The sequence below is a fragment of the uncultured Litoreibacter sp. genome, assembly GCF_947487515.1.
GTDB lineage: Bacteria > Pseudomonadota > Alphaproteobacteria > Rhodobacterales > Rhodobacteraceae > Litoreibacter.
On record NZ_CANKWO010000003.1, the window covers coordinates 732658 to 788334 of the forward strand.

Sequence of the window (55677 nt, forward strand, 5' to 3'; positions counted from 1 at the left end):
GCGGTGCAGGCCTGCAAGGGCTATGCGTTCTAGGGCTTTCATGTCAGCTCCTTTGGGAAATCATGGGTCGTGCCGTTCCACGCAAGAGGGGCTGCACTGGTGACTTCTGACAGCTCCCAATCACGGTACAGATGCGGGAACTCAGCGCCGCCTCGTGACACTTCCCACTTCAACGCGGAATCCGTTGGGGCCTTGCCCCAGACCAGCCACAGGTCCGTTTGGCCTGTGAAATGCTTGGCGGCGGTCTCTTTTGCCTGCGTTGCGGTGGAGAAATGAATGTAGCCATCCGTCAGGTCGATTTGCGCGCCGGTGAAGCGTGAAGTCGCCTGAAACTTGGACCACGCATCAGCGGTCATGATCTTGTAAATATTCATAGGTCTCACATGCCCTGTGCTCAAAGAGTGGTCAAGTCACCGCGCTGTCACATGGTGACGTTACGCCACTGCACGGAGGGGGCTTTGACTCCGTGCATCATTCGCGCCACTCTGACGCTAGAATTTTAGAATGGGGGACCATCCATATGCTTAAGACCTTTCTCTCCAGTGCCGCAGCTCTCACCCTGACCACGGGGATTGCCGCCGCCGATTACTCCTTAACGATTTTGCACACCAACGACTTTCACGCCCGTTTTGAGCCGATCAGCAAATACGACAGTGGCTGTTCCGGCGAAGATAATGCCGAAGGAAAATGCTTCGGGGGTTGGGCGCGTCTGGTGAATGCCGTCAAAGAGGCGCGCGGGCGCAGCAACAACGCCATCCTCGTGGATGGGGGCGACCAGTTCCAAGGCTCACTGTTCTACACCTACTATAAGGGCAAGGTCGCAGCCGAGATGATGAACGGCTTGAAATATGACGGCATGACAGTCGGGAATCACGAATTTGATGACGGCCCAGAAGTTCTTGCGGGTTTCATGGACTCCGTTGGATTTCCCGTCTTGATGTCCAACGCTGATGTGTCTGGCGAGCCTGCTTTGGCAGACAAGTTGATGAAGTCCACCGTAATCGAGCGCGGCGGCGAGAAGATTGGCCTGATCGGCCTGACGCCGCTTGATACCCCTGATCTGGCGTCTCCGGGCAAGAACATCACCTTCACAGACCCGTCTGAGGCGGTTCAGGGAGAGGTTGATAAACTGACCTCCGAGGGGGTGAACAAAATCATCGTGCTCAGCCACTCCGGCTTTATCGTCGATAAAATGGTGGCGTCTAAAACCACCGGTGTTGACGTTATTGTTGGCGGTCACTCCAACACGTTGTTGTCAAACACCCAAGAGCGCGCCGAGGATATCTACCCTGTCATGATCAATGACACCGCGATTGTTCAAGCCTATGCCTACGGGAAATACCTTGGTGAGTTGAACGTCTCCTTCGACGATGACGGCAAAATCACCGAGGCCAAAGGCGAACCGATCCTCATCGATGGTCAGGTGGCCGAGGATGAAGCTGTCTTGGCCCGTGTGAGCGAATTGGCGGCTCCGTTGGAAGAAATCCGCAACAAGGTGGTCGCCCAATCAGGCGAACTCATCAACGGTGACCGCGCGGTTTGCCGCGTTGAAGAATGTGCAATGGGCAACCTTATTGCGGAAGCCATGTTGGATCGCGTGAAGGACCAAGGGGTGACCATATCCATTGCGAATTCGGGCGGCATCCGGTCCTCGATCGACGCAGGTGACGTGACCATGGGCGAGGTGCTGACGGTGCTGCCGTTCCAGAACACCCTGTCCACGTTTGAAGTCACCGGCCAAACGGTGATCGATGCGTTGGAGAACGGAGTGAGCCAAGTGGAAGAGGTCAAAGGCCGCTTTCCGCAGGTGGCTGGCCTTCAGTTCAGCTGGGATGCTTCGGTCGCACCAAATGAGGGGCGCATCCAAGCGGTTGCTGTGAAGGACGGCGATGCTTGGGTCGAGATTGATCCTGCCGCGACCTACAAACTGGTGTCCAACAATTACGTGCGCGGTGGCGGGGACGGCTACAAAATGTTCACCTCAGCAGCAAACGCCTATGACTTCGGTCCAGATTTGGCTGATGTTTTGGCAGAATACATGGCTGCTCAAGGTCCGGTTAAGGCCTTCACAGACGGGCGTATCGTTAAAAAATAGGCCCGTTTAAAAATAGGCCCGTTTCTGGCTGTCTGAGGTGTCGGGCAGCCAGTATCGCTGCCGCGAATACCAACTCACAAAAAAAAGGCCCCGCTGACAACAGCGGGGCCTTTAAATTGTTCAAGCCTAGGGCTTATTCGGCAACTTCATCGCCGTTACCGTCGCCGGAAAGCTCGTAGCATTCCGGTGCTTCACCCGTTTCAGGGGAGCCAAAGCCGCCTTTGTAGTTTTCGTTGAACGTCGATTTGAAGCACAATGTCATCTCGGCCAACAAGGTCACTTCCTTCTCTTCACCCGGGGCGATCGGGCCGGAGGACCAGCTGTCGTCAATTGCGGTGACGTCGTGGATTTCGTCTTCTTGGTTCTTAACCGTGATTGTTTGCCCAACGCTTGCCAAAATCAGGGGTGGGAAAAACACACCGCCACGAATGTCGACGTGACGCTCGTTGATCGGATCGTCGTAGCCGGTGACTTCGTCTTCGTTGCTCACATCTTCTGCGGCAGCAACACCAGCGGTGAGTGCAACGGCGCAGGCTGCACAGCTCATTACAAATTTACGCATTTCAAATTCCTCACGGGTTACGCATTGGCGATTCTTTGCCAGTTATCTGAACGCTGTGATGCCAAAAGATTGGGGCAAGAGTGGGGCGTTAACCATGCGAATTGGAAACAACGTGTTGCTGAATCGGGAACAACCTATGCCGAGGTAGAAACCCAAAAGGGGCCGACATCTCTGCCAGCCCCCCCGTGAATGCATTGTGACGCACTAACCTTGTTTCAAAGGTGAGCACATTCTGGAATTGGGGTGATCAGAGTTCCATCCGCTTTCCATTGCAGTAAATTGTCAACGGTCAGCGCCCCCATCGCCGCGCGGGTCTCGCGGGTGGCGGATCCAACATGTGGCAGAAGGATTGTGCGCGCGGAGGTTTTCAACGCGTTAGGGATATGCGGCTCGCCTTCGAACACATCAAGGCCTGCACAGCCCAGCTTGCCGCTGTCCAACGCCGCAATTAAGGCGGCCTCGTCCACGACGCTGCCACGCGAGACGTTAATCAACATGCCCTCCGGCCCCAAGGCCTCCAACACTTCCCTATTCACGATCTTATCGGTCGAGGCCCCTCCAGGGGTGATGCACACCAGCACATCGCAATCAGCGGCCATTTCAACAAGGTTACTATAGTAGTCAAAGGGGACGTCCTTTTTGCTTCGGGTGTGGTAGACGATCTTTGCGTCGAAGATCGACAGGCGTTTCGCGATCTCCTGACCAATGCGTCCCAATCCCAAGATGCCAATTGTCTTGCCATCAGGCGAGCGCGTCAAAGGGGCATTGCCCTGCATTTCCCAATCGCCAGAACGCGCCCAAGCCTCATCGCGCCGAAACTCGCGCATGCCGGCAAGCAACAGAAGCAAAGCTGTATTTGCGACTTCACCATTCAGCACATTCGGGGTGTGTGACACCTTGATGCCACGGGCCACACAGGCGTCGGTGTCGACCGCGTCATAACCCACGCCATATCCCGCAGCAGCTTTCAAATTGGGCAGGGCGGCCATGACGGAAGGTGGGATGCCGTGATGCCCGTTGGTCATGACGACTTCGGTCACGGCGCCATGCTCTTTGGCCCATAGGTCCAGATCAGCGATCTCGTCGAGCCGGTGAATGGTGAATTCTGTCGTTAGCCGTGACAGCATCTCATCGGTTGCATCACCGATCATCAGCAAATTGGGGGTACTCATGTGTCTTGCCCCACTGTTTGGCGTTGCATCCCGAGGCCCTCAATCGTGAGCTCCATCACATCGCCGGATTTCAGGAACACTGGGTCCGGTTTGATTCCAAGCCCGACACCTGGGGGAGTCCCCGTGGTGATCACATCACCTGGATGCAGGGTCATCAAAGAGGACAGGTGTTCAATGATCTGTGCCACGGTGAAGATCATTGTGTTGGTGTTTCCGGTTTGCATGCGCTTGCCGTTCACATCCAACGACATGGCAAGGTTTTGCACGTCGCCGACCTCATCCTTGGTGACAAGCCACGGGCCGGTTGGCCCAAAAGTGTCACAGGATTTTCCTTTCGTCCATTGGCCGGTCAACTGTGTTTGGTAATGGCGCTCTGACACATCATTCACCACGCAGTATCCCGCGACATAGTCCAAAGCATCTGTTTCGCTGACGTATTTGCACTGCGTCCCAATGACGACGCCCAGCTCAACCTCCCAGTCCGTATGGGTGGAGCCACGCGGCATAATCACATCATCATAGGCCCCCACAATCGCTGAGTTCGCTTTAAAGAATAAAATTGGATGCTCGGGGATGTCGGCCCCTGTTTCTGCTGCGTGGTCAGAGTAGTTCAGCCCGATGCACAAAAACTTGCCAATACTGCCCACGCATGCGCCCAAACGAGGGGTGCCATCCACTTTGGGGAGGCTGCTGGCGTCGAGGCCGCGCAGCGTCGACAAGGTTGCCTCTCCCAGATGCGCGCCATCAATGTCACTGACATGGGCACTAAGATCCCGCAGCTCTCCGTTGGCATCGATCAGGCCCGGCTTCTCTGCGCCCACCGCGCCGTAACGTACAAGTTTCATGTCAAATGCTCCCTAGTGGTTGTCGCGCGGCATGTATTTGCGAGCGATGTCTTGATAATTTGTGGCCCCGTCTAGGGTCATGCCTTCTGAGAAAGGGCGCACCATGTTTCGGAAAATTTCCTGCCAAGGCGTCTGGCTGTCCGGCACGTCAATTGAACCATTCACCAGCGCTTCGGCTCGTTTCTTTAGCTCGTCGTCAGCCACCAGCATGTCGGCGGTGCATTTCCCCAGATCAATCCGAATGCGGTCACCGGTTTGGACCAGTGCCAAACCACCCCCATCAGCCGCCTCAGGGGAGGCATTTAATATAGACGGGCTACCTGATGTTCCCGACTGGCGGCCATCCCCCACACAAGGCAGGGCGTGAACGCCTTTTTTCAGCAGATGAGACGGGGGCCGCATGTTCACGACCTCTGCTCCGCCCGGATAGCCCTTCGGACCCGCACCACGCATGATCAAAATGCAGTGCTCGTCAATTGCAAGGCTCTCGTCATCAATCTTCCGGTGAAAGTCCTCGGGGCCGTCAAAAACGACCGCGCGGCCTTCAAAGGCATTGGGGTCGTTCGCGTTTGAGAGATACCGGTCGCGAAACTCGTCCGAAATGACGCTGGTTTTCATAATGGCTGAATCGAATAGATTTCCTTTGAGATTGATAAATCCGGCGTCCGTCAACATCGGTTCCGTTGCAGAGTAAATCACATCGTCATTGCCGGTTCGAAGCTCGCCACAGTTCTCAGCCACTGTCTTGCCATTTGCGGTCACAACATTCGGATGCGGTAACAATCCGGCCCGAAGCAATTCGCCAATGACGGCCGGAACACCGCCTGCACGGTGATAGTCCTCGCCCAGATATTTGCCCGCCGGTTGCAAGTTCACCAGCAACGGAATCTGATGGCCAATGCTTTGCCAATCATCGTTGGTTAGCTCAATGCCTAAGTGTTTTGCGACGCCGTTCAAATGAATGGGCGCATTGGTCGATCCACCAATGGCGGAGTTGACAACGATAGCGTTTTCAAAGGCTTCCTTGGTCATGATGTCGGAGGGACGTAGGTCTTCATTGACCATTTCAACGATACGCTGCCCTGTGTGATAGCTGATTTGCCCGCGTTCGCGATAGGGCGCTGGGATTGCGGCGGAGCCGGGCAATTGCATGCCCAAGGCTTCCGCCAAGGAATTCATCGTCGTGGCAGTGCCCATGGTGTTGCAATACCCCACGGAGGGCGTCGATGAGGCGACCAAATCCATGAAGCCATCGTCGTCAATCTCGCCTGCAGCCTGCATCTCGCGGGCCTTCCAAACAATGGTGCCAGAGCCTGTGCGCTCACCGTTGAACCAGCCATTCAGCATGGGGCCCACGCTCAGTGCAATCGCGGGGATGTTCACCGTAGCGGCGGCCATAAGTAGGGCAGGGGTGGTCTTGTCACACCCAATGTTCAGAACCACCCCGTCAATCGGGTACCCAAATAGCGTCTCGACCAAGGAAAGATACGCAAGGTTGCGGTCCAGCATCGCAGTCGGGCGCTTACCTGTTTCCTGAATAGGATGAACCGGTATTTCGATGACCGTCCCGCCTGCAGCAATCACCCCGTCACGAACGCGTTTGGTCAGCTCAATATGATGGCGGTTGCATGGGCTCAGGTCAGAACCTGTCTGGGCAATTCCAATGATGGGTTTGCCCGATTGCAGCTCTTCCCTTGTTAGCCCGTAATTCAAATACCGCTCTAAATACAGCGCGGTCATCTCTTGATTGTCAGGGTTGTTGAACCACTGCTGCGATCTTAGTTTCGATTTCTCGGCCATCTATACATCCCGTTAAGGTTCACGCGCGCCTGACACAGCAACGCCCCTATTTCCATTTGGTAACAAATACTCAAAAAGTGGCTTTACCCCGACCACCCACCGTCGATGACATGTGGCTGACCGGTCGTAAACGCACTCTCATCGCTCGCCAAATAGACCACAAGTGCGGCGATCTCTTCGGCGGTGGCCACGCGTCCCATTGGCTGTCGCGAAACGAACTGTGCTTTGGCCTCTTCATAGCTGCCCAGCTGCGCGCCCAACGCCGTCACGCGGTCGTGCCAGCTGGGCGTCTCAACCGTGCCTGGGCAGATGCAATTGCAGCGAATGCCTTTGGTGATGTAATCGACCGCAATGGACTTCGTCATCCCGATTACCGCGGCTTTTGAGGTCCCGTATATGAAGCGGTTTGGCGCGCCGATGATTGATGACAGCGCGCTCGACATGTTGATGATCGACCCTCCGCCGCGTTCCAACATTCCGGGCAAAGCAGCTTGCGCCATGCGCCACATGGCCTTCACATTCAGGTCAAACGCGAAGTCCCATTCGTCTTCCGTGGCCTCCAAGACCGTGCCCGTGTGAACGAAGCCTGCGCAGTTGAACAAGACGTCCGGTTGCGCTCTTGAAATGCCCGCTTTTACCGACGCCAAATCGCACACATCCAAGACGAAAGTTTCAATGTTATCGTGTTGTAGATCTTTCAAGGCATCGGCACTAACATCCGTTGCGAAGACCTTCGCACCTTCATCTGCCATGGCTAGAGCTGATGCGCGACCGATCCCCTGGGCCGCGGCGGTGACTATTGCCGTTTTTCCATCAAGCCTTTGTTTCATAGAAGTAATTTCTCTCTATACCGGCGGAGGTTTGGGTGGCTTAGAAGCCGGTTTTGCTCATGCTTCACGTCAAGGCCTAGCTCCAATTTTCTGAAGCTTCAACTCTTTTCACTCCCATTCGCTTCGCCTAATGTTACCGATAACAGAAACCATAAGCTCTGATAGGGACCAGAATGCCAGACCAAAGAATTGCACTTTTAGGCACCGGACTGATGGGCGCTCCCATGGCTCGGAATATCGCGAAATCAGGCGTTCAGCTCAGCGTTTGGAACCGCACGCGCAGCAAGGCAGATCCGCTGGCAGAGGTTGGCGCAACCGTGCATGACACAGTCGCCGAGACCGTCGCCGAGGCGGATGTTGTGATCTCGATGCTGGCGGATGGGGTCGCTGTTGGTCGCATGGTGATGGACGCCGAGATTACCGGCGCCATGTCACCCGGGGCCATTTGGATTGATATGTCGTCGGCCAAGCCGGAAGAGGCGCGCGCGCAGGCCGCGCATCTGGCGTCCCTTGGGCTCGGTCATTTGGATGCGCCGGTGTCAGGGGGCACCCTTGGTGCTGAAGACGCAACATTGGCCATTATGGCCGGCGGGACTGCGGATGTTTTCGACAAAGTCGCGCCGCTTCTCAAAACTATGGGGCGGCCTGTTCATGTCGGCCCGACGGGGTCGGGGCAGCTGTCCAAACTGGCCAACCAAGCGATTGTTGCGGTGACCATCGCGGCGGTCGCAGAGGCTATGTTATTGGTGCAAAAAGGGGGCGCTGATCCGGCGGCGGTGCGGGCAGCCCTCAAGGGTGGCTTCGCCGATAGCACGATCTTGCAACAACACGGAGAACGGATGACCACTGGAAACTTTGCCCCAGGTGGCTTGTCGAAATTCCAGCTCAAAGACCTCGACAATCTGATCAATGAATCCTCTCAACTGGGTTTGAGCCTGCCAGTGGCCGAAATGACCCGTGACCGCTTCGCCGATTTTTGTGAGACAATGAACGGTGCAGATCAGGATCACTCCGGCCTGTATCTAGAGCTGCTTAAGCGCAACGGATTTGACACATGAGGGCCCTGATCCTTGGCGGTGGTGGCATGGTTGGTCAGAGACTGGCTCAGCACATTTCGCTAAACGGGTTAGGGGGGCAACCCGTCGATATCACGCTACATGACATTGCCTTCCCGCCGGTCAAGATCGCCAAATGTACGCAAGTCATTGGGTCGATCGCTGACAAAGGCGTGGCGCAGGCCCTCGCAAAAACAAAACCGGATGTGATTTTCCACCTCGCTTCCATCGTGTCGGGCGAGGCAGAAGCCGATTTCACCAAAGGCTGGGCGGTGAACATGCATCCCACGTGGGAGCTTCTCGAAGGGCTGCGCGCGGAACAGGAAAGCGACGCAAGCTACCGCCCGCGCGTTGTGTTTACCTCTTCGATTGCTGTGTTTGGGGGGCCGTATCCCGACAAAATAGGCGATGATTTCCTAACGGCGCCTCAAACCAGCTACGGGGCCCAGAAATTGATTTGCGAGGCCATGATTTCGGACTTTTCGCGCAAGGGCTTCATCGATGGCATATCCATTCGCCTGCCAACGATTTGTGTGCGTCCGGGTAAGCCAAATGCCGCAGCGTCGTCGTTCTTTTCAGGGATTATCCGTGAACCTTTGAACGGGCAGGAGGCGATACTTCCGGTTTCCGATGCCACGCGCCATTGGCACGCAAGCCCGCGATCTGCGGTCAAGTTCCTCACCCATGCGGCGACGATTGACACAGAGTTGCTGCAAGGACGTCGCGCCCTCAACCTGCCCGGCGTAAGCTGTACTGTGGCCGAACAGATCGAAGCGTTGCGCGATCTCGCTGGGAACGACGTGGTGAGCCTTATCAAACCACAGCCCGATTCCGTGATTGGGAAAATCGTCGAGGGGTGGCCTCGTGATTTCGAACCGGACCGTGCGCGGGCATTGGGCTTTTCGGCCGAGGTCAATTTCAAAGAGATCATTCAGGTCTATTTGAACGACGACCTTCCGAAGCCCGCCTAGTTGAGCATATTGCGCGCAAGGTGGTCGCGGATGTGCTTGCGGCACGATGGTTCGTCGCGTGCAAGGGCCGCTTCCAGAATGGCGCGGTGCTCTTCTATGTTTTCGATGTAGTAGCCATAATTGGTGTCACGGGACACCAGTTGTTGGCGAAACTGGTCGTAAATTGTCTTGTAGGTCTCGCGTAGCAAGGGGGACTGGCAGGCCGAAATCAGCGTGTCGTGAAATTCCCATTCAGCATTCGACCAAAGGGCCAAAACATGCACAACCGTGCCCGCACGGCGGACTTCGCTTTCAATATGACTGATCTTGTGGTGGGCCGCAGACAGGCGGGCTTCCCATTCGATATCGCCGTGTTTCATCGACAGGCTGGCCCCTTCTTGTTCCAGCAAGATTCGGAACTGAGTGAGGTCATGTTGACGTTCTTTGGACGTGCGGCGGGCCCGAAATCCGCGCTGCTCCTCAAAGGCGACAAGCCCAGCGGTGGACAGTCGAAACAACACCTCGCGGATGGTATTTGCAGAGCAGCCGTAGGTTTGGCGGAGTTCCTCAGACTTGAGTTTTTCGCCGTGACCGAATTGCGCTGTGACTAATTTTCTGTGAAGATCATCATATATTGCTGGGGTTTCCATCTTCGAGCGGGTCGGTGTGTCGGTCATAAAGGCCTCTTTGAATTCTATCAGCGCCCTCGCGAATTTCCCGCAAGTTCACATCGCGACTGTTGTGGCGATGGAGTGTTCTCTACCTGATTTAATTTTGAAATTATAGCAAAATTTCAAGATTCACGAAAAAATAGAATTTTTGTTGGCAGCTACGGATTCGGTTGCTAGGGTCATCGAACGCAGGGTCTGAATACGGGTAACCGTAGACGACCCGATTTGCGGGAACGATAAAATTCGTCTGGGAGGACACCATGAAATTTATGAAAACCGCCGCGAGCTCTGTCGCTGCACTGGCCCTACTGGCCTCAGGCGCAATCGCTGACGGCCACGCCAGCACAAAATTGCGCATCCAAACGCACTATGCGCCTGAAACCGTATCCGGCAAACTGGCCGCTCAATACATCGACGACATTCAGCAGATGTCCGGCGGTGCTATCGAAGTCGAAATGTTCTATTCGTCTTCCGTTGTCAAATCGGTTGAGACATTCGACGCGGCCGCTTCTGGCATTGTTGACTGCGACATGACCGGTGGTGGCTACCAAACCGGTAAAAACTCCGCGTTCCAATTCGTGGGCGACATCATGGGCGGCTATGACACGCCTTACCAACAGCTGAGCTGGTTGTACTACGGCGGCGGTCGTGAAGCGGCTGCACCTTTGTACAACAAATACGGCATGGAGCTGATCGGCTGGTGGATCTACGGCCAAGAATCCTTCGCTTCTGGCAAGCCAATCGAAAAAGTGGCTGACTTCAAAGACTGGAAATTCCGTTCCCCCCCCGGCATGGAAACAAAGATCTTTGAAAAGCTGGGCGCCAAGCCAATCGTGATGGATTTCACCGAGATCTTTACCGCGCTTGAAACAGGTATCATCGATGGTGCTGATGCATCCGGTCTGGCCAACAACGTGGGTCTGGGTCTGTATGACATCGTAAAATATGCCAACTTCCCTGGCTTCCACTCGATGCCGTCTGATCACCTTGCATGTAACAAGGCCGTCTTCGATGCGATGCCGCCTGCGCACCAGCGCATCATGAAAGTCGGCATGGAAGCTTTGGCGCTTCGCACAGCGCTGACATTCGAGAAGAAGAACGCAGAAGCCGCAGCAGAGCTGCGTGCCCAAGGCGTTACACTGTCTCAGTGGGCTCCTGAAGACCTGCAAGAGTTCCGCAATGCTGCTCAAGCGACATGGCCGGAATTTGCCGACACTCCTGAGGCCAAAGCTTTGGTAGAGTCGCATCTTTCCTATCTGACGCAGCTGGGCCTCGTCAGCAAATAAGATCAAACAGGAAGGGCGGCCCATCTTAGCCGCCCTTCTCATTGGGTCTTAATGCACTAGGCTACATCCGAATAAATCGAGATTGAAAATGGGTGGCCTGCACAGATGTGTGCGGCCATTAGGGGGAGAAATTACGTGGATCAGAAATCTGGCACGCTTGTTGAGTGGCTTGTGCCCTTGGCATTCATTGTCTGCTCGGCTTGGATGATCTGGCATATGCCAGCGTTCATTCTTGACTGGGGCGGACACGGTGATCAACTCGCCGCTCACTTTGAACGCACCGACCTTGCGCCCGGCGTACCGGTGATCATAGGGCAATACATTGATCTGATCGATGTGTTGGCGTTGATCGGCATACCGGCCACGGCCGTTTGGGGCGTAATGACCGTGCGCCGCGCAGGGATGGAATTCGAGGCATGGGGTCCATTGGACCGCCTGTCGGTCTTCATTGGCCGCGTCACCATGCTGCTCATCGTTTTGCTGACTTGCGTTATGCTCTACGAGGTTTTTGTGCGCTACGTTCTGGACGCAGGCACGCTTTGGGCGAATGAGCTGTCGTTGTGGTTGGCATGTTTTGTGTTTCTATGCGCGGGGCTCTACGCCATGCAGCAGCGCAGCCATATTCGTATTTTCTTGCTCTATGACATCTTGCCGCGTCCCTTGCAGCGGGTTTGCGACGTCATCTCCACGACGCTGATCGTGATGTTCGCCTTCTTCTTGATTTATGGCGGCTACGGAGAGGCCTTCCAAAAGTTTGGTCGCTGGGAGCTGTTTGGCTCGGCATTCAATCCGCCCATTCCTGCAACGGTGAAGCCGACAGTGCTGATTGTTGTGGCTTTGGTGGCGGTTCAGGCAGTGGTCAATCTAATCTCTGACTGGAACGCCGAACCTGTGACCCATTCAGCCGCAGACGACATTGATGAAGAAGAAATCGAACGGCTGAAAAAAGCCGTGGGGGCAAAATAATGGATATCGGTACAATTTCTATGGTTCTAATGTTGGGCCTGCTGGTGCTGCTTGCGATTGGCATGCCATTGGGAATGGCCTCAGCCATTCTGGCGGTGCTGGTCCTTGTAATGAAGTTTGAGCCAGCGCTTCTCTCCGCACCTTGGACGTTCGGGGACGGGATACTCACCGGAAGGGCAGGCTCGGGGCCGTTAAACATTCTGGCCCAGAAGATATACGGGCTTTTAACGGACTATGTGCTCATATCCATTCCGTTGTTCATCTTTATGGCGTCGCTGTTGGAGCGCTCCGGCATTGCTAAGGACATGTATTCGTCTTTGAACATCTGGCTGAACCACACCCGTGGCGGTATTGCGATTGTGACATCCATCATGGCGGTGATCATGGCAGCCATGTCCGGTATCATCGGCGGCGAAGTGGTTCTGCTTGGGCTTATTGCACTGCCACAGATGCTGCGGCTTGGGTACAATCAGAACCTAGCCATCGGGACGATTTGTGCGTCGGGCAGCCTTGGGACGATGATCCCGCCGTCCATCGTGCTGATCATCTACGGGCTGATCACCGAGACGTCGATCAAGGCGCTGTTCACCGCGTCGTTCTTGCCGGGCTTTATGCTGGCGTCTTTCATCATCATCTACATCATCGTGCGCACGCAACTGCGCCCGCAAGATGCACCCTTGCCGGAGCCCGTCGAAGGCGAGCCGCGCGGCTGGGCCAAACTGGCTTTGTTCGGGGCGTTTATGTCGGTGTTGGTTGCTGGCTTCTCGGCAGTACTGTTCTTGCGTGCATTGTTCTTCACCGCCACTGGGCAGAATATCGACAAGGGGGATGGAGTTGATCCGATCTTCTGGGGAACCGCGGATTACGTGCCGTGGTTTGCGGGGCTGGTCGCGATTTCCTTGCTGTTGATTTTCTTCGCCTTCGGTCGCGAACGGACCAAAACCGGTTGGGACATGGGCAAAGGTCTTGTGCCGCCGATCGTGGTGATCGGGGTTGTGCTTGGCTCTATCTACGGGGGGATCACAGGGATCACCGAAGCCGCGGGGATGGGTGCATTTGCGGTGTTTGTGATTGCGGTGTTACGCGGTGAGGCGTCAAGTGATCTGGTTTGGGACTCGCTGATGCGGACGCTCAAATCCACGGGCACCATCATCTGGGTGACAATTGGCGCGGCGGCCTTGGCGGGGGCCTACACCATCGCAGGCGGTCCGACCTATGTCGCTGACTTTATCGTGGGCTCTGACTTGCCGACGATGGGGATCATTCTGGCGATGATGGTGATTTTGCTGTTCATGGGGGCATTCATGGATTGGGTCGGCATTGTGCTGCTGATCATTCCGGTGTTCTTGCCGATTGTTCAGCGCCTTCCGATTGAAGAGATCGGCCTGTTTGGCGAGCTGAACCCGCGTCACGTGGCAATCTGGTTCGGGGTGGTGTTCTGTATGAACATGCAGGTGAGCTTCTTGTCTCCTCCCTTCGGGCCAGCGGCCTTCTACCTGAAATCGGTAGCGCCTGCGCATATCTCGTTGACGGATATCTTCAAAGGCTTCCTGCCCTTCATCGGTATTCAGCTGATCGCTCTGTCGGTCTTGTTGATTTACCCGCCCATTGTGTCGCTTCTGCTGCCATAGCAAAACGTGACATAAGCAAGACAACAACATCGGCCGCGCCCCTTCCAAAAGAGGCGCGGCCTACCTTGGTTCCTTAGGCCACGAAACCTGCCCCGTAGGCCAATAGCAAAAGCAGACCCTATGAAAGACTTCATTCGCCTAGATGCCGACGACAATGTGGTTACTGCCTCACGTGTCTTGGAGGCAGGGGCATTGGTGGAAAACACCGCCACTACCACATTGATCCCCTCGGGACATAAGATCGCCACGCACGCGATTGCCGAAGGGGCACAGATACGCAAATACGCCCAAATGATCGGCGTGGCGTCTTGCGACATTGCGGCAGGTGATCATGTTCACACCCATAATTGCGACTTTGCCCCGACAGCGCAAAGCTACGAATTTGGCACTGACATGCGTCCCGTCGTTGCGGGAAACGGCGACAGCTTCATGGGATACCGCCGCGACAATGGCGGTGTTGGCACGCGGAACTATATCGCGATCGTCACCTCGGTGAATTGCTCGGCCACCGCGGCGCGCCGCATTGCCGATTATTTTACGCCCGAACGTCTGGCGGATTACCCCAATGTTGATGGGGTCTGCGCCTTCGTGCATGGAACGGGCTGCGGCATGGCGGGTGATGGCGACGGCTTTGAGGCGTTGCAACGCGTTATGTGGGGCTATGCGCGACACCCCAACCATGCCGGCGTGTTGATGGTGGGTTTGGGCTGCGAGATGAACCAAATTGACTGGCTGCTGGACGCCTATGGGTTGAAGCAAAGTGACAGCTTTCAGGTGATGAACATCCAAGGGGTCGCGGGGCTGCAAAAGACCATTGAGTTGGGCATCAAGAAGGTAGAGGCGATGCTTCCCATGGCCAATCGCGCGACGCGGGTGGAATGCCCCGTGTCGGAGTTGAAGGTGGCGCTGCAATGCGGTGGCTCGGATGCTTGGTCCGGCGTCACGGCCAATCCGGCGCTGGGGTATGCGTGTGACTTGCTTGTCGCCCAAGGGGGGACGGGCGTGCTGGCAGAGACGCCAGAAATCTACGGAGCCGAGCATCTTTTGACCCGCCGCGCTGTTTCACCAGCGGTAGGCGAAAGGCTGGTCGGCCTGATCGACTGGTGGAAAGATTACACCGAACGCAATCGTGGCTCGATGGACAATAACCCAAGTCCCGGAAACAAGAAGGGTGGGCTGACCACCATTTTGGAGAAATCCTTGGGGGCCGCGGCCAAGGGCGGAACCTCGCCGCTGACGGGGGTGTATAAATACGCGGAACCGGTCACGGCCAAAGGTTTCACCTTTATGGACAGTCCTGGATATGATCCGGCCGCAGTGACGGGGCAAATAGCAGGCGGGTGCCAGCTGGTGGTGTTTACCACGGGGCGCGGTTCGGCATTTGGCTCGAAGCCCAGCCCGACAATTAAGGTCTCGACCAATACAGAAATGTACCGCCGGATGGCCGACGACATGGACATCAATGCAGGCGACATGCTGACCGAAGGTGTGACACTGGAGCAAAAAGGGCGCGAAATCTACGCGTTGATCTTGGCTGTCGCCTCTGGGGAGGCGTCGAAATCCGAGGCTCAGGGCTTGGGCGACTATGAGTTTGTCCCATGGCAGATTGGCGCGGTCATGTAATGAAGCTGCTGATTGCGGGCATAGGGTTGATCGGGGCGCGCCATTTGCAGCACGCCCTGCAGATTCCGCAGATTGATGTGGTCGGTGTCATCGACCCGCAACTGACGCAAGCCGAGGTGGCGCATTTCGCCTCCATAGACGCCGTGGATGTAGAGGCAGACGCCATCGTGATCGCCACCCCGTCCCATTTACATGCAGAGCACGCCGAAGCCGCTGCCGCGCGCGGCTGGCATATGCTGATCGAGAAACCGGTGGCACATTCGCTAGAGGCCGCAGACAGGATCATCGCCGCCACGCAACGGGCTGGGGTTCACACGTTGGTGGGGCATCACCGCCGTCACCACGCGGCAGTGACGAAGGTGAAAGCGTTGCTGCAGGAAGGACGTATCGGTGCACCGGTGCTTGCGTCGATGATCTGGGCAATGAAGAAACCGGATGACTATTTTGACGTGCCTTGGCGGGCGGGCCCTGATGGATCGCCAGTGATGATAAACTTGGTACATGAGGTCGACTTGCTACGGTTTCTCTTTGGAGATGCCGTCGCCGTTCAGGGCATCGGCACCAATGCTCATCGAGGAGCTGCCCGTGTCGAAAGCGGGGTGGCGCTCTTGCAGTTTGAAAATGGTGTGACCGCGAGCATTGGGTTTTCTGACGCAACCGCCAGCCCATATGGCTTTGAGGCGGGCACCGGAGAGAACCCCAATATCGCCACTACAGGTGAGGACTATTTACGTATTTGTGGCACCAATGGCGCTTTGGGCTTTCCCTCACTTACGCTTTGGGGCGGCGCTGCGGACTGGTCCGAGACCCCAATGGTCACGACACCCGCACCGGTCTCAAATGTACCGCTTGTCGCGCAGCTCAATCATTTTTGTGACGTGTGCAACGGGCGGGCCTTGCCGTTGATTTCGGCATTGGAGGGGCGCAAGACCTTGGAAACGACACTTGCGATTGAAGCCGCTGTTGCCCCCAAGCGGGGGCTGACATGAAGATCGCGGTGATAGGTCGGGGCCTGTGGGGGGCTGCAGCCGCGCGGCATTTGGCCTTGTCGGGCGCGGATGTGACTTTGATCGGCCCAAGTGAGCCTGTAGATAAAACCGCCCATCCCGGTGTGTTCGGCTCGCATTACGATGAAGGGCGAATAACCCGCAAGAATGCTTCGGATCCATACTGGGCGCGCATCTCTATTGCCTCGATTGACCGCTACGCCGAGATAGAGGCGCAAAGCGGTATAGGTTTCTATACAGAAGCGGGGGCTGTCTTGGCCGGAGGGGCAGACTACATGGCTCTGGTCGAGGCCAGTCGGGCGGCGTGTGACATCTCTTGCGATATGTTGGACCGTGCCGCGTTGGCGCAACGCTTCGCGTTTTTCGACTTCCCTGATCACTTTACTGGATATCACGAAGTGACCCGTGCCGGTCATATTAGCCCGCGACGCCTTGTAGAGGCGCAAACCAAGGCTGCGCAAAACTTAGGTGCGAAACTATTGCCAGAGACGGTGGATGGTATCAACGAGCGTCCCAACACCGTCGAGGTGATCACCGCGCACGGGCGCCATAGCTTTGATCAGGTGCTGGTCGCGGCGGGCTACAACACAGACAGGGTTCTGGGGCGCGATGCCCAACTGCAGGTTTTCGCCCGAACGATTGCCTTCTTTGAAGTCCCGCCGGCAGAAGCCCTGAGGCTGAAGTCGATGCCAACTTTGATCTATGAGGCTGCTGAGGACCCGTATCTTTTGCCGCCAATCAAATACCCTGACGGAAAGCTCTACATCAAGCTGGGGGGCGATCCCGATGATGTTCCCTTGTCTAGTGAAAAGGATGTTGGCGATTGGTTCCGTTCGGGGGGAAATCGCGCGGTTCGCGATCATCAGGCGGGCATTTTGCGCAGTCTTATGCCCGACTTGAATTTTACGTCCCTCAGCATGGGGGCCTGCGTGACCAGCTGGACGAAAGATCGCCGTCCCGAGGTGGCACGCCTGTCCAATCGGCTTTCTGTTTGCACAGGCGGCAATGGGGCAGGGGCGAAATGCAGCGATGAAATAGGCCGCTTAGGGGCGGCGTTGATACTTGAGGAAACTGGAGATTGAAAATGAGTAAAATTGGCTTTATCGGCCTCGGCCTTATGGGCGGGGCGATGGTGGGACGTTTGCAAGATCAAGGCCACGAACTTGTGGTTTTGGGCAACCGCGACCGGACCTATATCGACCAAGCGATCGCGCGCGGCGCCACGGAGGTTGGCACTGCACGCGACGTGGCAGAGGCCTGCGAGATTGTGATGTTGTGCATGGGCACGTCGGATCAGGTCGAGGGGCGCATGCTAGGCGATGAGGGAGTGATCGCAGGGTTGGCATCGGGGGCTACAGTCATCGATTTTGGCACATCTCTTCCAGCCTCAACCAAAGCTTTGGGCGTTCAGGTGGCCGCCGCGGGCGGGGCATATCTTGACGCGCCGCTGGGCCGCACACCTGCCCATGCGGTGGACGGATTGCTGAACATCATGTGTTCTGGTGACAAGGCTGCCTTTGACAAGGTGAAACCTGTGCTAGAGGACTTGGGCGAAAACGTATTTCATCTTGGTGCGCTCGGCTCCGGTCACACAATCAAGTTGATCAACAACTTTTTCGGGATGACCGTGGCCAATGCCATGGCTGAGGCCTTTGCGATGGCGGATGTCCAAGGGGTTGATCGCCAAGGCTTGTACGACGTGATGAGCGCAGGGCCGTTGCATTCGGGCATGATGGATTTCGTCAAAGGCTATGGTGTGGATGGGGACCCCGCGCAACTGGCTTTCGCCATCAAGAACGCCGCCAAAGATGTAGGGTACTACGCCCAGATGGCAGAAGATGCCGGTGTGAACTCCGTCATGTCGACGTCAACGCTGCACGCATTGAGCACGGCACGCGACGAGGGGCGTGGCGATGACATGGTATCGCAAATGGTGGACTTCTACGCCGAAAAACTGAAGCCATAGAAGATGAGCCGCGTCGCCATTCCCGCACTTGAAGACCGTGCAAGTCTTGGCATTGCCATGATTTTGGTGGCGTGGCTGTTCTTCTCAATGATCGACACATCGGTGAAATGGCTAGTGTTGGCAGGGCTTCCCGCGATGCAATTGGCATTCATGCGATATGTCGGTCACTTCTTCATATCGACTTGGTTGGTTATGCGCGGCGGCTTGGACGCGGAGCGCTTCCAGACCGACCGGTTGGGGCTGGTGCTGTTCCGCGCCTATTTGCTGACCTCCTCCACGGCGCTGAACTTCTTGGCCCTGCTGTATTTGCCGCTGACCGTAACGGCATCGATTATGTTTACCTCTCCGATTTTGGTGTGTTTGCTGGGTTGGCCCATGCTTGGGGAACGAGCTGGGCCGTGGCGGGTGTTCGGTATCGTGCTGGGGTTTGTGGGGGTGTTGGTCGTGATGCGCCCCTTCGGTGCCGAGTTTCACTGGGCTATGCTGTTGTCCTTGCATAACGCCTTGGCGATGGCGTTGTATTCGATCTTGACGCGCAAACTTGCAGGGGTGGTCTCGACAGAGATTATGCAATTCTACATGGGGCTGTTTGGCACCGCAGTGCTATTGCCGGTTGCCGTGTATTATTGGAGCAACCCGAGCACTGCGCTGGACTGGGTGTTGATGATCCTGCTGGGGGTGTTCGGCTGGGCAGGGCATGAACTTCTGACCCGCGCCCACCGCTTTGCCACGGCCAACACGCTAATGCCCTATGCCTATTTCTTTTTGCTGTTTTTGTCAGTTTCTGGCTATCTGATTTGGGGGCATCTTCCCGACAGACCAACGCTGATTGGTGCTGCGATTATCATCGGGTCGGGGTTGTTGATTTGGGTGCGCACCCGATTGCACAGCACGTCAAAGCAGGCCGCCACAAGGTCATCTGTATCCAAGTGATAGATAAGACAATTTACCCGCCCAAAGTGGTTTCAAACCGGCTGGAAGAGATGAGCCGTTGACCCAATGGACGCTTTGGCGCACGGTCGGCCCGACTGGGAGGATTAGATGAAAAACGCGGTACTTATTGGGGTCGGAATGGTTGCCGAAACGCATCGTATGGCGCTTGAATCCTCTGAGCTTGCGCAGCTGGTTGCAGTATGCGCGCGTCGGCCTGAGAACGCGCAATCCTACGCAAAAAACCATGGTGTTCGCGCTGTGGCACTGGCAGATATCGCGGCTGATCCCGATATTGACTTTGCCATTGTGGCCACGCCTCCCAACGCCCGCAACGACATTGTGTCGGCTCTTGTGAAAGCGGGGAAGCCGATCCTTTTGGAGAAACCGATTGAGCGCAGCCTAACGTCTGCCGCAGCTATCGTTGAGCGATGTGAACTGGCTAACATCCCGCTTGGCATCATGTTTCAGCACCGGATGCGCGAAGCGTCGCAAAAACTGACGCAACTTATGGCCGATAAGGAACTGGGGGATCTCGCCTTGGCTGAGGTCAATGTGCCGTGGTGGCGCGATCAAGACTACTACGACACACCCGGACGGGGCACCATCGCGCAAGACGGCGGCGGAGTGTTGATCACCCAAGCCATTCACACGCTTGATCTGCTCTTGTCCCTGACCGGACCTGTCAATCAGGTGCAAGCCATGGCACGCACCAGCAAGCTGCACCAGATGGAGGTCGAAGACGTCGTTGCCGCAGGGCTTGATTTCGCCAATGGGGCCGTGGGCACTTTGACGGCCTCGACCGCCAGTTTCCCAGGAGGAGCCGAAACAATCACTTTGCATTGCACCAAGGCGTCAGCGCGTCTGCAAGCAGGGCAATTGCACATCCATTGGCAAGACGGGCGTATCGAGAAGTTCGGCGCGGCGGCCAATACAGGTGGCGGGGCAGATCCAATGGCCTTTACGCACGCTTGGCACCAAGGAATTTTAGATGACTTCATCAACGCAATCGATGAGCAACGCCCGCCGCTGGTCACGGGCCGCGCCGCACTGAAAACACATGCGCTGATCGAGGCGCTGATGGAATCCTCGCTTGAAGGAAAACGAATGAAAGTTCGAAATGTCTAAACTTAAAGTCGCCGTTTTGGGCATCGATCATCGCCATGCCTTCGGGATGCTTGGCAACATGCTGCAGCAGGGGGCGGACTGCGTCGGGTGGTGGACGGACGGCACTCCAGAGCCGCTGGAGGGTTTCGTAAAACGCTTTCCTGATGCGCCGAGGATGGCGTCGGTGGATGCGGTGTTGGATGCCAAGCCGGATTTGGTGATTATCTCTGCGATCCCAAGTGATCGTGCTGCACTTGCCATCCGAGCGATGGAGGCGGGCATTGATGTGATGTCCGACAAACCGGGCTGCACCACCATGGATCAGCTAAACGCTCTGCGGGACTGTGTCGCGCGTACGGGGCGCATTTGGTCGGTAGATTTCTCGGAACGCTTCGAGGTGCCATGTGTGACCCGTGCTGCAGAACTTGTACAAGAAGGCGCCATTGGTCGCGTCATTCAAACGGTGGGGCTTGGGCCGCATCGCTTGAACCGGCCGACGCGACCGGACTGGTTCTTTGATCCGGCCCGCAACGGCGGCATTCTAACCGATATTGCGTCGCATCAGATTGACCAGTTTTTGTATTTCACAGGGGCTACGGATGCCGAGGTGACGCTTGCGTCGGCCACATCAGTTGGCGGGGATTTTCAGGACTTCGGCGAAATTGCCCTGCGTGCACCCGAAGGCCACGGCTACATTCGTGTGGATTGGTTTACTCCGGATGGCTTGCCGACTTGGGGCGACGGGCGCCTGACGATTTTGGGCACGGAGGGCACGATTGAGCTGCGCAAATATGTGGACGTGGGCGTGGGGATAGGGACGGATCATTTGTTGCTTACCAATGGGACGCGTTGCGAGAAAATTGATGCCAGTGATGCGGGGCTGCCCTATTTCGCGCGGCTGATTGCAGATATCCGCGACCGCTCCGAGACTGCGATGCCACAAGCCCACGCATTCAAAGTGATGGAACTGGCCTTGCGTGCTCAGGAGATCGCAGATGCGTAGGGTCGCCATTATTGGCGCCGGAATTGGCCGCGAACATCTGGCCGCCTACCGCGCCCTGCCGCAGCAATTTGACGTCACAGTGATCTGCGATTTGGACCGCGCGCGTGCGCAAGAGATCGCAGGCGACATCCCCGTTGAAACGGATTTGGACGCCGTCTTGGCGTCGGATGTCGACATCATAGATGTGTGCCTGCCGCCGCATCTTCATGTCGCGACGGCGATCGCGGCGATGGAGGCGGGCAAGGATGTCATCTGCGAAAAGCCCGTAGCAACGTCGCTGGCAGATGTGGACCGCTTGGAGGCGGTGTCTTTGGCTACTGGGCGTACCGTCTATCCGGTATTCCAATATCGCTTCGGCATTGGGGTCGCGCAGGTGTTGCATCTGATCCGAAGTGGCTTGGCGGGCAAAGCCTTTGCCGGATCGATAGAGACCCATTGGCGGCGCGATGCGGACTACTATGCCGCCGCGTGGCGCGGATCATGGCAGGGGGAGCAAGGGGGCGTTATTCTGGGTCACGCCATTCACGCCCATGATCTGATGGGGGTGCTATTGGGGCCTGTGGCACAGCTCAACGCGCAGTTGGCCACGCGCGTCAACACCATCGAAACCGAGGATTGCGCTGCGATCAGCTTCACATTGGACAGCGGTGCGTTGATTACGTCCTCGGCCAGCCTCGGGGCGGGGGATGATACCTCCCGTATCCGGATTATGTTCGAAGGGTTTACAGTTGAAAGCGGATTGTCCCCCTATGCACCGGCTGCCGCGCCTTGGACCATAACGCCAAGGGCCGTGTCGCAAGGCCGGATCGATGCGGCGTTAGCGGGACTAGTAGCGCCGCCGTTGGGCTTTGAGGGGTTTTTACAAGCGATTGCAACGGGCCGTGATGCCGTAACGCTTGCCCATGGTCGCGCATCAGTTGAACTGGTTACAGCCCTGTATATGTCGGCCAGAAATGGCGGCCAAACGGTCCGGCTGCCTGTGTCGCGTGACCATCCTCTTTATGCGGGCTGGAGGCCCTAAGCGTCCTCCATAATCAGGTCGGCACAGCGCGCCCCAAGCATCATGGCCGGCGCATTTGTGTTTCCGGCGTTGATATCCGGCACAGCGGACATGTCGCAAACCCGTAGTCCCTCGACGCCACGAACCCGCATTTTCGCGTCCAGAACGGCCATGGGATCACTATCAGCCCCCATTTTACAGGTCCCTGCGGGGTGGTAGTTGGTTTTGACAAAACGTTTGCAATGGGCCCGAAGGGTGTCGTCATCATCCGCGGTGGGGATCACTATGTCGCGAATGCGGTCCGACAAAGGCTGGGTTTCAAACGCACGGCGAAAGAACCTCTGGGCGTTGATCATCTCGGCCATATCGTCTTCATGCTTCAACAGATTTGGAGAGAACCGCGGCATGGCAAAAGGATCACTTGAGCGCAGGCGCACCTCGCCGCGTGACTTTGGCTTTACGACCACGGTGGTCACCGTCAACCCGTAGTCATCCTCGACTTCGGACAGCGCATCGCGGTCCAGATAGACGATCGGCACGCAGAACGCCTGAATGGTCGGGGCAGCCGTTGGGGTCCTTGGGTTGATAAATGCCCCTGCCTCAACCCCTGCGGAGGTCACCGGCCCGCTGCCAAACAGCTTGAGCTGCAAGCCATTGCGCAACATCCGCCATCCGACACCTTGCTTGAAATACCCGTAGGGGCCATTGGCAAAGGCCGTAACGGGGACTTCGGGGTGGTCGATCAGGTTTTGCCCGACACCGTCCAAAGGCGCTGTGACATCAATCCCGTGTTCGCCCAAATGTGCCTCGGGACCAATGCCCGATTGCATCAAGATTTTTGGCGACACCAGTGCCCCCGCCGCAAGAATGACCTCGCCGTCAGTCTGGGCCGTGTGGTGGCCGGATTTGTCGCGATAGGTGACACCGGTGGCGCGGCCTTTTTCGATGATGATCTGCGCGACCTCTGCATGCAGTTTCACGACCAGATCGGGGTTTCCCTTAAGCGGCGCCAAGAATGCATAGGCCGAAGAGCTGCGTTTGCCGCTTCGGTTGGTGAACTGGTAAAACCCGACGCCACGTTGTGTTGCCCCGTTGAAATCGGGGTTGAACGGCTCGCCCATGGCTTGAACCGCTTGCACAAACCAACGTGACATCTGGTCGATATGGCCGGGGTCAGATACCTGAACCGGCCCTTGGGTGCCGTGCAGCTCGCCTGCGAACCGATTGTTGTTTTCCATGCCGCGAAAATAGGGAAGGACGTCCTTCCATCCCCATCCGACCCCATCGTTGGAGCCCCGCAAGATTTCGCCCCATTCATCGTAGTCCGAAGGGCGCCCGCGCATGTAGACTTGCGCATTGACGGAGGACCCGCCGCCCAAAACATTGCCTTGAGGGATGTCTTGCACACGCCCGTCCAGATGGGGCTGAGGATCTGACTTATGGTAGCGCATGAACTTGGAGCCGTTGATCATTTTGAAGATCCCCGGAGGCATGTCGAGCAACGGATGGCGGTGCGAATGCCCCGCCTCAAGTAGCAACACCCGTGCACCTTTGTTGACCAAACCCGCCGCCGCCGCCGCCCCCGAGGAGCCGCCTCCGATCACGATATGGTCGAATGTTTCGCCCATGCAGACGCGGTTACGGGCGCGTTTTGGGGGCGGCGATCGAATCGCGCTCCACCAACTCGCACTCCAGTTTGGTAAGCGGGTGACGGTTGTTTCCGGTGGGGCCGTGGAACAATTGGTCCACCACCCAACGCCCCATTGACCGGTCCGCGAGGTTCATTGAGGTCAGGGGCGGGGACAGGTGGCGCGCGATCTCGTCATCGTCATATCCGATTACCGAAATGTCTTCGGGAATAGACAATCCCATCTCCTTAATAGCTTCATAGCAGCCGACAGCCATGCGGTCATTGGCGCAAAAGATTGCGGTCGGAGGATTGGGCAAGGACATCAATTTCTTGGTGCCTTCGAAGCCGGAACTCGGCAGCCAGTTGCCTTCGACGATCAGGTCTTCGTCATAAGGAAGGTCCGCGGAGGCCAGCGCATTGCGGTAACCGGTGTAGCGCCCGCTGGCGCATTCCATGAACAGCTCTCCTGTGATCAGACCGATCCGCGCATGCCCCTGCCGTATCAGCGCATTGGTTGCGGTATGCCCCCCCGCCACCTCACCTGGAATAACCGCGGGATGGCAGTAATCATCCGTATAGCAATTGAGCAAAAATACTGGAATATCGGTATCTTGCAGGATTTTCGGTAAGTCGACTTGCCGCGTGAAGACGCAGGCGTAAATGATCGCTGATACGCGCTGGTCAATGAAATACTGCAAGGTTTTGGGTTCGAGTGTCGGGTCATTTCTCGTTTCGGCCAGAATGACCAAATTGCCGGTTGCTTTGACTGCTTCCAATACTCCGTCATAGGCGTGAACGCCCTCTGGGCTGGTGGCAAGCGTGTCTATGACAAAGGCAATAGGGCCATCGATGTACCCCGGATTTTTACCCGCAGGTTTGGAGAGTTGCGCAGAGGCTTTATATCCTAGGTCGCGGGCGGCATCGGTGACGCGCTGGCGCATGTGCTCGGAAATTTTGACCGTGTCGTTGTTGTTCAAGACGAAAGAGACAGTCGGCTGAGAGCATCCGGCAACCCGCGCGATGTCACGCATGGTGACCCTATTGCCCGTCTTTGTTTTGCTCTTTGGGGCTGCCCCTTGTGCGTCGTCTTTCATGCTCTCTCCCGCGCTTGTGAGCTAGGTATAGCTGAAACTTCGACCTTCGACAATTCCACGAGATAATAATATTAGTAATATTACTAATTGACTTAAATAATTAAATGCCTATCCAATGGCGTTATCAAATCTGCTGCCAAATATCCCTGAACGTGAGTCGAATATGCTGCTTTCTAGCCAACCCAATGATGCCCCTATGATCGGGAAGATGTATGTGGACGGAGCATGGCAAAGCCCTGCGAACGCGCCCGTTATTGAGGTTGAAAATCCAGCGACTGAAGTCGCAATCGGCCATATTCCTGAAGGCACGGCTGATGACGCCGATGCAGCTGTTGCGGCCGCGAAAGACGCCAGCGCCCAATGGGCGGCGCGTCCGGCGATCGAGCGGGCGGGCTTTGTCCACCTGCTGGCCGATGCGATTGACGCTGATGCAGAGCGGCTTGCGCGATTGGTAACCCTTGAGCAGGGCAAGCCGATCGATCAAGCCCGTGGTGAAATCGGTGCGACGTCGAACTTCCTGCGCTATGCCGCAGAGCAGGCCCGCCGGATTACCGGTGATATTGTCACCTCTGACAGTCGCTCGGAAGAAATCCACATTCGACGCCACCCCTATGGTGTGGTCGTCGGGCTAACGGCATGGAACTACCCCGCAGCCTTGGCCACGCGCAAGCTTGGCCCCGCATTGGTCGCAGGCAATACTTTTGTGTTGCTGAGCCACGAAATCACCCCGTTTTCTGGTTTGGCGCTTGCTGAACTGGCAGAGCGCGTGGGCCTGCCGAAAGGGGTCTTCAACGTGGTCACGGGGCGCGGCCAAGTTGTCGGTCAGCGTTTGGTTGAACATCCGGATACAGCATTGATCACCATGACAGGCAGCACGCGTGCCGGTCGTGAAATTTTCCGTACCGCGGCCGACGAGCTAAAGGTCGTGCGGCTGGAGCTTGGTGGCAAGGCGCCCTTCATCGTCATGGAGGACGCGGACATAGATGCGGCTGTCACGGCAGCGGTGGGCGCGCGCTACACCAATTGCGGACAGATCTGCACCTGCAATGAACGTATGTATCTGCATGACGCCATTGCGGATGAATTCTTGGAAAAATTTGTCGCCCAAAGCCGTGCCCTATCGATCGGGGACCCGATGGGGGACGTGGACCTTGGCCCGAAAGTGAGCGGCTTGGAAGTGTCCAAAATAGAAGAGATTGTTGCACGCGGTGTGAAAGCCGGTGCGCAGGTTTTGCTGAAAGGGGGGGCATTGAATGATGGCCCCTACGAGAAAGGCCATTGGATTGCGCCAACCGTGATGGAGGTCACGGAAAACGCATCTCCGTTGATTCAAGAGGAAATCTTCGGGCCAGTGGTCGCAGCAAAACGAGTGAGCGGCTTCGACGAAGCCGTCACACTTGCAAATGACACGTCGTTTGGCTTGTCCGCCTACATGTTCACGCAAAACGCCAAGCGCATCGCGCAGACGCCTTATGCGCTGAAATTCGGGGAAATCTACATGAACCGCAGCAATGGAGAAGCCGTTCAGGGCTTTCACAGTGGTTGGGGTCAATCCGGAGTGGGCGGGGAAGACGGTCAATATGGCTTCGACGCCTACCTGAAGAAACAAACGACGTATCTGAGCTGGGGCTAGCCCCGATAATCGTGTCTGAAAAATCAGGCGCATCACAAGTGGAGGAAACACTATGAACCGCAGACTACTGCTATTGGCCGCAACGGCCCTGAGCTTTGGTGCAGGAACAATGGCTTTTGGCCAATCCCTGCCGCCACTCGAGAAAAAAGAACGCTACAAAGTTGGCTTTTCTCAGATGGAATCCAACAACCCTTGGCGCATTGCTGAAACCAAGTCGTTCCACGACACCGCAGAAAGCTGCAACTGGGATCTGATCGCGACTGATGCTGCTGGCTCCGCTGCCAAACAGGTTGCTGACGTTGACAGCATGATCGCCCAAGGCATTGACGTATTGTTCTTGCCTCCGCGTGAAGAAAAGCCCCTGATCCCTGCGGTGAAAAAAGCCAAGGCTGCAGGCATTCCTACGTTCCTTGTGGACCGTTCGGTTGATCCGGCTGCTGCCAAACCTGGCGAAGATTTCGTGGCCTTCCTTGGGTCTGACTTCATTGACCAAGGCCGCCGCGTTGCGGAATGGACAATCGCCAATTTCAAAGGTGAAAAAGGTGTTATCGTACAGCTCGAAGGCACCACAGGCTCATCCCCAGCGAATGACCGTAAGTCCGGCTTCGATGATGCGATTGCTGCCGACCCGCGCTTTGAAATCGTGGCCTCTCAAACAGGTGACTTTGCGCGTGATTTGGGGCGTCAGGTCATGGAAACCCTGCTGCAAGCACATCCGAATGTGAACATCGTGTATGCGCATAACGACGAGATGGCGATCGGTGCGATCCAAGCGTTGGAATTGGCTGGCCGCAAGCCGGGCGAAGACATCATGGTTGTGTCCATCGATGGCACGCGCGACGCGCTTCAGGCGATCATCGACGGCAAAATGGGTGTGACAGTTGAAAGCTCGCCTTTCTTCGGGCCACTCGCTTGTGAAGTCATGAACCGATACGCCAATGGCGAAGAGATTGAACACTGGGTTCAGGTTCAAGACCGTATCTTCACCGTGGACAACGCAGCCAAGCACATCGGCGAAGCCTACTAAGGCCACATATATTGGAGGGGAGGCGCGAGGTTTGACCGTGCCTCCCTTCGCTATCTAAGATTTGCCAAGGGGGGGATATGGCGGAACTTCTTTCAATGAGCGGAATCGACAAGGCGTTTGCCGGCGTGAGTGCGCTGTCAGGTGCGTCCTTGGAAATCGCCCCAGGCGAAGTGCATGCTTTGATCGGGCAAAACGGCGCTGGAAAATCGACGTTGATCAAAATCCTGACAGGCGTTTATCGCCGTGACGGGGGCGTTGTGACCTTTGGGGGCAAAGACAGTGTCATCAACAGCCCGCGCGAGGCGCAGGCGGCTGGCATTGCCACGATTTACCAAGAGTTGAACCTTGTTCCTCTACGGTCGGTCACCGAGAATGTTATGATGGGCTATGAGCCAAAGCGGCTTGGCGTCTTTATCAACTGGCGTGAAGCACATCGCCGAACCCGTGAAATCCTTGCGCGCTTTGGTATCGACATTGACGTGCGCGCGCCACTTGGCAGCTACTCCACCGCCATTCAACAGCTTGTAGCGATTGCGCGCGCAGTATCGTTGGACGCACGGCTGGTGATCATGGACGAGCCGACCTCGTCGCTGGATGCCTCCGAGGTGGAGGTGTTATTCGGGGTGGTGAAAGGGCTGCGCGAGGCGGGCGTGTCCGTTCTATATGTGTCTCATTTTCTTGATGAGTTGTTTGAGATTTGTGACCGCGTGACCACCATGCGCGACGGGCGCACGGTTGATTGCCGCGACATCGCTGGCAGCACCAAGCTGGAATTAATCGCCGCCATGTTGGGCCGCGACGCGGATGACATCGAACAGGCTGGCATGACCGAGTTCAGCGGCGGCACCGCTGGGGCCGATTTGGGTGAAGTGTTGCTCACGGCCGAAAATGTCACAACAGGGCCGCGTTTGACGGATTTCGACATGACGTTGCACCGCGGCGAGATAATTGGTCTTGGTGGATTGTTAGGGGCGGGGCGCACCGAAGCCGCCCGTGCCATCTTCGGGGTCGACCGTCTGACCGGCGGGCGGATCAACGTCAAAGGCGAGGCCTCGGGGCTAGAGACCCCATCCGCGGCGATTGAAGCTGGTTTTGGCTATCTCACCGAAGATCGCAAAGCCGAAGGCATCATCCCCGACATGTCGGTCCGCGAAAACCTGACCTTGGCCCTTTTGCCGAAACTGACCAAAAACGGCCAGATCGACCGCGCTCGAGAACGTGAGCTCGTTGCTCACTACATCAAAGCACTGGGGATCAAGACTGCCAATATGGAGCAACCGATCCGCGAGCTGTCCGGCGGCAACCAGCAAAAAGTTCTGTTGGCGCGTTGGCTGGCCATTGACCCGGATGTTTTGATTTTGGACGAACCGACACGGGGTGTCGACGTAGGGGCGAAGCGCGAAATTCAGGCGATCATCCGCGACAGTGTCGCAAAGGGCGTCGGCGTGATTTTGATCAGCTCCGAGTTTGAGGAAATTGTGGAAGGGGCGGACCGGATCATCGTGTTGAACGAGGGCCGCATCGTCACCGAACTCACCAACCCTGGCATCACCGAAGACGCGCTTGTGCGCGCTCTGGCACATACAGAGGGGCAGGCCGCATGAGCACCCAAGACACGGAACTAGGCGCAAGGCCTACAAAGACATTCGAATGGGGCCCCTTTTTGCGCACCAACGGCGGGCTGGTCGCTTTGGCCGTGATTTTGCTTTTCAACATCATCGTGACACCGAACTTTTTGCAGATGCAGACATTGTTCGTAAACATCAGCCAAGTTGCCACCATTGCCATTGTCGCCATGGGGATGACCTTGGTGATTGCCACCGGCGGGATCGATTTGTCGGTCGGCGCGATCATGGCGCTATCTGGGGCCATGGCTCCGCTGATCTTTATGTCAGAGTTTGGCCAGGCCAACCCTGCCTTGGGCATCACGGCAGCCATCGTTGTGCCGCTGATCGCTGCTTTGGCCTGCGGGCTGTTTAACGGAATTCTGGTGGCCAACCTAAAGGTGCAGCCGATCATTGCGACGTTGATTTTGTTTATCTCTGGGCGGGGCATCGCGCAGGTTTTGACGAATGGCAACCTGCAGACATTCTCCAACCCCTCATTTAGCTATCTCGGAACCGGAAAGGTTTTGGGACTGCCGTTTCAGGGCTGGTTGGCCATCGCGATTGCCTGCGTTTTGTTCTGGGTCATGAGCCGAACCATCTTTGGGCGCTATGTGCTGGCTGTGGGGGGCAACGAGCGCGCGGCCGAGCTTTCGGGCGGGCCTGTGAAGCGGGTGAAAATCGGCGTCTATATGATCTGCGGCGTGCTGTCGGGATTGGCTGGGCTGATCGTGGTGGCGATTAACTCCGCCTCTGACGCGGCGCGGAACGGCAACCTCATGGAGCTTGACGCAATTGCCGCCGCAGTTGTTGGCGGGGCGTTGCTGCAGGGGGGGCGTGCGCCAATCTTTGGCGCGATCCTTGGGGCCGTTATCATTCAATTGGTGAAATATACGTTGCTTGCAAATGGCGTGGAGGACGAGGTGGCGTTGATCGCCAAGGCCATCATCATCCTCGCAGCGGTTTACTTGCAAATGGCGCGGAAGGAGTGACCATGTTGGACACAGACGCATTTGATCTGCGCAAATACCTCTCCCAAAACCCTCAATCGGTTGCGGTCTGGGTGGCGCTTGTGGCGCTGATCCTATTTGGTGTTTTGCGCTACGAGAACTTTGGTGGGGCGTATAACTTTACGTCGTTCCTGAACTACAACTCGATGTTCATCATCATTTCTGTGGGCATGTGTTTTGTCATTATGACGGGGGGGATCGACCTGTCGGTGGGCTCTGTCGCGGCGTTCACATCCGTCGTAGCGGCGTATTTGTCGCCCTATGGTCTTGAGGTGGCACTTCCCATTGCCGTGTTGGCAGGGGCTGCGTTCGGAGCGATCAATGCATTTTGCATCATCGTTATGCGCATTCCGCCATTCATCGCGACGCTGGCCACAATGTTGGGGGCCAAGGGCGGGGCGTTGGTGATTTCCGGTGCCGAGACAATATCCGTCGACTGGGGGTCAAATTTCACCCGCATGGGGATGGAGACCGCGTTAAACATCCTGCCGTGGTCGATTGTTTTGGTCGGCGCGGTGATTGTGGTCCTTTGGTTTGTTCTGGAGAAAACCACCTTGGGCCGCACGGTTCTGGCCATCGGTGGTGGGGCGGATGCCTCGGTTCTTATGGGGTTGAAGGTAAATCGCGCCACGGCCTTTGTGTACCTGTTGTCGGGGGCGTGTGCCGGTTTGGCTGGCGTGATTCTGGCGTCTGGCTTTGGTGCGGGGCAACCTTTGGAAGGGATCGGCTGGGAGTTGTCGGCGATTGCATCCGTGGTCGTTGGTGGTACGCTTTTAACTGGGGGCATGGGCTCTGTTACCGCGACAGTTGCGGGCGCGCTTTTGCTCGGGTTGGTGTTCAACATCCTCAACTTTGAAAACGGCCGAGGGACAATTAGTTTCAGTGCCTACTGGCAAATGGTGATCCGAGGTGGTTTTCTCTTCGCAGTTATTTTGTTTCAGGCGCGCGTGACATCTGGGCGCGCGGCACGAAAGGCCCAAACATGACCAAGATCGTTTCAGTGGATGCACAATTGTTCCACATCCCTTTGGCCGAAGTGCTGGTGGACGCCAAGCATGGGGACCATCATTTCTTTGAACTGGTGACCGCCACCATTCACTTGGATGACGGGACGCAGGGCACTGGGTATTCCTATACTGGCGGCAAGGGCGGGCATGCCATCAAGGCAATGATCGATCACGATCTGGCGCCCTTCCTGATTGGCCAAGACGCGCAGGATGTCGAAGCCCTGTATGAGGCTATGCAGTGGCATGTGCACTATGTTGCACGAGGTGGCATTGCGTCATTTGCGATCTCGGCGGTGGATACGGGGCTTTGGGATCTGCGCGGCAAGCGCCTGAACCAGCCTTTGTGGAAAATGGCCGGTGGAGCAGGCACTGAATGCAAGGCCTATTGCGGTGGCATCGATTTGGGGTTCGAGTTGCCCAAGTTGCTGGACTCCGTTCAAGGGTATCTGGATCGTGGCTTCAACGGGGTGAAAATCAAAGTCGGTCGCCCTGATGACATTGAACGTGTCGCGGCGGTTCGCAAGCTCATTGGGCCGGATGTGGCCTTCATGGTGGATGCCAATTATTCGATGTCTGTGGAGCAAGCCATTGAGGCTGCGAATGCCTTCAAGGACCACGATATTTTGTGGTTCGAAGAGCCGATCATTCCCGACGACTACGACGGCTTTGCCAAGATTGCGGATGCCACGGGGGTGCCGCTTGCGATGGGCGAAAACCTTCACACAATCCACGAATTTGAATATGCGTTCGACCGTGCCAAGCTAAGCTTTGTGCAACCCGATGCGTCAAACTGCGGCGGCATTACGGGCTTCTTGCAAGTCGCCGAATTGTCTGAAAAGCATGGCCTGCCAGTGTGCAGCCACGGGATGCAGGAGTTACATGTAAGCCTTGTATCAGCACGGAAAAACGCGGGTTGGATTGAAGTGCATTCCTTCCCTATAGATGAGTATACAACGCGCCCGCTGAGGGTTGCGAACCACTTGGCCCAAGCGCCATCCGTTCCTGGAACAGGAGTTCAGTTTGACTGGGACAAACTGGCCGCCGCAAATTTACTTACGCAATGAAAGATATGAAATGACAAGTACTGCTGCCGTCTACCGAGGTGAGAAGAAGTTTTCGATTGAGAACGTGACGATTGCCCCTCCGCAGGCTGATGAAGTTCAAGTGGATGTCGCCTACTGCGGAATTTGCGGGACCGACCTGCACATCTATTTGGGGCATATGGATGGCCGTGTGGGCTTTGAGCGCACCATTGGTCATGAAATGTCTGGTGTGATCTCAGCGGTGGGATCAAACGTCAAAGGTCTGAGCGCGGGTCAGCCTATTGTTGTGCGCCCGCTGGACCACTGCGGGGACTGTCCGGCGTGCAACGCGGGCCATGAGCATGTTTGCCACAACCTGAAATTCATCGGGATCGATTCCGACGGGGCGTTTCAGCAAAAATGGAACGTGCCAGCGCATACAATCCATGTGCTGCCAGAGGGCCTCGACCTAAGCCACGCAGCGCTGATCGAGCCTCTGTCGGTTGCCGTCCATGATGTGCAGCGCGGAAATGTCCAAGCGGGCGAAGATGTGCTGGTCATCGGTGGCGGGCCTATCGGCATGTTGGTTGCGATGGTGGCCCGTGACGCAGGCGCCAATGTGACGATTTCCGAGATCAATGAAAACCGCTTGGCCTTTGCCAAAAAAGCAGGCTTTGCCATTTTGAACCCCAAGGACGTGGATGTGGCAAAAACCATCCATGAGACAACGGGTGGCAAAGGGGCGGATGTGGTGTTCGAGGTTTCGGGCTCGCAACCCGGTGTGGACTTGATGACCGCTGCGGCTGCCACACGTGGCCGGATTGTCATGGTCGCGATTCACGCATCCAAGCCCGAAATCGACATGTTCCAGTTTTTCTGGCGCGAATTGGATCTTTTGGGGGCGCGCGTGTACCGCCCCGAAGATTACGACAAGTCGATGGCCTTGCTGGCAAAGGGCGTGGTTGATTGCGAGGCCTTCATCACCGACATTCAAGACCTGACCAGCATCGAGACCGCTTTTGAAACACTGACCCAAAACCCCAACGCGATGAAATCCATGATCCGCATGTCGAAGGACGTATAATGACTGTGCTTAGCAAATTTGACCTGACTGGCAAAACCGCACTCGTAACGGGTGCAAAACGTGGCATTGGGCGCGGTATGGCCGAGGCCTTGGCGGAAGCCGGTGCGGATATCATCGGCGTGAGTGCCACGCTTGAAGCTTCCGGATCGGAGGTTGGGCGTGCAGTGGAAGCCCTCGGGCGCAAATTCACCGGCTATGCCTGTGATTTTTCCGATCGCGCTGCATTGAAGAAATTCTCTGAAAAGGTGCGCGCGGAACACAAGCAGATTGACATATTGGTCAATAATGCGGGCACAATTCTGCGTGCCCCCGCGGCAGAGCACCCCGATGACATGTGGGATGAAGTGATCGAGGTGAACCTCAACGCGCAGTTCATCCTGACCCGCGACATCGGGGCAACTATGGTCGAGCGTGGCTCTGGGAAGATCATCTTCACGGCCTCATTGCTGACGTTCCAAGGTGGCATCACCGTTCCAGGATATGCGGCGTCCAAAGGCGGTATCGGTCAGCTGACTATGGCCTTCGCCAACGAATGGGCAAGCAAAGGTGTCAACGTCAACGCCATCGCGCCAGGGTATATTGATACCGACAACACCGAGGCCCTGCGCAATGATCCTGCGCGCTCAAAGTCTATTTTGGACCGTATCCCTGCGGGCCGTTGGGGCAAGCCTGACGACTTTAAGGGGCCGGCTGTGTTCTTGGCGTCTGACGCCGCAAGTTACATGAATGGCCATGTGATGGTTGTTGATGGTGGCTGGATGGGGCGCTAAGGCGCTGGAATTCAAATCGAAATTACAATGAAGGTCAGCGCCATGGAGCGCTGGCCTTTTTTGATTTGGGGTCGTTTCGCGGCCAAAAGGTAAACCTGCGGCCACGCTTCACGTATCAGGCGCGCGACGGACGGTAACAGCTTAAGCGGGCATCCCTCCCACAGCCTTTGCATGACAAGGCCACGCCGGATTGCAATCATGGACAGATGCCGCGCGAGGATCACACCATTCAAGTCGATCCTGCAACGCGAAGTGACCACTCGATCTCTTGTACTGAGGCGCCAACGGCTTCCGCCTCCGATGCGGCCAGCTGGTCTAGGATAAGCTCCGCAGTTTTTGTGCCGATTTCGCGCGGTTGCGGGTTGATGGTGGTGAGCGTGGGGTGGGACACGGCCGCAATTTCATAGGCCCCAAAACCCGCAATGCAGATGTCACTGGGCACGGCGACCCCGCGCCTTTGACATTCGGTCAACGCGCCGAAGGCGCTGAGGTCGGACACACAAACCACCGCCTGCGTGTCAGGTAAAGTGTCCAGCAGTCGCGCCATAGCATCGGCACCTTCGCGCATGGATATCGGCGTAGGCCCCGCACTGATGAGGCGGCTTGAATCCAACCCATGGCTGGCCATTGCACGAATGAAACCGCGTCGGCGATCCGCGCCGCGCGTATCATCATTTGAATCACCCCCGATGAAAGCAATCCGCGATTTGCCCCGCTCCACAAGGTGATCAACCAACCCGCGAGTGGTATCGGCATTTGAAAATCCAACAACATGCTCGATAGGGTCTTGGGGCAAATCCCATGTCTCGACGACGGGGATGTTTGCGTTCTTCAATAGTTTGCGCGCGCGCGGGCTGTGTTGACCACCGGTGACCACGATGGCATCGGGTTTGCGTCGCAAAAGTTGCTCGATCAGGATTTCTTCCTTTTCGATGTTGTAGTCGCTGTACCCCAAAAGCACCTGCATGCCTGCGGCCTCAAGACGGTCCGACAGCGCGTCAACGGTATCTGCAAAATTGGCATTATTTATGGACGGGATGATCGCCGCCACAAAGTTGGTCTTCTGGGTCCGCAGATTGGCGGCTGTTGTGTCAAACACATACCCAAGCTCATCGGCGAGTTGCACGATGCGTTTGCGGGTTTCTTCATTGACGGATTTGTCGGCTTTAAACGCGCGGCTGACGGTCATCACCGAGACACCGGCTGCGGTTGCTACATTTTTCATGGTGACAGATGAGCGTTGCATAAATCGAGCGTCCTTACATCAATGGTGCGCATGAGGTTTTGGTGAGCACACATCTATCAAAAGCACGGCGGCCTGCGGGGCGCGGTGGTGTACAGCGGCATCCGTCGGCGCGGCGCATCGTGCTGTTTCCTTTAGGCCGGTGCAAACTGATCCGTGATTGTTTTGTGTCGTTAGCTTCATCCTCGGTGTAAACGGCTCTCTCTGATTTCGCGTTAACGTCTTTATTGTAAATGCCATTTTCGCTGATTGCTGTCTATGGACCTGATAACGATAACATCGACGGCAAGCGGACACAGACCCCATAAGCGCCAGCAGAGGCTAGCGATCTGGTCCCTAAGCAATGCCGACGCATCTTGCGCGCCGGACGTTCCCCGATTTGAATGTTGGTAGATCGTGAGGTCGGCGCAGGTGTTTTGGCGGAACCCCGACACCTGCTAGCGCGCGGGGGAGTTAGGCGAAGAGAGCTCTGCCATCTTTGAAATAAGTATGTCCACGATTTCTTCTGGGGCGTTCTCGATGTCTGCGACGAGGTGTAACTCGTCTGCTGCCGGAGGCTCCAGCGTCCTCAATTGACTCTCTAGCAGGGACGGGGGCATGAAATGCCCTTCGCGCGACTGGGTTCTTTCGATCAGGGTGTGGCGCTTGCCCTGAAGGAACAAAAAGGTGACGGGGGCGGTCGCTCGCTGCGTTATCCGGTCACGATATTTGCGCTTAAGGGCAGAGCAGGCGACAACCGTGTTATCGTCGCGCAGAGTTCTCCCTATGGCCTCAAGCCATGGCGCACGGTCATCGTCGCACAGCGCCTCGCCTCGTTTCATCTTGGCAACATTGCTGTGCGGGTGCAGATCATCTCCGTCGATGAAATGCATGCCAGTCCTTTGGGCCAATATTCGACCGACAAGGCTTTTGCCTGCCCCTGACACCCCCATGATCACATAGCGCTGACTCATAGGGATGCGGTTATCCCGCCATCGACAAAGACTGTGGTTCCATTCACAAATGACGACGCCGCGGAGGATAGGAAGATGCAAGTGCCAACCAGTTCCTCTACATTTCCCCACCGCCCAGCTGGGGTGCGGTTTGACAGCCAAGCGCTGAACTCCGGATCGTCCACGAGCGCCTTGTTCAATGGCGTGTCAAAGTACCCAGGGGCAAGGCCGTTACATTGCAACCCGTGTTTGGCCCAATCAGTGGCCATGCCTTTGGTCAGATTGGCCACGGCCCCTTTCGTCGCGGTATAGGGCGCAATACCCGGACGGGCGAGGGCGGTTTGCACAGAGCAGATGTTCACGATCTTTCCTGCGCCGCGTTTTATCATGTGTCGCGCGCAGGCTTGGCCGACATGAAAAACCGATGCGACATTGGTTTGTAGCAGCTGCTCAAAGGCATCAGCGGGGAAATCTTCAAGCGCACTGCGGTGCTGCATCCCCGCGTTGTTCACCAGAATGTCGATTTGGCCGGTCTCTGTTTCGAATGCATCAATGGCGCTCCGAACACCCAAGTGGTCGGTCGCATCAAAAGCAAGCTCGTGGACTATGTGCCCATCATCGCGCAACACCTTTGCCGCAGCAGAGAGCTTTTCCCGATCCCGTCCATTGAGAACAACCTCTGCGCCAGCTTCGGCAAGGCCGCGCGCAAGGGCGAGGCCGATGCCTTGGGATGATCCGGTGATAAGAGCGCGTTTTCCGCTGAGGTCAAATAGGGTCAGGCTCATGGGGTTCCTTTTGGGTCTCGACAAGTTTCGGGCTCGCTGTTTATGTTATCGATAACATGAAAATGTCAACGATCCTTGGGAAGAACAACATGCCAAAAGCCGAAGTCTTGCAAGGTTCTCCGCACTTCGAAGGGAGGCAGGATTTGCACGATATCTTGCGCCTGCCGCCTAGACCTCTGGGCGAGCGTGGAGAATTTTACCAAGCGTTATCAGTGGCTTCTAGCCAATGCCGAGGCGCTTCAAGATGAAATCAGTTGTGATACACGGCCCGAAAGATCTGCGCCTTGAGGATCACCAAGTCGCGATTCCCGCGCAAGGGCAGGTTCAAATCCAGCTGGCCGTCGGGGGAATCTGCGGATCAGATCTACACTATTACAATCATGGCGGTTTTGGGGACATCCGCCTGAAGGAACCGATGGTTTTGGGGCATGAAGTGTCCGGTCACATTTCGCAGATGGGGGAAGGGGTGACTGGCTTCAGCCTAGAGCAATTGGTTGCCGTGTCGCCGTCGCGACCCTGCCGGGATTGTCAGTATTGCGATGAAGCATTGTTCAACCATTGTTTGAACATGCGCTTCTACGGCTCGGCGATGCCCTTCCCACATATCCAAGGTGCGTTCCGCCAGACCCTTGTTGTGGAGGCGTCGCAATGCGTCGTGGCGGAGGGATTATCAGCAGCAGAAGCCGCGATGGCCGAGCCACTGGCGGTATGTCTGCATGCGGTGAAAAATGCGGGTCCATTGTTGGGGAAGTCAGTGCTGGTCACTGGCTGCGGCCCGATCGGGGTTTTGTGCATTCTGGCGGCCCGCCGTGCAGGGGCAGACTTTATTGTGGCGACTGATTTGGGGGAATTCACTCTAGAAATGGCGCGAAATGCGGGTGCGGATGTGGCCATCAATATGGCGCAAAACAGCAGTGATCTTGCGCGCTACACGCAGGGCAAAGGCACATTTGATGTGATGTTCGAATGCTCTGGTGCACAGGTTGCTGTGTCTGGGGCCGTTCACGCAATGCGCCCATGTGGTACGATCATTCAGCTTGGGCTTGGCGGGGATATGACATTACCGGTGCAAGCGATGACCGCAAAGGAGCTGTCACTCAGGGGATCATTCCGGTTCCATGAAGAGTTCCCCACCGGTGTAAGCTTGATGCAAAAGGGCTTGATCAACGTGAGCCCGTTGATCACCCATTCCTTTGGCTTAGGTGATCTTCATCGGGCGTTTGACACAGCCGTTGATCGTAGTCGCGCCATGAAGGTTCAGCTCAATTTTGCGGATGCGTAACCATCTGAGTTTTTGGCGGGCCGTCATTACGGGATTGCTAGCAATTATGAGGGCTTTCAAGCCCCGCAGGAAAACCCTTGCGTGGTGTGCCGAGTATCGCCGGACACAGGCGCGATGGAAACCTGTGGTCGTCAGCGGCGGATGGTGTGCATTGTATTGCTCCGGATGGCCATTTGATGGGAAAGATCCTTGTGCCGGAGAAAGTGTCGAATGTTTGCTTTGGCGGGCGCGCAAAACATGAACTTTATGTTACCGCCACGACAAGCTTGTATCGGGTCATTCTTAATAGGGCGGGTGTTCAGAAGCCTTAGTCTGACGGTCTTATAGGTCTCGTTTTGAACGCTGTTCTGGGGGCCGGTCGAGACCGAAAGCCCCAACAACAAAAATAACACTTCCGCGCAGAATGCTGTTTCAGGCTGCCCCGTAGTCATCGGGCAGTAATCGCCCTTTGACATCAGAGACATACGTTAGGAAAGTTTTTACGGAGTAGGCCCTATATGAAGGTGGTTGGCTGCTTGACCATCCATTTGGTATCGCATATTCAACCCAAGCGCGCGGGCGTTGTGTAATGGTTAAGACCTCAGTTTTCCAAACTGAAGATGCGGGTTCGATTCCCGCCGCCCGCTCCAAAATCCCTTACATATTTACAAGTAACCGCCGCGTGTCTGTGGTGTTTTTATGCCCAGAACACTGCTTGCAACCTGTGTGCGCAAAACTTGTGCCGTGCCACCGCCAATGGTGAACATCCGCACGTCGCGGTACATGCGTTCAAGCGGCTCATCGGCGCCATATCCTCGTGCACCGAACATCTGCAATGCGTCATTCACCACTTTGATGGCGGCTTCCGACGCGAATAGCTTTGCACGAGCTGCCAAGGTGACATCTGGAAAGCCAGCGCCATCCGCGCCGCGCGATTGCGCAGCTTCATGCAGCATCAACCGCGACGCATGAACAGAGGCATCCATATCCGCCAACATCCACTGAAGCCCTTGGAACTCTGCGATGGGGCGCCCAAATTGATGGCGTTCTAACAAGTAGCGCGTCGCATGCTCTAGCGCGCCGGCTGCAACACCCATAGCAATCGCGCCCGCACCTACGCGCTGGCTGTTATAGGCGTTCATCAGTTCCGCAAAGCCACGTTTGAACCCAGAAGGCGGCCTCAAGACAAATTCATCGGCGACAAACACATCGTCGAACTGCAGTGATGCCTCGGGCATTCCACATAACCCCATGGTGCGTTCGCGGCCGGTTACGCTGAAACCTTCTGGGGTAAGGCCGTTTTCGGGGTCGTTACACACTATGAACCCGCCGATGCCGATGTTGTCGCCCGCGTCATCCAACACTTGTGCGAAAACCAGATGAAGCTTGGATATTCCGCCTCCGGTGATCCAATGCTTGACGCCATTTATGACATATCCGCCCTCAACACGGCGGGCCGTGGTCGCCATTTGGGTCGCGGCGCTTCCAGCGTTGGGTTCGGTTATGCAAATTGCCGGTTTGTCGCCCGCCAAAACATAAGGGGCAACGAAGGTCTTCTGGCGTTCGGTTCCATAGGCCATCACGGCGCTGATGCCACCCATGTTGGCTTCGACCACGATGCGCGCACTTAGGGTACAGGCTTTGGCAATTTCTTCCACGGCCACAATCGTGTCCAAGAAGGATGCGCCCAGCCCGCCATAGCGTGTGGGGATCGTCATGCCCATTAGGCCAGCCTGCGCCAAGTCGCGGGTGTTTTCCCAACAGTATCGCCGCTCTTGATCCCAGGTTGCGGCCCTCGGAGCAAATCTAGCAGCAAGATCTTTTGCGACGGCGCGGTAGGTCTCTTGGGATGTGATATGGTTCATACCCTCAGACTGGGCGCTATACTTTTGCAAATCAATGCAATAAAAGTGAAGAATAAATTCAGCGGGATTGAATTAATGCAAGCGCGCGCCCTCGAAACTCTGCTCAAAATATCGCAGGTTCAATCGTTCAGTATCGCAGCAGAGCTGCAAAACATGACCCTGTCCGCATTAAGCATGCAGATGAAAGCACTAGAGACCGAGCTAGGCGCGGAACTGTTTGACCGAAGCTTCCGCCCGCCACGATTAACCCCGTTGGGTCAACAAGTCGCTGACCGCTCGGCAAACATCATCAACGGCGTCCATAGTTTGCACGACCTTTGTAAATCCGGCGTGGGAATGACTGGTGTCTTCCAAATAGGCTTCATCCAATCAGCGAGCGCCCGTATCCTGCCCAATTTCGTGACACAGGCCCGAGAAAACGAACCTAGGGCGGTGTTTCGCTATAGCTCCAACTTGTCAGAGGATTTGACCCAAAGTGTAGAGCAAGGGCGGTTGGATGCGGCGATCGTGACCCGCGTGGAAGGGGCGGCAAGCGGGTTGAGAGCAGATTTGATCGCGTCTGAGCCGATGGCTTTGGCACTGCCCGCCAAAGCTTCAAGGATGACTGCCAAGGAGCGGGTGCAAGCTCTTCCTTTCATCCAGTTTAGACCAAGCACCGGCATTGGGCGACTGATTGCCGCCTCCCTGACCGAGGCAGATACACTGCCAGAAAACACCCTTGTTCTCGATAGTATTGAAGCCTGCATGGAATGCGTCAAGCAGGGGGTGGGTTACACGGTGCTACCCTTGCCCGATGTCCACCGCTACGCCGACGCGCGGGTCTGTGTTGAAGATCGCGCATTGGGCGGGCTGACGCGGGACTTGGTGATGTTAACGCGCAAGGATACCCAAAGTCGAAGGTGGCAAGGAAAGCTGCTATCATTGATGTTGGCGGCAGTTGATGGACCCCCCAAAACATCCTAGGAACGATAAACCCTTGGATAAGGGATTCCGCCTCAGATGGGATCAATGGAGCCTCGAGATATGACCACGCGAACATCAGGAGCTGCATCGCGCCGCCAGTTCGAGCTGTTTGTATCTGCAGGATTTTGCGAGCTGGAACTCGCCGCCGTCACCCATACGCTTATCGAAGCCAATGACGTACTCGTCGGTGAAAATTTCACGTGGCGATATGTGTCCGACGTTCCGGGTTTGGTGAAAGGGCGCGCCGGTTTGATGGTGCGTGCAGAACCGGCGATCGCGGACTACGGGTATTCGGATGTAATGGTCGTGGTTGGCGGTCGCCATGAAGCAAGACCGGCGTGGCTGGCCCGCGCGCGCGCGATGCAGCGCAAGGCCCGATTGGTGGTTTTGCTGTCGGATGCGGCCACAACCTACATACGCGCCACTAAATCTCCGGCCGGACGGGTCACCACGCATTGGCGCGATATATCCGCTTTGGAGGAAACCGGCTATCATCCCAATCTCACCACACGGTTCTCGGAAAACAGCGACGGGATTATCACCGCCGCAGGGGCAGGGGCCACGGCCGAGCTGATCATCGGGCTGATCGCGCCCCAGCTCCAAGCGCCGCAAGTCGCGGAGCTGGGCAACCGTCTGCTACTGCACACTATCCGCAAAAGTGACGCGGAGCAGCCAAAGGACATCGCGGATAACGAAGGCTTGTTTGATGTGCATGTCACCCAAGCCATCCGTTTGATGGAAGAAACCCTTGCCGATCCAATGCCGATGGCCGAGTTGACTGCACAAGTTGGTCTGTCGACCCGTCATTTGGAACGGGTCTTTCGCAAGGTTTTTAACGACAGCCCCGCGCGGTTCTACAAAAAGCTTCGGGCCAAACGGGCCCGCACCATGATCGAGGAAACCCTGATGCCCATGATCGACATCGCGGTTGCGACCGGATTTGGGTCGGTCAACACATTGGCCAAGGCGGTGAAGGACGAATATGGCGTCACGCCGTCCAAGATGCGGGCGCGGCGCAAGATATCCTTGCTGACCTTTGATGAGGATACCGACCCCAGCTAGCTTTGTGCGGCCTCTGGTCGCTTGCGGCGATGCGTCAGCTCCGCTAAGCCATGCCGACCATTACCGGAGGCATCATGGCGAAAGCACTAGGCAGCGAAGCAGAGCGCGAAAAATCCAAGCGGATCAGCGCGCTTAAGGCCCTATGGCCGTTCATGCGCCCGTATACTCCGTTGATGATCGCAGCGCTTTTGGCGCTGACTTTGACGGCATGCGTGTCATTGGTGTTGCCCATTGCGGTGCGCCGTGTGGTTGACGGGTTTGGAACCGATGAAGCCGCCTTATTGGATCAGTACTTCGGCGCGGCGTTGATTGTCGCGGCGCTTTTGGCGCTGGGGACTGGCCTTCGCTACTATCTGGTGACCCGATTGGGAGAACGTGTGGTTGCTGACATCCGCCGAGCGGTGTTTGATAAAACGATCTCCATGGGGCCGGAGTTCTTTGAACGTGTCATGACCGGTGAAGTCCTGTCGCGCATCACCACGGACACGACACTTATCTTGTCGGTCATCGGCTCGTCGGTCTCAATTGCGTTGCGCAATGTGCTGATTTTGCTTGGTGGTTTGATCTTGATGCTGCTGACTTCTGCCAAGCTGACCTCATTGGTGTTGCTGATTGTGCCTGCGGTGATCGTGCCGATTATCGTCTTGGGGCGTCGTCTTCGGGTCCTGTCGCGTGAAAACCAAGACCAGATCGCTGCCTCCTCTGGCAATGCGTCCGAGACGCTGCTGTCGGTGCAAACAGTGCAAGCCTTTACCAATGAGGCCCCGTCACGGGTTAAATTCGCAGGCTTCACCGAAGCCGCCTTTGAGGCCGCTCGCAAGCGCATCGGGACGCGGGCTGTCATGACGGTCATTGTGATATTTTTGGTCTTTACGGGCGTGGTTGGCGTGTTGTGGATCGGTGCACGAGATGTGCGTGCGGACATCATGTCGGCAGGCGAGTTGGTGCAATTCTTGATCTACGCCATCATGGTTGCAGGGGGGGTAGCAGCGCTGTCTGAAATTTGGAGCGAGCTGCAGCGCGCTGCCGGTGCGACCGAGCGTTTGGTCGAGTTGCTGGGCGCCGAAGACAAAGTAAGTGACCCCGAAAACCCCAAGAAAATCGGACGGCTGACCGGCGCTGTTCAGTTCAAAAATGTCACCTTTCATTACCCCGCGCGTCCCGACATTGCAGCATTGGACGATGTGTCGATTGATGTCTCTGCAGGGGAAACCATTGCTCTTGTTGGGCCGTCTGGGGCAGGCAAAACAACGATCATCCAGCTGTTGCTTCGCTTTTATGATCCGACCAGCGGCACCATTCGATTGGACGGCATTGCGCTGCAAGATGTGGCGCGAGAAGACTTCCGCCGCTCCATCGCATTGGTGCCACAAGATCCGGTGATCTTCGCCGATTCTGCACGCGAAAACATTCGCTTTGGTCGTCCGGGTGCATCTGATGCGGAAGTTGAAAATGCCGCGAAGGCCGCAGCGGCCCACGACTTTTTGTGCAAGTTGCCCGAGGGCTATGACACATATGTTGGTGAGCGCGGTGTCATGCTGTCTGGCGGCCAAAAGCAGCGGATCGCAATCGCGCGCGCCATTTTGCGCGATGCCCCGATTTTGCTGCTGGACGAAGCCACCTCGGCTTTGGACGCAGAAAGCGAGGCCTTGGTTCAAGAGGCCGTGGATCACCTAAGCCGCGACCGCACGACATTGGTGGTGGCGCACCGCTTGGCAACCGTGAAAAAGGCGGACCGTATCGTGGTGTTTGATGAAGGTCGCATTGTGGCGACGGGAACTCATGAGGATTTGGTGGCCCAAGGCGGGCTCTATGCGCGTCTTGCCAAGCTGCAGTTTACCGCTGGGGCCACGCAGGAATAATTCCCCGTATTTCCAGCCTTGCCAAAGTGCGCATGGCCGATCATCGTCACCCCAACCAAAAATGTCATTTAGGGAGATGAGACATGGGCCTTTGGAGTTTCGTAAAAGACGCAGGGAAGTCGCTGTTTGGCGCCGCTGAAGCGGCCGAGCCGGATGCCGAGACATTGCAAAAAGAGATCGCGGATTTGGGGCTGGATGCCTCTGGTCTGGAAATCTCGGTTGACGGTGACAAGGTCAAAGTGACCGGCGACGCAGTGAGCCAAGAGATCAAGGAAAAGGTCATTTTGGCTGTGGGCAACGTCGAAGGCGTGGCCAAGGTGGAAGACGACGTCGCGGGCGGTGATCCGGTCTTTCACACAGTTGAGAAGGGCGACACACTTTGGGCGATTTCTGCCAAAGCATTGGGCAATGGCGCCCGCTATGAAGAAATCTTCGAGGCAAATAAACCCATGCTGTCCCACCCTGATAAAATCTATCCGGGTCAGGTTTTGCGGATCCCGCAAGATTAAGTCGGCATTGGAATTTTTGGAAAGGGGGCCCTTATGGCCCCTTTTTTGCGTTTTGGCGCAGCGTTAGTCTTGCGCCACGCGTCGTTCTCTCTACGTTCATCTACAACATAAGAATGGTCCGAAAACGGATCACCTAGGGAGGAAGACATGGGAAATTTTGCTACCAAAGCAGATCGGGATGCGATTCAGGCCGAAAGCGCTTGGGAAGATCGCGACCTTCCGAAAACGATGTATCAGTTTTTGACCAACACCAAGGACAAGTTTGGCGAGCGCAATGCGTTTTCCTACCAGCTGACCTCTGGTGCGACGGACAAGAAGGAAACTCTAAGCTGGACCGAGTTGCACGCAAAATGTTGCCAAACGGCGAACCTGTTCAGGTCTCTGGGAGTTGGGGAAGATGATGTTGTGGCCTTTGTTCTGCCCAACGCCAGCGAGACCGCGTTTACCTTGATTGGCGGCTCGATTGCGGGGATCGTGAATCCGATCAACCCGCTGTTAGAGCCCGAGCAAATCAGTGCCATTCTGCGCGAAACCAATGCCAAAGTGGTCGTGACGCTGAAATCCTTCCCAAAAACCGACCTTGCCCAAAAAGTCGCCGAGGCCGTGGGGCATGCCCCGAACGTTAAGGCCATTTTGGAGATCGATCTGCTGCGCTACTTGAGTGGGGTGAAGAAGCTGATCGTGCCTTTCATTCGGCCAAAGGTACATGCCTCCCATCATGCCAAAGTGTTGGATTTCAACGCCGAGATGGCCAAGCAACCCACCGCCTTGGCCTTTGAAGATAGCTCGGGGGATCGCGTAGCTTTCTACTTCCACACAGGCGGCACCACCGGCATGCCAAAGGTAGCGCAGCACAAGTATTCCGGTGTGATTTACAATGGCTGGCTGGGACGAAAGCTGTTGTTCACTGAAGACGACGTGCTCATGTGCCCGCTGCCGCTGTTCCATGTGTTCGCCAGCCACGTGATTTTCATGTCGGTGATCGCATCGGGCGCCGAGGTGGTCTTTCCCACGCCGCAAGGCTATCGCGGTGAAGGGGTATTCGACAACTTTTGGAAGCTGATCGAACGCTACCAAGTGACCTTCATGATCACCGTTCCGACTGCGATATCTGCTTTGATGCAACGCCCCGTCAATGCGGATATCTCTAGCTTGCAGATTGCGTTTTCTGGCTCGTCGCCCTTGCCGGTAGAGCTGTACAACAGGTTTGAGAAAGCCTGCGGTGTGACTATCGTTGAAGGCTACGGTCTGACCGAGGCCACTTGCCTTGTCTCGATCAACCCGCCGACTGGGGAAAAGAAAATCGGCTCCATTGGAATTCCGTTCCCGCATACAGATGTGACGATCCGAAGTGTGGCAGATGGCTCCGAGTGCGGAGTGGATGAAATTGGCGAAATTTGCGTGTTCAATCCTGGCGTGTTTGCCGGGCACACCTACACGGAAGACGACAAAAACCTAGACCTCTACTACGACGACAAATACCTGCGGACAGGCGATTTGGGCCGGTTGGACGAAGACGGGTACCTGTGGATCACGGGGCGCGCTAAGGATTTGATCATTCGCGGCGGCCATAACATCGACCCCGCTGAAATCGAGGAAGCTCTGGCTGGCCACCCTGATGTCAGCTTTGCAGGGGCGATTGGGCAGCCGGACGCGCATGCAGGGGAAATCCCTTGTGTGTATGTAGAACTGGTCGATGGCGGCACTGCAACCGTTGACGATTTAATGAGCTTTGCCAAAGAAAAGGTCCATGAGCGCGCAGCCCACCCAAAGTATATCGAGCTTATGGATGAACTGCCAAAAACCGCAGTGGGCAAGATCTTCAAGCCAGAGCTGCGCAAGATGGCCATCACCCGCATCTACAATGCAGCCCTTGAAAAGGCCGATGTTGCAGCAGAGGTCGTGTCCGTTCTGGAAGACAAAAAGCGCGGCCTCGTAGCCCAAGTCGCCAAGCGCGGCGATGTCACCGAAGATGCAGTCATGCACGTACTAGGGGCGTTTACGCGCCCATGGGAATGGGTGGACTGATCAACCCAATGGCTTCGCCTGAACGCAGGCGGGGCCACGACCATTCTTTGCAGGTAGGATGTCGGGGAAATGGTGCGCTTGGCGTCGAAAATCTAGAACGTGTTTCGCACCATGATTTGTTTGAGGAACTGGAGCATTGGGAACACTACCTGCGGTCTGATCCTGAATTGGTTAAAGCACTGCGTTTGCTGGCCAATTCGAAAGAGGGCGATGCGAAGTCGAACACGTCAGCGGCACCTAAGTTGCGAAGGCCACGCCCATGAGTACTTCGCAATCAAATCCCAAACCCTCACGCCCCGCACCATTTTCACTGCGATTGACGACGGAGGAACGCGAACAGCTTGAAGCGCAAGCTGGGTCGATGCCCTTGGCGTCGTATATCAAGTCTGTGGTTTTTACCGATGCGGCTCCCAAATACCGCAAGCGGACCAAACCAACTGTTGCGGAGCAACGGCTCTTGGCTGAGGTGCTAGCCAAGCTGGGAGCGACGAGATCAGCGAACAATCTCAACCAGATTGCCAAGGCCATTCACCAAGGCACCCTCTATGTCGATGATGAGTTAGAGGCTGATCTCAACGGGGCCATAGCTAGATTGCTTGGATGCGCGTGACGCTGATGCGGGCTTTGGGGATCAAGTCATGATCCTGAAAGGGTCTCAAAGAGCTGTCGCTGTCGCGCTGGCCGACCATTTGATGAATGACCGTGATAACGACCATATTTCGGTGATGGAGTTACTCGGCTTCTCGGCACCAGATACACCGTGATCCCGATATAGGACGGCGCACCCCGCGGCATTTGGCGCTTCGATCTGGAGGGCTTCGGATGATTTGCGTCTTAAACACGGACATAGCCGATTTTTCCGTCGCACGGGTTTTGCTGCTGCAGCTTGCTATGCTTTTGATCTGAATCAGTATTTGCATTTTGAATGTGTTTAATCTGAATAGAGTGGCACGATTTTGTCACCAAACAGCTGGAATTTATGGCATTTTCTCCTTGTCAGAAGGGGCCGCTTTCCAGCACTACCAGCACTACCAGCAGTGTTCAGCCACTCAGCATGAGAACTGATCATTGCTGATATATCATTTGTTTTCATGGCCAAAACTTCACATTTTCATCTAACCAGTTTCACTGACTATGCTGTTAAATTCAGAACTTGGCATGACGAAATCGCTTGGTGGACCTGCTGTACGACATTTGTCATATCTTCGGTGCCGAAGGCGTGATTAACTTTATTTACGTGGTCCGGTGTGGATGCCGGTGCATGACTGGCCTGATTGCCATCTATACAAACAATTCATGAAACCGATTAAGAGCGGCGACTATTTCCGCCGCATCCCTATCGTTGTATTGCACTCGATCGCCATCATCCAAAATTTCAGACAACCACGCCCCAGGCACGACCGCCCCTAAACTACGAATGCTCTGAATTGTTCTCTGTATACATAGAGAAAATTGATCTCGTGTTGCTTGATCAGATAGACAATCATTCAGCCCCAGATCAAGGGCTCCACTAGGAAACTCATCATAACCAAAAAACCAACGATCTAAGTTCAAGAAAACCGGCTGATCTGAATCGCCTTTAGCTGTCTCCCTCATGAGCCCAATGATCAAGAAAACCTCTGAGTCACGAAACATTTCTGACTTTTCTTTATAGCTGATGAACGAATGGGCCATATGTTACTCTAATATAATAATATCTTTATTGAGATGTGGTAGGTTGCTCAAACCACGCTGAATTCCGGAAATGAGTCGGTCTCGCTGAGCCGAGGACATTCCTAGGGTATCCACGACGAGCCGACTAGACGCTGAATTAACAGTTGCATCATGTACCGCCGAGTTAACCAATCCATCAACCATACCATCATTAACACTCAGGATCTCACCAGTCATTTTGTTGACGAGAGACCCTTTAAGTTGAACACCGGTAGCGCCATCCATTATATCCACGCCTTCTATAATGGATTGCGTCAAAGTTTTCCCACTCGCGGCTTCATACCTCGCACTTCCAATCCCTTCAGCCATATCTATCTTTCCGCTCTGCTCGTGGTTTCGGTTGAAATTCTGCACTCGGGCATCGTCAAGATCGTCTACCTTTGGAGCAACTTTTGGAGAAATTCTAGGCTTTCGCGCAATCCGAACATTCCTGAGGTTCGAACCTAGAGCATTCGGGTCAACCTCAACCTTATACTGGTTCAACCGCCGCCGAATGCGCGCCACGCCGTCGGCCCCAGCACGGGTGGCGGCTTCGATCTCGTCGTGCAGGCCTTTGCCGATGCTGGCCAGAACGCCGAGGCTTCAGGCGACTGCCTGAGCCTCAGCTCTTCATCATCACCGCCGCTAGCCGATCATCCGCACCGCGCGGATCGGGCGGGAAAGGTAATCCATCAGGGTGAACTGCTGCAGCTGCGCCAGGAATAGGAAGTGTTCCAGTGCCTTGGTGCGCTTGAGATTTTCCAGCCGGGGGGCGCCGCCCATGGCCAGCGCCGGGAAGAAGCCATAGCACTCGCCCGGTTCCAGATCGCCCAGCCGTTTGCGGGCGCGGGCAAACAGCGGTTTGTCGGCGTCGTCGTAGGCGTTGTGGGCTTCAAGGCTGGATTTTTCACTCAGCATGTAGAACTCAGAGGTAAGGCTGATGGAAGATTTCGTTTTCTTCTCCAAGTGTAACAAATCATCGCAGGTCAATACTCCTCGCAACAAACTGATTTCCACCAGTCCATGACGCTCACTCCACACAACCAAATTACCAAAGGCTGAATACGCTATGACGTTGCAGTCATTATGTGAGAAGTCATCGTCCGCATGAAAAACTTGAGAGAGCAGGCCCTCAAAATCATTTGGGATGCACAGCCTATACAGGCCGTTGTACCAGCCTCCTACGCCATGCTGCTTCCAAATGTCGAGCAACAGTTCGGGGAGTTTCGACCTATAAGTTTCAACAGTGTCACCCGAAACCTGCTGCGGCTTTTCGAAAGCCCCGTTTTCTAAAAATATATCTGCTATGTATTCCGAGTTGTTCATCTTGCTCTCAGCATTTTTTGAGTCTCACATTCGCCTTCACCCCGCCCTGAACCGCATGATCTGCCAGAGCCTCATCCAGAGTATCTACCCTGTTGCGCCACTGGCTGCCAATCGAGCGGTTCACGGAACTGTTTTGCAGGCCAGAGAGTTCTGATGCATGACCTCCGGCCACGATGTCGAGGACATGTGTAGCATCTAAGTTTGCCGCTTCTTTCGCTGCAGCCTGCTTAGCTTTCGATGGTGACATGCCCGCAGCTAATAGCTCACGGACCTTACTGCTAGTCCATTTCGTTCTTGCAGTTGTCTGTGCCCCCCGATCCCGCAGCGCGCCTGTTCCCATCTGCTTCACCATATCCCGACGCTGGATCAGTTCCGCGATGTCGGTGTTGTTGATGGCGTCTTCCTGTTCCAGCAGCTGCTCCATGAAATCGCGGTCGGTGACGCCTGCGGGCTTGTTGAAACAAGGGATGTCCCCCGGCGGATTAATGCGCTTACCGGGCAGACGGCCTTTGCGGGTGATCCTGATATTGCCGTCGCTCATGCCCAGGGTATTCGGATCAACCTCCACCTTATACTGATTCAACCGCCGCCGAATGCGCGCGACACCGTCGGCCCCAGCACGGGGGGGGCAGCTTCTAGTTCATCGTGTAAACCCTTGCCGATTTTAGCCAATGCTGTGATGGCTTTGCGGAACGCGTCGAGGATATCCGCCAGCACGTCGAGGCTTGCCGCCTTCCTAGCCATGCCCCGTAGCTTGGCGATGAACGCAACGAACCGCCCCCCCAGAAGCGCCCCGCCGGCCCCCGTTAGGGCCGCGATGACGGCCAAAACTATCTCGATCAGCACCTCGGGCAGGATGAAACCGGTGACGACGCCGACCATCTCGGACCAGAAGTTCGGCACCATGTTCATCGCCACCGACATGATGACGTGGAACAGGTTTTAGAAAGACCTCTTCTCTCCTAAAAGAAGAAATGAAGACTGGTTCCAGCTTTTTGGGCGAATTCCGCTTGTGCTATAATTTTTGAAAACACCTCTAGTTGGGTTCTGTTAAAAAACTCAACCGACAAATTTTCACAAACCTTCAATCCGCGCGGATCGGAAATCACTTCATCTTCATAATCGTCAATGTTCACGTTTGCTAACTTGTTCACCTGTTCGATGAAGCCAGAGCTAAAGAGTACATTAAATTCTTGCTCAGACAAAAGCATATCCAAGGTATCAGTTTCTTGTTCTTGTCCAAGATCAAGCCGCTCGGCGGCTAGAGGGGAGGTCGGCACAGATATCGTTTTCATGGGTTCATTCAATTACAAAGTGAGTAACTTGGTTGTAGTCTGCCTAAGTTCTTCCAACTTGTCTTTCGTCAGTCAAACGAACTTTCTGTAGGAGCAAACATGACCGTCTCGCCATTAAGCAACATCGCAGCCTCATGAGTACGTGATACTTTTCCGAGTAAAAGATTAAGAAAGGCATATTCGTTACGAATATCAAATTTGTTCACTCTAAAAAACACTCTGGATACGATATTAATTTTTATGCCTACCTCTCCGAGCACTTCGGAGTCAAAGCGACCTGGAGGGTGGACTTTAGTCCAACTCTCGTTCGCTGCGAATTTTTCGCCCTTAGTCTCTTTCACTAATAGCGTGTGAAGATCAACTGCGGGCATGTCTGTATATAATGTGATATCAAGAGACATTTTATAGTCCTCCTATAGAACCATCAGGTCGTATTATTATTACATCTTTACGCCCTTCAATGGGCCAAGTTGAAAATTGGTCATTAAGTGCTTTCAGATCGACCGCGCTATCTTGTAAATTTATCACCACTCGCTCTGTTTGTCTTTCAAGTATCTTCTTTTCTACGCTACTCCAAATGCTTCTTGGGTTATTCGTAGAAGGAGCAATGTTATCTTAAACGTCACCGTTTGTTTTGTAGTCCGAGTTTTAAAGGCCAAGGATATTGGGATTTTGTTCTACGTCGTAGTCCTCAGCAGCGAGGATGTCCGCAGCGTCATTTTCACGTTTCAAGGATCTACGAGTGTCGGCATCTTCTTTTGCTCCAATACGGGTGCGTTTTCCGTGAGGCTTGCTCTTTCGACGAATTTTTATATTTCCGCCATTCGCTCCCAACGTGTTCGGATCAATCTCGACCTTATACTGATTCAACCGCCGCCGAATGCGCGCGACACCGTCGGCCCCAGCACGGGTGGCAGCTTCTAGTTCGTCGTGCAAACCCTTGCCGATTTTAGCCAATGCTGTGATGGCTTTGCGGAATGCGTCGAGGATATCCGCCAGCACGCTGAGGCTTGCCGCCTTCCTAGCCATGCCCCGCAGCTTGCCGATGAACGCAACAAACCGCCCCGCCAGAAGCGCCACGCCGGCCCCCGTTAGGGCCGCGATGACGGCCAAAACTATCTCGATCAGCACCTCGGGCAGGATGAAACCGGTGACCACGCCGACCATTTCGGACCAGAAGTTCGGCACCATGTTCATCGCCACCGACATGATGACGTGGAAGACGTTCTCGAAGGCCGAGGTCTCGCTGGCGATGAGCACCATGCGCTCGATCCAGTCTTGGCCGTTGTCGATCAACTGCGCGAAGAGACTGCCCAACTCTCCTTTTTAAAAGGTGTGGTGCTATCACACACATCTTACGGTTGCTCTGAAATTGGAATTCAGCAGCAGGGTTGATGCAAAATCGGTTCACGACTCATGGGGAAAACTCAAAATTCACCCGCCGCGTAGTTTATGAAACCTACCGCGTCGACCGTCAAAGGATGAAAATCCATCTTGGCCTACACCACGATCTTCTCACCATTGAGTAGCATGCAGGCTTGATGGCTCATGTCTATTTCTGCCAAAAGTGCATTAAGAAAAGCGAGCTCTTCTGTGTAGGCTTCTTTTTTAAGGCGAAACATCGCTCTCGATTTAACCTTCAATTCAATTCCTTCGTCAGGAAGTATGCCTTAATCAAAGGGGCCGGGTGGAAAAGCTTTTTACCAGTCTTGGTGTTCCGCGAACGCAGAGTGTTTAAGCCGCTGCTCTAAAAGCGCTTGGAGCGCTTTATCATCAATATTCGTGTATAGTGTTACGTCTAGCGACATTTCAAAGCTCTCGATAGTTCACGACTAGGCGAGTATCCCATCAGTATTTGGTGCAAAGCCGAGTATCTATTTGAGAATAACTCAACTCATCTGGCGAATGGTTACGTTTTTCACGCGGAATTCGATCGTCCGTTCTCCGCCAAAGAATTGCTCTAACTTTTGCTTTAACTCTTCACCTCTGGCTTTGAAGTTCAAAACCTCTCCCTCAGAGTCAAATCCTGAGTGTGGAGGGTACTCTGAGTTGTAAGTGCTTTCGAAGATATCACCCCAAGCTTCGATTTCGTCAGCTAGATTTTTAGGAAGCCCAAACGAATGTGCAACAGCGTTCTTGAGGCCACCATCTGTCCCAACACTCCACAATGGGAAGCAAGCATATTCAGGAGATAGTCTAAAAATATTTGCGTCAGTTAAAGTCACTTAATCCCACATTATCCAGTCATGTCGTTCCAAGAGGTTTCCAGACCCAAGGTAATAAATTAAGATTTCGCAGACCCGCGCGGGATCATTGCAGACAACATCAGTAGGCCACAGATCACCGTTAATTTCGATCGTTGGCGGAATTTCGACGGCGTCAATTTTCTTCTGGAGGTGTGCTGTAAAGCTACCCAGCTCGTCACCGCCACCATCGAAAATCGCCAACACAAAATTGCGCCCATTTGTTCGCGCCCACAGTCTTTCGTTTTCTCCCGGCGCAAGCGCTATGTCTCCACCTACTTCTACCAGAGTAGAGATGGCACGTTCAATATCCACTCCCTTTGGCTCAGATATCGTGTAGCGCTTGACGGAATTGAGTGGTGAGACTGTTAATTTCATTTTTGCTTTCAGAATGCGTCTGAGGAAAAAACTAGCCCTTAGGTTTGAATTTTAGACGGTACAACACTCCTTTCATTGGGGTTGATACGACAACAGACCCAGCTGCGTCATTTCTATGGACACTCAAAATCTCCCCCGTTTCAGGGTGCTTCAAGGACACGTAACCTGTTTCTTTTTGCTCACTGATTGCCGGAATATACAATTCTTCAATCAATCGAAGCTCAGCTTTCAAACTACTGCTCATTCTCTAGTACCCATTATTTTTTATATGCGTGATTTCTCGAGTCATTTCCGATATTTCGTCCAAAGTAACACCAAACTCTCTGGCGTTCTCGATGACGAACTCTCGCGCTTCGATCTCCATAGCGTCTATGTTCATTGAGCTTACTCTGCCCGAAGTCTGTTGTCGAACATGGGCGAGTTCTTCGGCTAAAATTCGAGGGTTGTCTTTATAGGCTTCTCGAATCAATACATTGTCACCGATCGTTGCGGCATGTATGTCTGCTGGGTCCATTCCCATTTGACGTGCATTGTAATCCAGAAGGCGTTTAATTTCTGGATCAGAGTCGGTTACAATTTCGGCTCCTTCTTCTGCAATCTGTTTGCGAATGTTCTGCAATCCTTCGGCTCTAGTTGCAGCTTTTCTTCCTACGACGATGTCGGGGCCATTCTTCTGTGTCGTCTTCGGATCAATCTCGACTTTATACTGGTTCAACCGCTGCCGGATACGCGCCACACCGTCGGCTCCGGCGCGGGTCAATGCTTCGATTTCAACGTGCAGACCTTTGCCGATCTTGGCGAGAGCCGTAATCGCGGTGCGGAAGGCGTCTAGGATATCAGCCAAAACACCGAGGCTTTTGGCCTTCACCGCCAAGCCGCGCAGCTTACCGATAAACGCCGCAAATCGCCCCACCAGAAGAGCCACGCCAGCCCCTGTCAGGGCAGCAATCACCGCGAGGACGATTTCGATCAGCACCTCGGGTAGGATGAAGCCGGTGACGACGCCGACCATTTCGGACCAGAAGTTCGGCACCATGTTCATCGCCACCGACATGATGACGTGGAGGATGGGCTTATGGGCTAGACACCTTCGCTACTTTCCAATGCATCACGAAGCTGTTCTATCCTTACATCACTGCCTTCGACTCCGTTTTCGAGTGTCAAATTATGGCGGTTCTTGACGGTCCGGTAAGCTTAGCTGCTTTGAGTAGAAATGTACCGTAGGTGAGCGTCATCTATGCCTTTCAGTGTCGCTACAGCCTTCCCCCCAGCCGCTTTCCACAGTTCCGCGTTACTCGGATCAGACAAGATTTGCGCCTCTAAGGCACTTACCAAATACTTTGAAAAGTCGTTAAACGACACGCGAACCTCTTGGTTGTTTGCATAAGTCCAGACCTCAATGTAGCTGAAACGTTCGGGTGGACCACCTTCCTCTTCGACTAGATCGTTGGGAAAGTCGCAAGTCTTATCTTCAGGATTATAACCCCACCCTTCTGCGAAAGAGGATAGTGCTTTGACAAAACTGGCATCCGTTAGAACGTTGAAAAAGGCTTCAACGGGGTAAAGGTCATCGGGCAGTGAAAGTCGCTGTTTCATGGGTTGAGATCCGGTAAGAATGATATGCCAACCCCAACACATCGAAGATATGCACAAAGCCATGGCGCAACTAACGGATCAAAGAGCAAGGCGGTGGGCGACGATGGTTTGCCTTGCTACCCGCAAGGCAGCCAAAGATCGCTGCTGCTGTTGTTCTATCAAAAACCTTCAACAACTGCTTTGATTTTGGACGAGGTTTGTGATGGTGGGAAATGGAGGCTGCGGCCTATGCTCCACAATCGTGGCCTTCTGGATGG

At 55.4% G+C, this 55677-nt stretch carries 58 protein-coding genes and 1 tRNA gene (1 of these 59 only partly in view); 32 read left to right on the forward strand and 27 right to left on the reverse strand.

Translation table 11 applies throughout. The annotated features are described in order from the left end of the window. Window positions 1-42, reverse strand: the beginning of a protein-coding gene (locus Q0746_RS13530) for a quinone-dependent dihydroorotate dehydrogenase (RefSeq protein ID WP_298261123.1). The gene continues 1017 nt to the left of window position 1, outside the view; 42 of the gene's 1059 nt are visible here — the first part of the coding sequence; the start codon lies at window positions 40-42; its stop codon lies off the left edge, out of view. Further along, window positions 39-374 carry a DUF952 domain-containing protein gene (locus Q0746_RS13535; protein WP_298261124.1) on the reverse strand — a complete coding sequence of 112 codons (336 nt, stop codon included), beginning with the start codon at window positions 372-374 and terminating at the stop codon, window positions 39-41. Before Q0746_RS13535 ends, Q0746_RS13530 begins: the two co-directional genes overlap by 4 nt. Before the next feature lie 146 nt (window positions 375-520). On the opposite strand from Q0746_RS13535, the gene Q0746_RS13540 reads away from it, so the two are divergent. Continuing rightward, entirely contained in the window at window positions 521-2095 is a 1575-nt protein-coding gene (locus Q0746_RS13540) for a bifunctional metallophosphatase/5'-nucleotidase (RefSeq protein WP_298261126.1), read from the forward strand. Between the two features lie 133 nt (window positions 2096-2228). Here Q0746_RS13540 and Q0746_RS13545 read toward each other — a convergent pair whose 3' ends face one another. The 5 genes from Q0746_RS13545 to Q0746_RS13565 form a co-directional block, all read right to left on the reverse strand. Then, window positions 2229-2657: a hypothetical protein gene (locus tag Q0746_RS13545; RefSeq protein WP_298261127.1), complete on the reverse strand. Its 429-nt coding sequence runs from the start codon at window positions 2655-2657 to the stop codon at window positions 2229-2231. A gap of 215 nt (window positions 2658-2872) precedes the next feature. Next, a complete protein-coding gene (locus tag Q0746_RS13550; RefSeq protein ID WP_298261129.1) occupies window positions 2873-3829 on the reverse strand; it encodes a 2-hydroxyacid dehydrogenase in 957 nt (318 codons plus the stop codon). After that, on the reverse strand, window positions 3826-4674 hold the full coding sequence (locus Q0746_RS13555; protein WP_298261131.1) for a fumarylacetoacetate hydrolase family protein: 849 nt from the start codon (window positions 4672-4674) through the stop codon (window positions 3826-3828). Before Q0746_RS13555 ends, Q0746_RS13550 begins: the two co-directional genes overlap by 4 nt. Before the next feature lie 12 nt (window positions 4675-4686). Continuing rightward, window positions 4687-6474, reverse strand: coding sequence for an IlvD/Edd family dehydratase (locus Q0746_RS13560; RefSeq protein ID WP_298261133.1), 1788 nt, complete (start codon window positions 6472-6474; stop codon window positions 4687-4689). Window positions 6475-6557: 83 nt separating this feature from the next. Next, on the reverse strand, window positions 6558-7304 hold the full coding sequence (locus tag Q0746_RS13565; RefSeq protein WP_298261136.1) for an SDR family oxidoreductase: 747 nt from the start codon (window positions 7302-7304) through the stop codon (window positions 6558-6560). A 173-nt stretch (window positions 7305-7477) separates the two neighbouring features. On the opposite strand from Q0746_RS13565, the gene Q0746_RS13570 reads away from it, so the two are divergent. Both Q0746_RS13570 and denD read left to right on the forward strand, forming a co-directional pair. After that, window positions 7478-8362: an NAD(P)-dependent oxidoreductase gene (locus tag Q0746_RS13570; protein WP_298261138.1), complete on the forward strand. Its 885-nt coding sequence runs from the start codon at window positions 7478-7480 to the stop codon at window positions 8360-8362. Continuing rightward, entirely contained in the window at window positions 8359-9330 is a 972-nt protein-coding gene (denD, locus tag Q0746_RS13575) for a D-erythronate dehydrogenase (protein WP_298261140.1), read from the forward strand. Before Q0746_RS13570 ends, denD begins: the two co-directional genes overlap by 4 nt. Here denD and Q0746_RS13580 read toward each other — a convergent pair. Further along, on the reverse strand, window positions 9327-9986 hold the full coding sequence (locus tag Q0746_RS13580) for a GntR family transcriptional regulator (protein ID WP_298261142.1): 660 nt from the start codon (window positions 9984-9986) through the stop codon (window positions 9327-9329). The two genes, denD and Q0746_RS13580, sit on opposite strands and share 4 nt — an antisense overlap. Window positions 9987-10240: 254 nt before the next feature. Between Q0746_RS13580 and Q0746_RS13585 the strand changes: the two genes are divergently transcribed. From Q0746_RS13585 to Q0746_RS13635, 11 genes are all read left to right on the forward strand, one after another. Further along, window positions 10241-11266: a TRAP transporter substrate-binding protein gene (locus tag Q0746_RS13585; RefSeq protein WP_298261144.1), complete on the forward strand. Its 1026-nt coding sequence runs from the start codon at window positions 10241-10243 to the stop codon at window positions 11264-11266. Window positions 11267-11401: 135 nt separating this feature from the next. Further along, complete coding sequence (locus Q0746_RS13590; protein ID WP_298261146.1) at window positions 11402-12232, forward strand: TRAP transporter small permease; 831 nt, start codon at window positions 11402-11404, stop codon at window positions 12230-12232. Further along, a complete protein-coding gene (locus tag Q0746_RS13595) occupies window positions 12232-13863 on the forward strand; it encodes a TRAP transporter large permease subunit (RefSeq protein WP_298261149.1) in 1632 nt (543 codons plus the stop codon). Before Q0746_RS13590 ends, Q0746_RS13595 begins: the two co-directional genes overlap by 1 nt. 120 nt (window positions 13864-13983) lie before the next feature. Further along, complete coding sequence (locus Q0746_RS13600; protein ID WP_298261151.1) at window positions 13984-15486, forward strand: altronate dehydratase family protein; 1503 nt, start codon at window positions 13984-13986, stop codon at window positions 15484-15486. Beyond that, a complete protein-coding gene (locus tag Q0746_RS13605; RefSeq protein ID WP_298261153.1) occupies window positions 15462-16475 on the forward strand; it encodes a Gfo/Idh/MocA family oxidoreductase in 1014 nt (337 codons plus the stop codon). The genes Q0746_RS13600 and Q0746_RS13605 overlap by 25 nt, the downstream gene beginning before the upstream one ends. Beyond that, on the forward strand, window positions 16472-17575 hold the full coding sequence (locus tag Q0746_RS13610; protein WP_298261155.1) for an FAD-dependent oxidoreductase: 1104 nt from the start codon (window positions 16472-16474) through the stop codon (window positions 17573-17575). Before Q0746_RS13605 ends, Q0746_RS13610 begins: the two co-directional genes overlap by 4 nt. 2 nt (window positions 17576-17577) lie before the next feature. Continuing rightward, window positions 17578-18459 carry an NAD(P)-dependent oxidoreductase gene (locus tag Q0746_RS13615; protein ID WP_298261156.1) on the forward strand — a complete coding sequence of 294 codons (882 nt, stop codon included), beginning with the start codon at window positions 17578-17580 and terminating at the stop codon, window positions 18457-18459. A gap of 3 nt (window positions 18460-18462) precedes the next feature. Beyond that, complete coding sequence (locus tag Q0746_RS13620) at window positions 18463-19392, forward strand: DMT family transporter (RefSeq protein ID WP_298261158.1); 930 nt, start codon at window positions 18463-18465, stop codon at window positions 19390-19392. Between the two features lie 108 nt (window positions 19393-19500). Beyond that, the gene (locus Q0746_RS13625; protein ID WP_298261160.1) at window positions 19501-20517 is read left to right on the forward strand and encodes a Gfo/Idh/MocA family oxidoreductase; all 1017 of its coding nucleotides are present in this window, start codon (window positions 19501-19503) and stop codon (window positions 20515-20517) included. Beyond that, a complete protein-coding gene (locus Q0746_RS13630) occupies window positions 20510-21499 on the forward strand; it encodes a Gfo/Idh/MocA family oxidoreductase (RefSeq protein WP_298261162.1) in 990 nt (329 codons plus the stop codon). The genes Q0746_RS13625 and Q0746_RS13630 overlap by 8 nt, the downstream gene beginning before the upstream one ends. Further along, on the forward strand, window positions 21492-22520 hold the full coding sequence (locus Q0746_RS13635; protein WP_298261164.1) for a Gfo/Idh/MocA family oxidoreductase: 1029 nt from the start codon (window positions 21492-21494) through the stop codon (window positions 22518-22520). Before Q0746_RS13630 ends, Q0746_RS13635 begins: the two co-directional genes overlap by 8 nt. Here Q0746_RS13635 and Q0746_RS13640 read toward each other — a convergent pair. Beyond that, the gene (locus Q0746_RS13640) at window positions 22517-24127 is read right to left on the reverse strand and encodes a GMC family oxidoreductase N-terminal domain-containing protein (RefSeq protein WP_298261166.1); all 1611 of its coding nucleotides are present in this window, start codon (window positions 24125-24127) and stop codon (window positions 22517-22519) included. The two genes, Q0746_RS13635 and Q0746_RS13640, sit on opposite strands and share 4 nt — an antisense overlap. Window positions 24128-24137: 10 nt before the next feature. After that, window positions 24138-25223, reverse strand: a complete 1086-nt coding sequence (locus Q0746_RS13645) for a LacI family DNA-binding transcriptional regulator (protein ID WP_298261168.1) — start codon at window positions 25221-25223, stop codon at window positions 24138-24140. 163 nt (window positions 25224-25386) lie between these two features. Here Q0746_RS13645 and Q0746_RS13650 point away from each other — a divergent pair, with 163 nt between their 5' ends. The 8 genes from Q0746_RS13650 (at window position 25387) to Q0746_RS13685 (ending at window position 34380) form a co-directional block, all read left to right on the forward strand. Then, window positions 25387-26856 (forward strand): aldehyde dehydrogenase family protein, encoded by a 1470-nt coding sequence (locus Q0746_RS13650; RefSeq protein ID WP_298261170.1) that lies wholly within the window; start codon window positions 25387-25389, stop codon window positions 26854-26856. A 52-nt stretch (window positions 26857-26908) separates the two neighbouring features. Beyond that, on the forward strand, window positions 26909-27883 hold the full coding sequence (locus tag Q0746_RS13655; RefSeq protein WP_298261172.1) for an ABC transporter substrate-binding protein: 975 nt from the start codon (window positions 26909-26911) through the stop codon (window positions 27881-27883). A gap of 95 nt (window positions 27884-27978) precedes the next feature. Next, the gene (locus Q0746_RS13660) at window positions 27979-29487 is read left to right on the forward strand and encodes a sugar ABC transporter ATP-binding protein (RefSeq protein WP_298261174.1); all 1509 of its coding nucleotides are present in this window, start codon (window positions 27979-27981) and stop codon (window positions 29485-29487) included. Next, window positions 29484-30479 carry an ABC transporter permease gene (locus Q0746_RS13665; protein WP_298261176.1) on the forward strand — a complete coding sequence of 332 codons (996 nt, stop codon included), beginning with the start codon at window positions 29484-29486 and terminating at the stop codon, window positions 30477-30479. The genes Q0746_RS13660 and Q0746_RS13665 overlap by 4 nt, the downstream gene beginning before the upstream one ends. 2 nt (window positions 30480-30481) lie before the next feature. Beyond that, window positions 30482-31483, forward strand: a complete 1002-nt coding sequence (locus tag Q0746_RS13670; protein WP_298261178.1) for an ABC transporter permease — start codon at window positions 30482-30484, stop codon at window positions 31481-31483. After that, complete coding sequence (locus Q0746_RS13675) at window positions 31480-32568, forward strand: mandelate racemase/muconate lactonizing enzyme family protein (protein ID WP_298261180.1); 1089 nt, start codon at window positions 31480-31482, stop codon at window positions 32566-32568. The genes Q0746_RS13670 and Q0746_RS13675 overlap by 4 nt, the downstream gene beginning before the upstream one ends. A gap of 10 nt (window positions 32569-32578) precedes the next feature. Continuing rightward, window positions 32579-33610: an alcohol dehydrogenase catalytic domain-containing protein gene (locus Q0746_RS13680; protein WP_298261182.1), complete on the forward strand. Its 1032-nt coding sequence runs from the start codon at window positions 32579-32581 to the stop codon at window positions 33608-33610. A 5-nt stretch (window positions 33611-33615) separates the two neighbouring features. Beyond that, the gene (locus Q0746_RS13685) at window positions 33616-34380 is read left to right on the forward strand and encodes an SDR family oxidoreductase (protein WP_298261279.1); all 765 of its coding nucleotides are present in this window, start codon (window positions 33616-33618) and stop codon (window positions 34378-34380) included. 229 nt (window positions 34381-34609) lie between these two features. On the opposite strand, the gene Q0746_RS13690 is transcribed toward Q0746_RS13685, so the two are convergent. From Q0746_RS13690 to Q0746_RS13700, 3 genes are all read right to left on the reverse strand, one after another. After that, window positions 34610-35626, reverse strand: coding sequence for a LacI family DNA-binding transcriptional regulator (locus Q0746_RS13690; protein WP_298261183.1), 1017 nt, complete (start codon window positions 35624-35626; stop codon window positions 34610-34612). 434 nt (window positions 35627-36060) lie between these two features. Then, window positions 36061-36576: a gluconokinase gene (locus Q0746_RS13695; protein ID WP_298261185.1), complete on the reverse strand. Its 516-nt coding sequence runs from the start codon at window positions 36574-36576 to the stop codon at window positions 36061-36063. Further along, window positions 36573-37340, reverse strand: a complete 768-nt coding sequence (locus Q0746_RS13700; RefSeq protein WP_298261187.1) for an SDR family oxidoreductase — start codon at window positions 37338-37340, stop codon at window positions 36573-36575. Before Q0746_RS13700 ends, Q0746_RS13695 begins: the two co-directional genes overlap by 4 nt. 244 nt (window positions 37341-37584) lie before the next feature. Here Q0746_RS13700 and Q0746_RS13705 point away from each other — a divergent pair, with 244 nt between their 5' ends. The 3 genes from Q0746_RS13705 (at window position 37585) to Q0746_RS13715 (ending at window position 39251) form a co-directional block, all read left to right on the forward strand. After that, the gene (locus Q0746_RS13705; RefSeq protein ID WP_298261189.1) at window positions 37585-38622 is read left to right on the forward strand and encodes an L-idonate 5-dehydrogenase; all 1038 of its coding nucleotides are present in this window, start codon (window positions 37585-37587) and stop codon (window positions 38620-38622) included. 86 nt (window positions 38623-38708) lie between these two features. Then, complete coding sequence (locus Q0746_RS13710; protein ID WP_298261281.1) at window positions 38709-38933, forward strand: SMP-30/gluconolactonase/LRE family protein; 225 nt, start codon at window positions 38709-38711, stop codon at window positions 38931-38933. Between the two features lie 243 nt (window positions 38934-39176). Then, a tRNA-Gly gene (locus Q0746_RS13715) sits at window positions 39177-39251 on the forward strand. Between the two features lie 15 nt (window positions 39252-39266). Here the strand turns inward: Q0746_RS13715 and acdA are convergent. Further along, window positions 39267-40466 carry a 3-sulfinopropanoyl-CoA desulfinase gene (gene acdA, locus Q0746_RS13720; RefSeq protein WP_298261191.1) on the reverse strand — a complete coding sequence of 400 codons (1200 nt, stop codon included), beginning with the start codon at window positions 40464-40466 and terminating at the stop codon, window positions 39267-39269. 75 nt (window positions 40467-40541) lie between these two features. On the opposite strand from acdA, the gene Q0746_RS13725 reads away from it, so the two are divergent. From Q0746_RS13725 to Q0746_RS13755, 7 genes are all read left to right on the forward strand, one after another. After that, window positions 40542-41429 (forward strand): LysR family transcriptional regulator, encoded by an 888-nt coding sequence (locus Q0746_RS13725; protein ID WP_298261192.1) that lies wholly within the window; start codon window positions 40542-40544, stop codon window positions 41427-41429. Between the two features lie 60 nt (window positions 41430-41489). Continuing rightward, a complete protein-coding gene (locus tag Q0746_RS13730) occupies window positions 41490-42491 on the forward strand; it encodes a helix-turn-helix domain-containing protein (protein WP_298261194.1) in 1002 nt (333 codons plus the stop codon). A gap of 74 nt (window positions 42492-42565) precedes the next feature. After that, complete coding sequence (locus tag Q0746_RS13735; RefSeq protein ID WP_298261195.1) at window positions 42566-44353, forward strand: ABC transporter transmembrane domain-containing protein; 1788 nt, start codon at window positions 42566-42568, stop codon at window positions 44351-44353. An 83-nt stretch (window positions 44354-44436) separates the two neighbouring features. After that, window positions 44437-44862, forward strand: coding sequence for a peptidoglycan-binding protein LysM (lysM, locus tag Q0746_RS13740; RefSeq protein ID WP_298261197.1), 426 nt, complete (start codon window positions 44437-44439; stop codon window positions 44860-44862). 147 nt (window positions 44863-45009) lie between these two features. Then, window positions 45010-46890, forward strand: a complete 1881-nt coding sequence (locus Q0746_RS13745; RefSeq protein WP_298261199.1) for an acyl-CoA synthetase — start codon at window positions 45010-45012, stop codon at window positions 46888-46890. A 259-nt stretch (window positions 46891-47149) separates the two neighbouring features. Then, window positions 47150-47500: a hypothetical protein gene (locus Q0746_RS13750; RefSeq protein ID WP_298261201.1), complete on the forward strand. Its 351-nt coding sequence runs from the start codon at window positions 47150-47152 to the stop codon at window positions 47498-47500. Further along, window positions 47487-47654 carry a hypothetical protein gene (locus Q0746_RS13755; protein ID WP_298261203.1) on the forward strand — a complete coding sequence of 56 codons (168 nt, stop codon included), beginning with the start codon at window positions 47487-47489 and terminating at the stop codon, window positions 47652-47654. The genes Q0746_RS13750 and Q0746_RS13755 overlap by 14 nt, the downstream gene beginning before the upstream one ends. 517 nt (window positions 47655-48171) lie before the next feature. Here Q0746_RS13755 and Q0746_RS13760 read toward each other — a convergent pair. The 13 genes from Q0746_RS13760 to Q0746_RS13815 all read right to left on the reverse strand — a co-directional run bounded on the left by Q0746_RS13760 (window position 48172) and on the right by Q0746_RS13815 (window position 55420). Continuing rightward, window positions 48172-48564 carry a hypothetical protein gene (locus Q0746_RS13760; protein ID WP_298261205.1) on the reverse strand — a complete coding sequence of 131 codons (393 nt, stop codon included), beginning with the start codon at window positions 48562-48564 and terminating at the stop codon, window positions 48172-48174. 3 nt (window positions 48565-48567) lie between these two features. Next, window positions 48568-48912, reverse strand: coding sequence for a hypothetical protein (locus Q0746_RS13765; protein WP_298261207.1), 345 nt, complete (start codon window positions 48910-48912; stop codon window positions 48568-48570). 315 nt (window positions 48913-49227) lie between these two features. Then, window positions 49228-49908 (reverse strand): GAD-like domain-containing protein, encoded by a 681-nt coding sequence (locus tag Q0746_RS13770; RefSeq protein ID WP_298261209.1) that lies wholly within the window; start codon window positions 49906-49908, stop codon window positions 49228-49230. Between the two features lie 7 nt (window positions 49909-49915). Beyond that, window positions 49916-50449 carry a polymorphic toxin type 15 domain-containing protein gene (locus Q0746_RS13775; RefSeq protein ID WP_298261211.1) on the reverse strand — a complete coding sequence of 178 codons (534 nt, stop codon included), beginning with the start codon at window positions 50447-50449 and terminating at the stop codon, window positions 49916-49918. Window positions 50450-50487: 38 nt separating this feature from the next. Then, a complete protein-coding gene (locus tag Q0746_RS13780) occupies window positions 50488-50814 on the reverse strand; it encodes a hypothetical protein (protein ID WP_298261213.1) in 327 nt (108 codons plus the stop codon). A 56-nt stretch (window positions 50815-50870) separates the two neighbouring features. Beyond that, entirely contained in the window at window positions 50871-51203 is a 333-nt protein-coding gene (locus Q0746_RS13785; protein ID WP_298261215.1) for a hypothetical protein, read from the reverse strand. A gap of 68 nt (window positions 51204-51271) precedes the next feature. Continuing rightward, window positions 51272-51604: a hypothetical protein gene (locus Q0746_RS13790; RefSeq protein ID WP_298261217.1), complete on the reverse strand. Its 333-nt coding sequence runs from the start codon at window positions 51602-51604 to the stop codon at window positions 51272-51274. Between the two features lies 1 nt (window position 51605). Then, on the reverse strand, window positions 51606-51812 hold the full coding sequence (locus Q0746_RS16750; RefSeq protein ID WP_363322773.1) for a hypothetical protein: 207 nt from the start codon (window positions 51810-51812) through the stop codon (window positions 51606-51608). Between the two features lie 39 nt (window positions 51813-51851). Continuing rightward, window positions 51852-52520 (reverse strand): hypothetical protein, encoded by a 669-nt coding sequence (locus tag Q0746_RS13795; protein WP_298261219.1) that lies wholly within the window; start codon window positions 52518-52520, stop codon window positions 51852-51854. 572 nt (window positions 52521-53092) lie between these two features. Continuing rightward, window positions 53093-53428: a hypothetical protein gene (locus Q0746_RS13800; RefSeq protein WP_298261221.1), complete on the reverse strand. Its 336-nt coding sequence runs from the start codon at window positions 53426-53428 to the stop codon at window positions 53093-53095. Then, window positions 53429-53824 carry a hypothetical protein gene (locus Q0746_RS13805; protein ID WP_298261223.1) on the reverse strand — a complete coding sequence of 132 codons (396 nt, stop codon included), beginning with the start codon at window positions 53822-53824 and terminating at the stop codon, window positions 53429-53431. A 247-nt stretch (window positions 53825-54071) separates the two neighbouring features. Beyond that, window positions 54072-54860, reverse strand: coding sequence for a hypothetical protein (locus tag Q0746_RS13810; protein WP_298261225.1), 789 nt, complete (start codon window positions 54858-54860; stop codon window positions 54072-54074). 158 nt (window positions 54861-55018) lie between these two features. Continuing rightward, on the reverse strand, window positions 55019-55420 hold the full coding sequence (locus Q0746_RS13815) for a hypothetical protein (protein WP_298261227.1): 402 nt from the start codon (window positions 55418-55420) through the stop codon (window positions 55019-55021). Between the last annotated feature and the right edge of the window lie 257 nt (window positions 55421-55677).

What these genes read in the sequence shown, in the direction of transcription:
- Q0746_RS13535 (WP_298261124.1), bottom strand. Translation starts at nt 374, where the DNA reads ATGAATATTTACAAGATCATGACCGCTGATGCGTGGTCCAAGTTTCAG.
- Q0746_RS13540 (WP_298261126.1), top strand. Translation starts at nt 521, where the DNA reads ATGCTTAAGACCTTTCTCTCCAGTGCCGCAGCTCTCACCCTGACCACG.
- Q0746_RS13545 (WP_298261127.1), bottom strand. Translation starts at nt 2,657, where the DNA reads ATGCGTAAATTTGTAATGAGCTGTGCAGCCTGCGCCGTTGCACTCACC.
- Q0746_RS13550 (WP_298261129.1), bottom strand. Translation starts at nt 3,829, where the DNA reads ATGAGTACCCCCAATTTGCTGATGATCGGTGATGCAACCGATGAGATG.
- Q0746_RS13555 (WP_298261131.1), bottom strand. Translation starts at nt 4,674, where the DNA reads ATGAAACTTGTACGTTACGGCGCGGTGGGCGCAGAGAAGCCGGGCCTG.
- Q0746_RS13560 (WP_298261133.1), bottom strand. Translation starts at nt 6,474, where the DNA reads ATGGCCGAGAAATCGAAACTAAGATCGCAGCAGTGGTTCAACAACCCT.
- Q0746_RS13565 (WP_298261136.1), bottom strand. Translation starts at nt 7,304, where the DNA reads ATGAAACAAAGGCTTGATGGAAAAACGGCAATAGTCACCGCCGCGGCC.
- Q0746_RS13570 (WP_298261138.1), top strand. Translation starts at nt 7,478, where the DNA reads ATGCCAGACCAAAGAATTGCACTTTTAGGCACCGGACTGATGGGCGCT.
- denD (WP_298261140.1), top strand. Translation starts at nt 8,359, where the DNA reads ATGAGGGCCCTGATCCTTGGCGGTGGTGGCATGGTTGGTCAGAGACTG.
- Q0746_RS13580 (WP_298261142.1), bottom strand. Translation starts at nt 9,986, where the DNA reads ATGACCGACACACCGACCCGCTCGAAGATGGAAACCCCAGCAATATAT.
- Q0746_RS13585 (WP_298261144.1), top strand. Translation starts at nt 10,241, where the DNA reads ATGAAATTTATGAAAACCGCCGCGAGCTCTGTCGCTGCACTGGCCCTA.
- Q0746_RS13595 (WP_298261149.1), top strand. Translation starts at nt 12,232, where the DNA reads ATGGATATCGGTACAATTTCTATGGTTCTAATGTTGGGCCTGCTGGTG.
- Q0746_RS13600 (WP_298261151.1), top strand. Translation starts at nt 13,984, where the DNA reads ATGAAAGACTTCATTCGCCTAGATGCCGACGACAATGTGGTTACTGCC.
- Q0746_RS13605 (WP_298261153.1), top strand. Translation starts at nt 15,462, where the DNA reads ATGGCAGATTGGCGCGGTCATGTAATGAAGCTGCTGATTGCGGGCATA.
- Q0746_RS13610 (WP_298261155.1), top strand. Translation starts at nt 16,472, where the DNA reads ATGAAGATCGCGGTGATAGGTCGGGGCCTGTGGGGGGCTGCAGCCGCG.
- Q0746_RS13615 (WP_298261156.1), top strand. Translation starts at nt 17,578, where the DNA reads ATGAGTAAAATTGGCTTTATCGGCCTCGGCCTTATGGGCGGGGCGATG.
- Q0746_RS13620 (WP_298261158.1), top strand. Translation starts at nt 18,463, where the DNA reads ATGAGCCGCGTCGCCATTCCCGCACTTGAAGACCGTGCAAGTCTTGGC.
- Q0746_RS13625 (WP_298261160.1), top strand. Translation starts at nt 19,501, where the DNA reads ATGAAAAACGCGGTACTTATTGGGGTCGGAATGGTTGCCGAAACGCAT.
- Q0746_RS13630 (WP_298261162.1), top strand. Translation starts at nt 20,510, where the DNA reads ATGTCTAAACTTAAAGTCGCCGTTTTGGGCATCGATCATCGCCATGCC.
- Q0746_RS13635 (WP_298261164.1), top strand. Translation starts at nt 21,492, where the DNA reads ATGCGTAGGGTCGCCATTATTGGCGCCGGAATTGGCCGCGAACATCTG.
- Q0746_RS13640 (WP_298261166.1), bottom strand. Translation starts at nt 24,127, where the DNA reads ATGGGCGAAACATTCGACCATATCGTGATCGGAGGCGGCTCCTCGGGG.
- Q0746_RS13645 (WP_298261168.1), bottom strand. Translation starts at nt 25,223, where the DNA reads ATGAAAGACGACGCACAAGGGGCAGCCCCAAAGAGCAAAACAAAGACG.
- Q0746_RS13650 (WP_298261170.1), top strand. Translation starts at nt 25,387, where the DNA reads ATGCTGCTTTCTAGCCAACCCAATGATGCCCCTATGATCGGGAAGATG.
- Q0746_RS13655 (WP_298261172.1), top strand. Translation starts at nt 26,909, where the DNA reads ATGAACCGCAGACTACTGCTATTGGCCGCAACGGCCCTGAGCTTTGGT.
- Q0746_RS13660 (WP_298261174.1), top strand. Translation starts at nt 27,979, where the DNA reads ATGAGCGGAATCGACAAGGCGTTTGCCGGCGTGAGTGCGCTGTCAGGT.
- Q0746_RS13665 (WP_298261176.1), top strand. Translation starts at nt 29,484, where the DNA reads ATGAGCACCCAAGACACGGAACTAGGCGCAAGGCCTACAAAGACATTC.
- Q0746_RS13670 (WP_298261178.1), top strand. Translation starts at nt 30,482, where the DNA reads ATGTTGGACACAGACGCATTTGATCTGCGCAAATACCTCTCCCAAAAC.
- Q0746_RS13675 (WP_298261180.1), top strand. Translation starts at nt 31,480, where the DNA reads ATGACCAAGATCGTTTCAGTGGATGCACAATTGTTCCACATCCCTTTG.
- Q0746_RS13680 (WP_298261182.1), top strand. Translation starts at nt 32,579, where the DNA reads ATGACAAGTACTGCTGCCGTCTACCGAGGTGAGAAGAAGTTTTCGATT.
- Q0746_RS13690 (WP_298261183.1), bottom strand. Translation starts at nt 35,626, where the DNA reads ATGCAACGCTCATCTGTCACCATGAAAAATGTAGCAACCGCAGCCGGT.
- Q0746_RS13695 (WP_298261185.1), bottom strand. Translation starts at nt 36,576, where the DNA reads ATGAGTCAGCGCTATGTGATCATGGGGGTGTCAGGGGCAGGCAAAAGC.
- Q0746_RS13700 (WP_298261187.1), bottom strand. Translation starts at nt 37,340, where the DNA reads ATGAGCCTGACCCTATTTGACCTCAGCGGAAAACGCGCTCTTATCACC.
- Q0746_RS13705 (WP_298261189.1), top strand. Translation starts at nt 37,585, where the DNA reads ATGAAATCAGTTGTGATACACGGCCCGAAAGATCTGCGCCTTGAGGAT.
- acdA (WP_298261191.1), bottom strand. Translation starts at nt 40,466, where the DNA reads ATGAACCATATCACATCCCAAGAGACCTACCGCGCCGTCGCAAAAGAT.
- Q0746_RS13725 (WP_298261192.1), top strand. Translation starts at nt 40,542, where the DNA reads ATGCAAGCGCGCGCCCTCGAAACTCTGCTCAAAATATCGCAGGTTCAA.
- Q0746_RS13730 (WP_298261194.1), top strand. Translation starts at nt 41,490, where the DNA reads ATGACCACGCGAACATCAGGAGCTGCATCGCGCCGCCAGTTCGAGCTG.
- Q0746_RS13735 (WP_298261195.1), top strand. Translation starts at nt 42,566, where the DNA reads ATGGCGAAAGCACTAGGCAGCGAAGCAGAGCGCGAAAAATCCAAGCGG.
- lysM (WP_298261197.1), top strand. Translation starts at nt 44,437, where the DNA reads ATGGGCCTTTGGAGTTTCGTAAAAGACGCAGGGAAGTCGCTGTTTGGC.
- Q0746_RS13745 (WP_298261199.1), top strand. Translation starts at nt 45,010, where the DNA reads ATGGGAAATTTTGCTACCAAAGCAGATCGGGATGCGATTCAGGCCGAA.
- Q0746_RS13750 (WP_298261201.1), top strand. Translation starts at nt 47,150, where the DNA reads ATGAGTACTTCGCAATCAAATCCCAAACCCTCACGCCCCGCACCATTT.
- Q0746_RS13760 (WP_298261205.1), bottom strand. Translation starts at nt 48,564, where the DNA reads ATGGCCCATTCGTTCATCAGCTATAAAGAAAAGTCAGAAATGTTTCGT.
- Q0746_RS13765 (WP_298261207.1), bottom strand. Translation starts at nt 48,912, where the DNA reads ATGGCTGAAGGGATTGGAAGTGCGAGGTATGAAGCCGCGAGTGGGAAA.
- Q0746_RS13770 (WP_298261209.1), bottom strand. Translation starts at nt 49,908, where the DNA reads ATGAACAACTCGGAATACATAGCAGATATATTTTTAGAAAACGGGGCT.
- Q0746_RS13775 (WP_298261211.1), bottom strand. Translation starts at nt 50,449, where the DNA reads ATGAGCGACGGCAATATCAGGATCACCCGCAAAGGCCGTCTGCCCGGT.
- Q0746_RS13780 (WP_298261213.1), bottom strand. Translation starts at nt 50,814, where the DNA reads ATGGTGCCGAACTTCTGGTCCGAGATGGTCGGCGTCGTCACCGGTTTC.
- Q0746_RS13785 (WP_298261215.1), bottom strand. Translation starts at nt 51,203, where the DNA reads ATGAAAACGATATCTGTGCCGACCTCCCCTCTAGCCGCCGAGCGGCTT.
- Q0746_RS13790 (WP_298261217.1), bottom strand. Translation starts at nt 51,604, where the DNA reads ATGTCTCTTGATATCACATTATATACAGACATGCCCGCAGTTGATCTT.
- Q0746_RS13805 (WP_298261223.1), bottom strand. Translation starts at nt 53,824, where the DNA reads ATGAAATTAACAGTCTCACCACTCAATTCCGTCAAGCGCTACACGATA.
- Q0746_RS13810 (WP_298261225.1), bottom strand. Translation starts at nt 54,860, where the DNA reads ATGGTGCCGAACTTCTGGTCCGAAATGGTCGGCGTCGTCACCGGCTTC.
- Q0746_RS13815 (WP_298261227.1), bottom strand. Translation starts at nt 55,420, where the DNA reads ATGAAACAGCGACTTTCACTGCCCGATGACCTTTACCCCGTTGAAGCC.